The sequence below is a fragment of the Salmonella sp. SAL00672 genome (genome assembly GCF_046552175.1).
GTDB lineage: Bacteria > Pseudomonadota > Gammaproteobacteria > Enterobacterales > Enterobacteriaceae > Salmonella > Salmonella enterica.
In genome coordinates this window covers 1-55,607 of the sequence record NZ_JBGDUQ010000004.1, presented here as the reverse complement: position 1 = coordinate 55,607, position 55,607 = coordinate 1, and the positions used below count along the sequence as shown (strand labels likewise).

Here is a 55,607-nt window from a genome sequence, read left to right as displayed (position 1 = left end):
CTGTCTTTATTTTCACTCCATACATAGGAAACATCACGGCGGATCACGCCGCTCATTTTATTATCGACGTAATATGTTCCGCTGATGGAAACCACCCCAGTGCGTTTTTTCAGCGAATACATAAAGTCCAGCGTCAGGTTAGCCTGAGTATTGTTATAAAACACAATCACAGGCGCCGTACATTTCTCTGGATCCCGGTTCTTTTCCGTATACAAATGAAAAAGATGCCCAAGCCCTACTCCCAGACACAGTAGCGTCAGGCAGGCTAACATCAGTGCCTTTTTACCCATGTGTCACCCCGCGGAAAAAAAGCGTCACGCAGCCTGTATCACCGCGCGTTTTATAAGGTTGCTGACAAATCAATGCTGTAACCGCTGGGGTGCGACCGCTGGAAGGGAAATAGACCCATGGGTATTTCTGACAATCCATACCGGTTTTTAGAATCATTGACTTATAGCTTGCAAAGCGGCTACCGCTTTCGATATCTTCATTCCGCGAGAAAAAATGACAGCCCTGAGTTGTTTCAACCAGCGTGTAGCGATCATAAAAATCCTTATCAGGAACAGTTTGCCAGCTTATAGTGCCAAGCAAAATACCGACAGCAAATGTCCCGGTCATCCAAAGTACAGGTACATAATGTTTAAACCAACGCCCTGACATACGCGGCGGCGTCTCACCCTTTTTTTCTATTGCCTGAGCGAAGTCTTTGCGGATGGTCATGATGCTCACACCAGGCTCAATCTGAAAGCCTCTACGCGGAACCGTGATTATCAGCGTATCTTCATTTTCGCCAACGGTACGTAATCCGCGGCGAATAATGGAGATATTCTGATAAAGCGTATTTGCCGACACCACCATGCCGTCTTCTTCCCACACTTTTTGAAAGAATGTTTGTTGTGAGACGACGGAGGGGGCGTTTTCCAGCAGAAGGCGCAAGCAGCGGCTGGCGGGCGTTGTCAGAATAATGTTGAGATCTGGCCTCGATAATGACGCCAGGCGATTCATTTCTGGATTAAATTCAATATTATCGTTAATTATCCATAACATCGCATTGTTACCATGCCAAAACATAACGTAGTTGGAGAGGGTTAATAGACACCACTGAGTATAGTCTGATGCTGTGGCTGCGCAGCAGGACATGGATTGTCCCTTGCACATACCGATCATATAGAAGAGCGAGAGGCATAAGACATTAACAGGTAAGCGTAGACACCGCTTTTCTCATTATAGCAGACTCAGGGGTGAAAGTACGTTTGGTTTTCTTGTTCGTTAAGTCTCCTGTTTTGTATTGAGGTGAGAATATCACCTTTAATCAAGTGGCCAAATTTACTGTGCCGCTACGCTTTAATATCTCATAGATAAATCATGAGAAAATATATCCTGACAATCTATATCATATGAAGGACAGGGTTTTATTGAACGTGTTCTCTATAATGGCTTGTAATATCCAAAAAAGCGCATTCGTTATGTAGGGATAGTTTCCAATTTATTAAGAGTTACAGTAGCCATACTTAATAAAAGCACGCTTCCCACTTAATATTTAAGCTGTGCTTTATGTTATTTAAATATAAATAAGTTAACTCTTAATTGATATATTTCAAACTTATACTAAATAATTTTAAAACTATCCATCAGAAACAATTTGTAGGGACATAGTTTGTTTTTTCAATCAATAATCCTCTCTGACATGTAAAATAGAAACATTTATTCATAATATGAATATTGTTGTGATAACAGATTCGCGTGAAAGTAAATCGACTGAAGGTGATGCCGATGAATATTCCTTCAGAAAGAACTCAATAAGGTAATCCAGGATCGGCAACGGATTACTGTCATCAGCTTAAAAACGGAAATCGCCCCGGCGATTAATGACTTTAACACTGATAGTGATTATCAGTGAAAGGCAACAACAAGGAATGAATTATGTCTACACCCGCGAATTTTAACGGTCAACGCCCTGCCATTGATGCTAACGACGCAGTAATGCTGCTGATTGACCACCAAAGTGGCCTGTTTCAGACCGTCGGCGACATGCCGATGCCGGAATTACGCGCGCGCGCCGCGGCGCTGGCTAAGATCGCTACCTTATGCAATATGCCGGTCATTACTACCGCATCCGTACCACAGGGACCAAATGGTCCGCTGATTCCGGAAATCCATGCGAATGCGTCCCACGCGCAATATGTCGCGCGTAAAGGGGAAATTAATGCCTGGGATAATGCCGATTTTGTACAAGCGGTAAAAGCGACAGGCCGTAAAACGCTGATCATCGCCGGTACTATTACCAGTGTCTGCATGGCTTTTCCAGCCATCAGCGCCGTCGCGGAAGGGTACAAGGTATTTGCGGTAATTGATGCCTCCGGCACGTACAGTAAAATGGCGCAGGAAATTACGATGGCCCGCGTGGTGCAGGCGGGCGTAGTACCAATGGATACCGCGGCGGTAGCCTCTGAGCTGCAACGTACCTGGAATAGGGAAGATGCCGCAGAATGGGCGGATGTATATACCAAAATATTCCCGGCCTATCAGCTACTGATTGAAAGTTATACCAAAGCGCAGGAAGTAGTAAAAAATAATGAACTGCTGGATTCTCAACGCGCATAAATAACGCCCTGAAGAGACTAAATAGCCCCATTTAATGGGGCTATTTTACTTGCCATTTTGGACCTGGGCAGTGCTCGCCAAAACACGTTAGCGTTTTGAACGCCGCTTGCGGCGGCCCGAAGGGCGAGCGTAGCGAGTCAAACCTCACGTACTACGTGTACGCTCCGGTTTTTGCGCGCTGTCCGTGTCCAAACTGGCTGCGCCAATAACGCCTGGTGGGATAGGCTCTTAATCAAATACGCCATTAATAATCGCCGTGACCACCGCGGTACTGAGCGCGATCAGCACCAGATTATCCCCAACGATTTTCCACTCATAGCCCGGATAATAAGGTAATTGTCCCAGCATAGACGCCGGCACCGTTTTTTTAGCGATTCCCGGCGGTAGCGGTTTTCCTCTCGCCAGATTTTTCGCAATCCCCGGAGGTAAAGACTGATAACCCGTCAGCCCTAAATTCACTGCCAGTTGCCTGGCGACAGCATAGCTAATGTCCGACTCGACGTGATCCGGTTTACCGCCATTTTTACGGTGTTCCGTTTTTTGCCCGGCATTTCCTTTATGTCCGTTACCGTTATTACCCTGATTAGCCGCGTTATTACCATGTCCGCCGCCATTACCATTTCCCGGATTCGCCAGCACAGGCGTAGCGCTCAGGGAAAACGTAATCAACGTCGCCAGGACGGCGGTTAAACCACGACGATTATTCATGATATTGCCCTTCTGATGTGGGATACCATGAAAATAGCGCCCCGCCATAAAAAGAACAACTACATCGATTCTTATTTTAAGCGGGGCTCGCCAACAGCAGCTTATCGTATCCAGATAGTCAGTAAAATCAGGATGATTGCTATCAGGACAACCTGATAAAAAATTTTGTCCAACCCTCTTTTTTGCATGGCGTCACCTCGTTAGAAAACGATTTGCCAGAGGGCTAAACACAACACCAACAGGCTAATCAGTAAAAATATCAGCGCGATGATTTTATCGGGTGAGCGATTCATCTGGGCGATCCTCAAACATCATTAAAACCACTGGCCAAAGCGTTTGATATAAAAGCGTTTCATGCCTTGCGCCACCAGACAGTAGCTCAATAATGTCGCCACCAACCACGGGAAGTAGCTCAGCGGCAGCGGCTCCAGTCCAACCATCGCGCCCAGAGGTGAGAATGGAATATAAATGCCTATCGCCATAATCAAGCCGGTCGTCAATAATACCGGCAACGTCGCCCGACTTTGGATAAACGGTATTTTCTGCGTCCTTAGCATATGCACGACCAGTGTCTGCGAGAGCAGACCCTCAATAAACCAGCCGGACTGAAAGAGCGCCTGCGCCTCTACGTTATTAGCCGCAAAGACGTACCACATCAGCGCAAAGGTTGTGATATCGAAAATAGAAGACGTTGGGCCAATCCATAGCATAAAACGACCAATATTTTTCGCGTCCCATTTCCGCGGCTTACGCAAGAACTCTTTATCCATTTTGTCCCACGGCAACGACAACTGCGAAATATCGTACATCAAATTCTGGATCAACAGATGAATCGCCAGCATCGGCAGAAACGGAATAAACGCGCTGGCTACCAGTACCGAAAAAACATTGCCGAAATTAGAGCTGGCGGTCATATTCAGATATTTAACGATATTGCCAAAGGTTTCCCGCCCTTTGATAACGCCTTCCTCAAGCACCATGAGATCTTTTTCCAGCAGAATAATATCTGATGACTCTTTAGCAATATCGGCGGCGCTATCGACGGAAATTCCCACATCCGCATCACGAAGCGCGGGCGCGTCGTTGATCCCATCTCCAAGAAAACCAACGGTATGACCATTTTTCTGTAGCGCTTGCAAAATACGCGTTTTTTGTAACGGCGTCAGCCGGGCGAATACTGCGCGTTTCTCCACTTCAGACGCCAGTTCGGCATCCGACATCGCCTCAACCTGGGTTCCGGTCAGGATATCGTGCGTATCAATACCCACTTCCAGACAGATACGCGCCGTCACGACCGGATTATCGCCGGTGAGGACTTTGACCGCCACGCCGTTATCCCGCAACGCGGCAATAGCTTTTCCGGCGCTCTCTTTCGGCGGATCGAGAAAAGTGAGCATCCCTTCGATGGTAAGTTCGGTCTCATCCTCCACACTTAATGTCGGATTGTTCCCGGAACCATCCAGCTTACGTGTCGCTATCAGCAATACACGGAATCCCTGAGCATTGTAATCTTCGGTTTTCGCCAGCAGCAGCTCGCGGCGTGTTTCCGTCAGCGCCACCACACGATCGCCTTCGCGAAGATGGGTGGCTACCATCATCATCTCTTCAACGGCGCCTTTACAGATCAGACATCTGTCTCCATGCTGCGCATCCTCCACCAGGACCGATACCCGGCGACGTACAAAGTCGAATGGCAGTTCATCGCGTTTAATGAAGCGCGCTTTTGTCGATGGTGCGATTCGCCCCTCGCCAAAACGCAGTATGGCGCGATCCATCACATTCCGGGCGCCGCTCTGGCTGCTACTATTCAGCCAGGCCAGCATCAATACCCGGCTGCTTTTTACACCGCTCACATCCAGATGATGCTCCAGAAAAATATTGTCCTGGGTTAAGGTGCCGGTTTTATCTGTACACAGCACATCCATCGCGCCGAAGTTTTGAATAGCGTTCAGGCGCTTGACGATCACTTTGCGCCGCGACATCGCAATCGCGCCTTTTGCCAGGTTGGAACTGACAATCATGGGCAACATTTCCGGCGTCAACCCAACCGCAACCGCCAGCGCGAACAGCGAAGCCTCTACCCAGTCTCCCTTACTGAAACCATTGATCAGCAGGACAACCGGCACCATGATCAGCATAAAGCGTATCAACAGCCAGCTCACGCTGTTGACTCCGCGATCGAAAGCCGTCTGGGTACGCGTACCCACAATGGATTTCGCCAGCGAGCCGAACCAGGTACGGCTTCCCGTCGCGACCACGACCGCTTGCGCTCTGCCGCTGGTTACATTGGTTCCCATCAGACAGATATTGCCCAAATCTAACAGGCTCTTATCTTTGTCAGGCAATTGCTCGCTGTCTTTACCTGCCACATCAGCCATAACATCGTATTTTTCTACGGGTAATGATTCACCACTAAGAATTGACTGACTGATAAAGAGATCGCGCGACGCCAGCAGTCGAACGTCGGCGGGCACCAGATCGCCTGCGGCCAGAAAAACCACATCGCCCGGCACCAGTTCTTCAATGGGAATCTCTTCCTGCACCGCGCCTATATTGCCCGGCCCACGACGCAACACCGTGGCGGTGGTGCGAACCATCTTTTTCAGCGCCTGTGCTGCTCTGTTAGTGCGAAACTCCTGCCAGAAACGCAATAACCCGCTCAAACTGACCATCGTCAGAATAATCAGCACGCCAGTGAGATCGGTCTCTTCGCCACGGCGTAACGGGAGCCAGTAATCCGTGATGAAACTAACCCCTGCCAATGCCATCAGAACGTAAATAAACGGGTTATTGAATGCCTGCAGAAGCTGAATCAGCGCCGGAGGAACTTGCTCATGCGCCACTTCATTGCGCCCATACACTTTCAACCGTTCGCTGGCCTCTTCTATCGTGAGGCCCTGACGATGGCTGTTCAGCCGCGCCAGTGTCTCCTCCGGGCTATGAAAAGCTTCCGCTTCGATCGGAAATACTTTTTTATGCTGCTTATCATTTTCTGACGCCGGGCGATTGAGTTTCCGGTTTTCAATGTTCATGTCAGTCATGATGAATCCCCAAAATTAAGGTGTAGTGTTTCCTGCATATCACGCCCGGGGAATAGCAAACTCACGATTTCAAGGTGAATGCCCCGGGAGAATTATCTATGCATAAAAAAGGTTATTGCTTACTCACTATTTTGAGTTGGTTTTATTTTATCGACTCGGGAATATCCATCATTCCCTCCTTATACGTCTGGCGTAATGTTGCAATTGAATAAAAAACTATTATTGACTATCAATGCTCCAGTGAATTGCGGTGATATTATCGTTATCACCTATTCTGGATATAATCAGTTCTCGCGTTTTACGATAATCAGCATGACCCACGAGCTCGGCACGAATTTCTTTATAGCCCTGTTCCTGAGCGGGGACCGAACCTAACCCTTGTAAACAGATCGCGGCCTCTTTTACGATATTCAGTAACCACTGACGAACCTCGCTTTCATCTTCTTTATTACAGGTTACTTTCAGGATATAACGTTTTTCTCCCTCGGCGGATACCGGGAGTTGATTTATACGCTGCGCCGCTTCACGCAGTAAAATATTGGCGCAAAGAATAATGATCGTCGCCGCCAGCGCATTTTTGAACTGCCCTAAGCCGCATAACACGCCGATGCCCGCCGAACACCATAGCGTTGCCGCAGTGTTCAGCCCGCGCACATTCATCCCTTCGCGCATGATGACGCCCGCCCCCAGAAAGCCAATCCCAGAGACAATCTGCGCCGCAATTCGCCCGGGGCTGTCTGGCGATGTCGTCATGGAGCTCAGAATAAAAACGGCGGCGCCTGTCGCCACCAGCGCATTAGTGCGTAATCCCGCCATACGTTGACGCCATTGTCTTTCCGCGCCAATCAGCGCGCCCAACAGCATAGCGGCCAGTAAATTTAAAATATAAGGAAACATTAACATACGTTCCTCCATTTTTTCTGGAAGAATAAGTACGTGCTATATTTAGCACACGACAAATTTCTGCCCTGAGGCAATTAGCGTCGTGTTAACGGCGGAGGAAATAAAGCGTGTTTAAACATGAACATGACGATTACCTCGCGACAATGCGCGTGTTGTAACATTATTGGGATGACAATCGTCACAAGGGGAGATTGCTGCCCACCGGTTCGGCAAGCAGCGCAGGAATAGCGTGCGTTAACTTGCCAGATGATTTACGTAAAAGTGACTGTCCAACATATTACTCCTGCATGAATTTGCGCTTATTATAGTCAGCCAATATGTTCCGTAAAGTGCAAAGGCGGGTTTAGTGACGTTCTGTTTAAGTTTGTTTGATATTTTTTCTTATGACAAAAAAATGACAATATTATGTCGATAACAAGCTCGTCTGAAATCATTAAACAATAAATTCCTGCTTAATACCGGCGATAGCTCTGTTATGATGCCTGCACGTAAAAAAATAAAACAACATGACGAGGAAAAAATGGGTTCCACCAGAAAAGGGATGCTAAACGTCCTGATTGCCGCCGTATTGTGGGGGAGTTCAGGCGTTTGCGCGCAGTACATCATGGAGCAAAGCCGTATGTCGTCACAGTTCCTGACGATGATACGTTTGTTATTCGCCGGGCTGATACTGGTGACCTTCTCCTTTATGCACGGCGATAAGATATTTTCAATTCTTAAAAACCGCAAAGATGCCCTGAGTCTGCTGATTTTCTCCGTGGTGGGCGCGCTCACCGTTCAGCTAACCTTCCTGCTCACGATTGAAAAATCCAATGCCGCCACCGCGACAGTGCTGCAATTTTTATCGCCGACCATTATTGTAGCGTGGTTTGCATTAGCGCGAAGAACACGACCAGGCATTCTGGTCTTAACCGCCATTCTTACATCGCTTATCGGCACCTTTTTACTGGTGACTCACGGCAATCCAACATCGCTGTCGATCTCTTCAGCCGCGCTGTTCTGGGGTATCGCCTCCGCATTTGCCGCCGCCTTTTATACGACCTGGCCTTCCAGGTTAATCGCCCAATACGGCACGCTGCCAGTGGTCGGCTGGAGTATGTCCTTTGGCGGCCTGATTCTGCTGCCCTTCTACGCTAAAGAAGGAACGCACTTTGCGGTGAGCGGCAGCCTGATTCTGGCCTTTTTCTACCTGGTGGTGATCGGTACGTCGCTGACGTTCAGCCTGTATTTGAAAGGCGCGCAACTGATTGGTGGCCCCAAAGCCAGCATTTTAAGCTGCGCGGAACCGTTAAGCAGCGCCCTGCTGTCGCTGCTGCTGTTGGGGATTAGTTTTACCTTGCCGGACTGGCTGGGCACGCTGCTCATTCTCTCGTCAGTGATTCTGATCTCCCTCGATTCCCGTCGACGCGCGCGGGCCGCTTAACGCCGTTGATAATCACGATGACCGGGCGGAAGAGGGAAAAGTTTAATGGCGCTTTGCCTTAATCTCTTCGTCAGAAAGCCCGGTAATCATCAGCACCATCTGCCGATCTATCCCCTGTTCCAGCATCGTATGCGCAATACGCAAGGCTTCCTCCTGCTTACCTTGATGTATACCTTGCTGTATGCCTTGTTGCACGCCTTCACGCTTACCTTTTCTGCGCCCCGATTCACGTATTCTGTCTACGATCGTCATTAATCTCTCCTTGTGTTGGGGAACACGACGCGCCACCTCGCGGATAAACTTGCCAAAACGAGGCGTGCTGCCATGCTGTATTAGCAAATAATTAAACAGAGCTTTTAGCTGACTGTCATTAGCGTTTCCCGTAATCAGAAGTACCGCTAAGCGCTCGACCAATCCCATCAGGTCGCGCTGACGTATATGCTTTTGTACCAGCTCCAGCATCGCAATACGTCGATGCTGCATAATCTCGTTATCCGGCACCACCGTAATGTCTACCAGTGGAAATGCCGTCGCATAAAGCTGACGCGCCAGTGCAGGATCGTCAAACTCATCCAGCCAGCACAGCGAAAAGGGATACGGGCTTTTCGCGCCATGGTAAAACAGCATGGGAATCACCAGCGGTAACGTTTTATGGCCAGCATCCAGATGGCGCTGCATCGCGGCAGTCGCGTAACGCATTAACCGGAACGCCATATGTGCGTCCGGCGTACTCTGATGCTCTATAACGACATAGATATAACCGTCGCCTTCACACGTTTTTAGCGACCAAAGGACGTCGGAATAAAACGCGCGTAAATTTTTCTCGATAAAACTGTCCGGCGCCAGTTTTAACGTCGTCAGATCGCAACGTATTCTTAGCGAATGGGGAAGATGAATATTGAGAAAATCCCGCGCGGTATCCGGATGGCGTAAAAACGTTTTGAATACCGCATCATGAGGCGTGGACGTGGGGCTTTTTTTCATGGCGATCCGTCACCTGAGGAATAAGATGACGCCACTGTACTCGCCAAAAATACAGACAGCATTCAGGAAAATTTAACCCTGCGAGGAGGCTCGAAAGAGAATCACTGACGGCTGCAATACGTACATTTTTTGCCCAGCCTGCTACGCATTATCGCCCGGTAGCGTAACGCTAACCGGGCCTACAAATACACGTCATCTGTAGGCCAGGTAAACGTAGCGCTCTTCGGCGATAAATCTCACACCAGCGCTTTGACTATCTCCATCAACCGAATGACATCTTCGGGGCGCGTATTGCCGGTTTGCGGATCGATAATCGAGCTGTAAACATGCGGCATAACGCGCGGCACGCCTGCTTCCAGGCAGGTTTGCAGGATAATACCGAAATTATCCAGTGAGATACCGCCGGTCGGCTCGATAAGCGTCATGCCGTGGCGGGCAGCGGTTGTCGCCAGCGCATAGAGTTCCGGTAACGACTTTTCGCCGCCCATCGGGAAAAACTTCGCCGCATGTGCGCCCATATCCTGCATCATGCGTACCGCCGCTTCACAGGAAACGCGGGCTGGCGTTCCCTGGCTGCTGCTGACGCCGGTAGAAATCAACACCTCGCCAGGCGTTCCCGTCGGGCTGACCAGGGCGTTAATATGTGTTTGCTCGCCGCCTGTCGCCGCCAGTGCGCCCGCTGCGAAGCCGCTGCCGGTAAAAGTCTGGTTGACGTGGGCCGGGTGAGTATGGGCGGCAATCATCGCCGCTTTGTAGTACTGCGCCGGGTCGCCTGCGCCCAGTCCCACCGAGATAGACGGCACCTCCGCCATCCAGCGTTTCACCTCCGGCACGCCCTCTTCTACCGTAGCGAACTGCGCGGAAAGTACGCCAATGACCGCATGGCCTTCGGCGGCTTCATAGATAGCCTTCGCGTTGGCGATATCCTTTGCCAGCACGTTAATCGCTACCCGCTGACGATAAAAATTAATCTGCTGCATGTTCTGCAATCTCCCTGAGTCGCGCCACAATCAATGCCATTTCCCCTTCGGCTACCGTGCGTGGATCGAGGCTAAAAACCCCCTGATGAAGCTGATATTTGCGGGCGTAAATCGCTATCTCGCCGCCGCGCAACTGCGCTTCGACGTCCTGCGCGTTCAGCCCCAATTCAGATGCGTTCACCCGCACACGAATACGCCAGATTGCACGCCCGGCCTCATCCTGTTCGATATCGGCATAAAGTCCATGGATGGCGGAAATCGCTTCCGCGACCGGCTGTAACTGTGCTGCGGTCACGGTCGTCTGGCCCTGGTGGTAATTCTCCAGCGCATACACCAGCCCAACCATGTTTTCCTTGCCGATTTTCATTGCCCTGGCAATCCCCTGGTGCTGCGCTTTGCAGGCGGCAATCCACGTTTTCTTACCAGTGATAAACCCGGAGGTTGGCGCATTAAAGGCTTTCGCGCCGCTGTAGATAACCATATCCGCGCCGCTCGCCACCCAGCCGCGCAAATCCTCTTCCGCCGCGGCATCGACAATCAACGGCAGGTGGTTGGCCTGCGCCACCTGTACAAAATCGTCAATGCTCAACATGCCTTTCTGTACGCAATGGTGTGATTTCACATACAGTAGCGCGGCGGTCTTTTCGTTAATGGCGCTTTCCAGTTGCCAGCGGGCCGCCAGATTGCTCGACCCCACTTCCACTATGCGCCCGCCCCCCAGGCGAATCGCGCTGGTGACTGGCGCGCCGTAGTCCACATTATGCCCGCGCAGCATCACTACCTCATTGGCCATACCGGTACTGTCCGGCATCAGGGCGACGCGCGCCCGATCGCCGTGGGTGATAGCGGCAGCGATGGCAATGGCGATCCCCGCCGAGGCGCAGGAGGTAACATAACTGTCTTCAGCGCCGGTATAGCGGGAGACCAGTTCGCCGGTTTTGTCCACCAGCCTGTCGATTTCGACAAAGGCCGAGGCCGCCCGCGCCGTTGCCTGCATCACCTCCGGCGCAACGCTGGAGACGCCCAGAATCGTCATTTTGCCGCAGGCGTTAATCACCTGCTTTAGCCCCAGTTGTTGGTAAATATTCTGTGCCATGGCTTACAACACTCCCAGCAGCGAGCAGACCACGCTAAGCGTGACAATCGACAGCAAAATAGTGGTATAACGCGGCCCTTTTTTCACCAGATAGAAATAGATGGCGAACACCGCCGCCAGCGGCAGCAGGCCCGGCGCGATAGAGTCGAGGATCTGCTGGACCACCACTTCCGAACCTTTCAGGGCGCTGATTTTCAACGGTGTGGTAATCTTGACGTAGCTTGCCGACAGCGCGCCCATCATGATAAGTCCCAACACGTTCGCGCCGTAGATCAGTTCTTTAATTCGCCCCCCTTGCAGCAGGCCGATAATCGAATCGCGCCCCAGGGTATAGCCTTTGTGCACCATACCGTAGCTTATCGCCAGCGTAATCGCCGGATAGAGAATCAGAGGGATAATGCCGCCCATCGCGCTGCCATTGGCGGCGAACGGGATAAAAATAGCAATTAACAACGGCATCACCGCCGCCCAAATGATGGAGTCCCCCATCCCGGCCAACGGCCCCATCAAACCGGTTTTAATCCCGGTGATAGAGGCATCGCTAATCGGCTCGCCGCGGGTCTTTTGCTCTTCCATCGCAATGGAGATCCCCTGAATCACCGCGCCAAAGGTCTGCTCCGAGTTGAAGAAGTTCAGATGGCGTTTCAGCGCTTCTACCTGCTCCTCTTTTTGCGGGTAGAGCTTTTTGATGATCGGCGTCATCGAGGCGCAGAAAATCAGGCTTTGCAAACGCTCATATGAGCTGGAAACCTCCGCGCCCAGCCAGTAGATAAACCACGCTTTGGTAATATCCGCTTTGGTCAGCGCGCCGCTTTCCCGCGCGCGCTCAACCAGTTCGTGTTGCATTACATCGCTGCTCATCATGCTGCTCCTTCATTTTTCGCCAGGCCTTTAATCAGGAAGGCCGCACAGGTGCCGAAGATTGCCATCGCCATGATGTCCACCTTGAGGTACAGCACCGCGAAGAACCCGCCGATAAACCACGGCAGCAGGCTCTTTTTGCCGATCACCATAATGGTGATAGCGAAGCCCAGCGCCGGGAGAATCCCGCCCATGATTTCAAAGGAGTGAGTCAGCCAGTGCGGCATCAGCTTGAGGAAGCTTTCCACCACGTCCTGACCAAAATAGTTGGCGGCAAAGACCACCGGGAAGCGCAGCACCAGCCCCAGTAATGCGGGATAAAGGAAAGCGCAGCGCATAATTCCCCCCATATTGGCGGTTTCCGCGTGCTTATCCGCCATATGCACCCAGGCGGCGTTCAGCGTGCGCCTAAGCTGATCGAGAAACACGCCAATCACGCCAAACGGGATTGCCAGTGCGATCGCCAGGTTTGGGTCCATACCGGCCTTCACCGCGATAGGAATGGAGATACAGGCCGCCAGCGCCGGGTCCGACGGCACGTTGCCGCCCGGCGTTGAGGTCACGCCCAAATAAACGAGCTGCATCCCTGCGCCGATGATCATCGCAGTCTGCATATTGCCAAGCAAAAGCCCGACAAATACCGCGATCACCACCGGTTGTAACAGCATCGCGGAGAAGGTGTAGCCGAGGCGTAAACGGGCAAACCAGTAATACAACCCCATCAGGCTTGCAAAGAGTAAGGTATCCATAGTGTTATCCTATACACTTCATCCTTCAGGCTGCCTCTTTGTTGGCTGCCTTCGCTCACCCCAGTCACTTACTTTAGTAAGCTCCAGGGGATTCACTCAGTTGCCGCCTTGATGCATCCAGAATGATTTTGTGTCTATTAAAGGGTTAGAATTTTTTCAGGATATCGTCGAGCGGCTGCGGCTTATCTTCCGGAATGGTCTGGAAAAATACCTGAACGCCACGGTTTTTCAGGTCGTTAAGAATGCCGACGTCTTTTTCATCCAGCGTAATATTCTGAAAAACCGCCTTGCGGTTTGGCCCGCCGCCGAGACCGCCAACCTGAATGCGGGTGACGTCAAAGCCCAGTTGTATGGCGTCCTGCACCGCCGCCAGTGACGGAAAAAGCACCAGCACGTTACCGTCGCCAAGCTGATTTTCTTTCCATGCAGCGGCAAAACTCTGGTTGCCGAAGCAATCCACTTTGATATTTGGCGGCGCCGCCATCAGGTAGATATTTTTCATAAACGGATCGGCGTCCAGTTCATCACTCACAACGGCTATCCGGTTCGCCTGAGATTGTCCGACCCACTTCGTGACAACCTGTCCATGAATGAGACGGCTGTCGATGCGGCATAAAACGATATTGGCCATGATGTTTTCCTTAGAGTGATTGTTGTAGCTGACGTACATGGGCGACCACATCCAGGCAGCTACTGCGCCCGGCCTCAACTAACTCGTCCACGCAGGCGGTTAGCATCCCTTGTTCGCGCCTGTCCAGCGCCTCCAGCAGTAGCGACGCATTCAGTCCGGCAATCACCGCCACCGGATAATCGGCGCTTAGTCGCGCCGCGACGTTGGATGTCGTGCCGCCGACAAAATCCGTCAGGATCAGCGAGCCTTCCGGCAGCGTTTTCACCACGGCCTCGACGCGTTGATAAAACTCGCCCAGCGTATCGACAGGCATTAGCGCGATTTCCGTCACGCCTTTAATTTCGCCCGTGACCATACGCAGGCTGTTGCAAAGCGGTTGTCCCCAGCCGCCATGCGTCAGCAGCAGGATGTGGGGCAACGGTTGTGTGGTAGTCAAAATGGCCTCCTGGCGCAATTACATGAGAACACCGGCATATATTGCCCGGTGGCACTGCGCTTACCGGGCCTACAGGACGCTCCCGGTAGGCCGGATAAGGCGTTTACGCCGCTATCCGGCATAACGCATCATCAGAAGAGCAAAGGTTGTGCCAGAATTTGTGTCACGCAAGGAAGAAGAAAGGTCTGGCGAGGCGCGAAGCCCCGCCAGTAAAAGGATTAGCTATAGAGCAGTTCGTAGATATAAAAATATTCCGCATCCGATAAACGGATGGCGTAGGCGTCTTCGATCGGCAGAAAAGCGGATTTGATGACACTAAACGCGCGCGCGTCCAGATTCGGCTGACTTTCCAGCGCCATCTGTAACGGTTTACGGTTAATCACAATACGCTCTACCATACAGCAGCAGTGGATCAGGAAGCGCAGTGTCACCTGGCGGCTTGGTTTCAGGGAAAGCGAAGACGTCAGATGGTTAAAAACGCCCTCCATCTCTTTCAGAATACGCTGCGGGTTAAGCACGGAAATATGGTTGATGATGCTCTCCATCGTTAGCGCGCTGATAAAGCGCATGGCGCTGCGCTCCATCTCCAGACGGCGTTCAGCGTTGGACAGATCGGGCGTTAACAGGCTCAACACCAGTTCCGGCCCTTGTTCGGAGAAAAGCTCTTCCAGCGAAATAAACGGAATATCCGGCAACCCCGGCTGGAAAGTACCGACAATCCCCGCCAGCCGCTCGCTGGCATTCAATGCCTGCTGAACGCGCTCCAGACTACGTACCTCGTTATAATCAAGGATCACCATCCTGGTGTCCTGCGACATCAGCTCGCCAAAGCTCTCCTCCAGCACCTTTTTGATTTTTTCCGCCGTTCCCATGCCGGTAATACAGGAGATGACCAGCACTTTGCCGCCGTTCTCCTGCTGCGGCGTACAAAGCTGGCAGGGGATATTTTTACTCTGCAGGAGCGCCGTCAACTGTGGTAAGTCGCTGGTTTCATAGCTTAAATCCAGCCCGACTTCCAGTAGACTGGTCAGCGTGATGTTCGGCATGAGCAAAACATCTATCTGGAATAATTTACTGATGGTGCTGCCGAAATGGATCAATGAACCGATGTCCACCAACAGGATAAGCCGCCGATATTGGCGGGTTTGAATCATTTGGGTCAGCGTTTCCAGCGTGTCATGCACCGACTGTTCAAACGGCATGTCGATGGCGCTGAACAACTCGCGCTCCAGCACGCGGTTGACATATTGCGCCTGACTGGTGGCGGTGGTCGCGCCGTGGGCGATCAAAATGACCCCGCAGTCGGGGCTGGCATCGATGCGCTGACGATAATGGCGGCACTCTTTCAGGAACAGGCATAGCCAGACCACTTCCGTCGCCGGACACTGAATATGCAGCAGTTCGTTGATTTTCCGACACAGCAGCGTGGCGTTGTCATATTCGTCTTTGCAGCGATCCAGGATCAAACTGGAAGAGTAAAGCTGCGGGATCAGGCCGCGCTGCACGTAGCCTATCAGCGCCAGGAAGTGTTTACGCAGTGGGTTAACCAGATTTTCCGGCAGCGAAAAACCCAACACCTGCTCTACGCAGCCTATCAGCAGCGTCACGCGCTCTTCAATCTGGTCGCCATAGCGCGGCGGATGCGCCACGCTGTCGCGGCTGTAGAGACCGTATTCAAAAATCGAGCTGAGTTTATTTTTCAGGATCGCCAGCGTCTCCGCCGGGGGGACGTTACTGTTGCGCAAATTAACATACTCGCGCGTCAGGAAGCTGTAAAAGAGGTCGCTCTCTTCAATTTCCGCCCCGGTCGCCAGCGACGTCTTCAATGCGGGCAGCGTGCGCGCGTCTATGTTTAGCCGCGCTTTACCCTCAAACAGAGTATCCACCAATAGACGCTGTTCCGGCGTCGGGTTAATCGACATCTCCGCCAGCCGCTTATCCAGTTGTAGCGTGTCGTTATGCTCGGTCATTCCCGATGCCCACGCCTGAGCGCAGAGAAACTGAATATCGCTTTTTAGCTGGCCGATATTGCCTTCCAGGGGTTTATTCAGCAACCAGAGCAACAACGGTTTATCAATGCTGACCGTGCGTTCTATTTTGCGGCTTTCCCGCTGTAAGAACCCCACGATCAGTTCGATCTGTTCTTCAACGGAGCGCTGGCGAATACCCGGCAAATCAATGCATACCTGAATACGCCGCTGGAAAGTACGTAACAGCGCCGACCCGACCGGTTCGGTAGTGGCGCAAATCAGGCGTACCGAAATTGATCGCGGCTGGCTGCTCACGCCGAGCGGACGGTACTCGCCTTTATCCAGAATAGAGAACAGCTTTTCCTGCCCTTCATAAGACAGACGGTGCACCTCGTCCAGCAGCAGATAACCACCGTCCGCCTGCTCCACGAGGCCTGTTTTATGTTCATTCGCGCCGGTAAACGCCCCCTGCCGATGACCAAACAGATGCGAGGAAAGCAGTTCCGGGTTATGGGCGTATTCCGCGCAGTTAAAGTAGACCAGCGGCGGGATAGCGCCGCTCGCCTGTTCACAGGCGAAACGGTGCATCAGTTCCGCAAAAAAGGTTTTACCGACGCCGGACGGCCCGGTAAGCAGAACGTGTAAACCGTGCGGATAGAGCACCGCCGCACGGCCTTTTTCTACCGCATCGCGCAGGCTGCGATCGTAACCAATCAGGCTGGTAAACGGATCGTCGGGCGCGTAATGCTCTTCATGCGGCAGCACATCCGCCACCGACCGCACTTCGCGTTCAGACTCTTCCAGCTGTCGTCCCAGCAACGTTTCCAGCGCCTGGCGATGCAGAAAATAGACCGGGCGGCCACGGCTTTTGATTGCCAGACCGTCATTCCATAACTGATTGAGATCTTTGCTGACGGAGTTACGCGCCAGCCCAAGATTGAAACCTATCGCCTCCGCCGTAAACGCCGTCTCCTGCGCCAAATCGGCAAGGCATAGCCCGCGCGTCAGCCGTTCCAGCTCTCCCAGTACGATCTCAATACGTCTCATTACACTACCGCTTACGAAATAAAAGAGTAGTCAGAACATACACTATTCTGCCACGCAAGAAAGTGAAGGCGCAGCGAGAAACCGCCTTCCCACTTTTGCCTGACTTCAACGCCAACGGATAGCACGCCCCGATGAGTGAACGTCGCACGGTCTACACTTACTCTTGAAAAAGTGCAAACCGATAAGGATACCGTTTATGAAACGAAAAACGCTTCTGCTTATTGCCGCGCTTGTCGCGCTACCGGGCGTCACGTATGCCGACTCTCCGTTTAGCTCACTCCAGTCGGCGCATGAAAAAAATACGATTTTAAAGGATTTGCGCAAAATGTGTACGCCCAAAGGCGCGCTAACGGATGAAGCCTGGGAGAAAAAAATCATGGCGAGCGAGGGGAACCAGCAGCATATTCGGGAGGCGATGATCGCGATAGAGCGCAACAATCAGCATAACTACTGGCAGGCTCTCGGTAAGGTGGAATGCCCCGAGATGTAGCACACCTTTTTCGTTTTTTGGTCGCGAAAATGCGGACTGTAACCGGTTTCTGTTCACCAGAAGCGCGTATTCTGGAGCGAATTTACGCGATCAAGGAGTACGACAATGCGATACCGTTTTCCCGATAACTTCTGGTGGGGCAGCGCCTGCTCAGCGTTGCAAACCGAAGGGGATAGTCTGAATGGCGGTAAAAGCCAGACCACGTGGGATGTGTGGTTCGAGCGCCAGCCGGGTCGTTTTCATCAGGGCGTCGGTCCAGCGGAAACCTCAACGTTCTATCGCCACTGGAAGCAAGACATCGCGCTACTGAAACAGTTAAAACACAACAGTTTTCGCACCTCGCTAAGCTGGGCGCGGCTCATTCCAGACGGCGTAGGCGAGGTGAATCCACAAGCGGTGAGCTTCTACAATCACGTCATCGACGAGCTACTGGCGCAGGGCATCACGCCGTTTATTACGCTGTTCCATTTTGATATGCCGATGGTCATGCAGGAGAAAGGCGGCTGGGAAAATCGCGACGTCGTAGAGGCGTTTGGTCGGTACGCGCAAACGTGTTTTACCTTGTTTGGCGACCGCGTGAAGCACTGGTTTACCTTTAATGAGCCGATTGTGCCGGTGGAAGGCGGCTATTTGTACGACTTCCACTATCCCAATGTGGTGGATTTTAAACGTGCGGCCACCGTGGCGTACCATACCGTGCTGGCGCACTCGACCGCCGTGCGCGCCTGGCGCGCCGGGCGCTACGACGGTGAAATCGGCGTGGTGCTGAATCTGACGCCGTCCTACCCACGCTCGCAGCATCCCGCCGATGTGCAAGCCGCGCATCATGCGGATCTGTTATTCAACCGCAGTTTTCTTGACCCGGTATTAAAGGGAGAATACCCGGCGGACTTGGTGGCGCTGCTGAAAACCTATGACCAGTTGCCTGCCTGTCAGCCAGGCGACCGTCAGCTTATTGCCGACGGCAAAATCGATTTACTGGGGATTAACTATTATCAGCCGCGCCGCGTGAAATGCCGTGATACGGCGGTGAATCCGCAAGCGCCGTTTATGCCGGAGTGGTTATTTGACTATTACGACATGCCGGGGCGCAAGATGAACCCTTACCGCGGCTGGGAAATTTACGCGCCAGGAATTTACGACATCATCACCAACCTGCGGGATAATTACGGCAATCCGCGCTGTTTTATCTCCGAAAACGGGATGGGCGTTGAGAACGAGCAGCGTTTTGTGCAAGCGGGACAGATTCACGATGATTACCGGATTGACTTTATTTCTGAGCATCTTAAATGGCTGCATAAAGGCATTAGCGAGGGCTGTCACTGTCTTGGCTACCACATGTGGACCTTTATCGATAACTGGTCATGGCTGAACGGCTATAAAAATCGCTATGGTTTTGTACAACTGGATTTAGCCACCCAAACGCGCACGGTGAAAAAAAGCGGAGAATGGTTTGCCGCCACCGCAGAGCATAACGGTTTTGATTAAGCGTTTATTATTGCCGGATAACGACTAACGTCGTATCCGGCCTAAAAATGGTAGCAATATCAACTCATTGGCGTAATACGGACTTTCGCCGCCACGACTAACGCCGTCAACAGCATCAGTCCGCCGGAAAGCGCCAGCGGCGAAAGCAGCCCGAAATTGTCGAGCGCATAACCGCCCACCGCCGCGCCACAGGTATTTGCCAGTTGAATCACCGCGACCTGGATGGAACCGGCTTTTTCCGCCTGATCGGCAAGAGAACGAGTGATCCACGTTGACCATCCCACCGGCACCAGCGCAAACGCCAGTCCCCAGATAATCGCTATTGCCGCCGCCACGGTTTTGTCGCTTCCCCACACAATGAGCGTCAGCGCGCTCAGCGCCAGTAGCAGCGGCGCACCGGCCAGCGCCAGCTTTACCGAACGTTTCAGAACGTAAGATGAGAAAGAAGTGCCAACGAAGCTGGCAATACCAAAACTGAGCAACACCAGCGTCAGACCATCAACGTCAAAGCCCGCCAGATTCATATAGACCGGGCGAATATAGGTAAAGAAAGCGAACTGCCCGGCAAAAGACATAAAGATGGCGATCATCCCGGCCATCACGCCAGGGCGTTGCAACAGGCTAAACATATTCTGTTTCTGGTGAGAAGGTTCGCCCGGCAGCGACGGCAGTGATTTCACCACCCAGATGACGCACAGTACGCCCATCACCGCAGCGGCGTTAAAGACATTACGCCAGCCAATAATACCGCCCAAAAAACTGCCCAGCGGCGCGGCGATCACTAACGCGATGGAAACCGCGCCAAAAATCACCGACAGCGCTTTCGGCACGGTACGCGCGGGAACCAGTCGCATGGTCAGCGACGCCGACATCGCCCAGAATCCGCCCAGCGCCAACCCAAGACAGGCGCGGCCCAGCAACAGCAGCGTAAAGCTGTTGGCAAAGGAGACCATCAGACAAGAAGCCGTCAGCAAAACGGCGAACAGAATAACGATATAACGCCTGTCGGTCGCCTGAATAATCTGGGTAATGAACAGGCTGGAAAACATCGCGACAAACGCCGTAACGGTGACCGACTGACCGGCGATGCCCTCGGAGATCCCCAGATCCTGCGCCATCGGCGTCAACAGACTAACGGGCAAAAACTCAACGGTAATCAGGCAGGCGACACAAAACGCCACGGCAAAAACGGCTGACCAGTTAGGCCTGGCAACCCCATCAGCGCGGAATTTTTCTGCGATATTTTCATTCATTGTGGTTACCTGCGTCGTTTTAGTGCGGAAAATCCACGCAGTGTAACATTACAAAATGTGATCTGATTAACGTTTTAGCAACTGACATTGTTGCGCTGCATTTTGCGAGGCTGGTCGAGAGTTGAGAATTATCTTCTCTCGCTGCGTGTAAAACCAAAAGGTAAGACATAGTGTATCACCTGGTGCTATACTTTAGATTACAGGATGTCAACCTGATGCGAACCTTCAAAACCAGGTGGTTTAACAGAGAAGCGAAGCCCCACACGATAAAAGATGACGAGTTAAGCGAGGCCATCAACGCCGTACTGCAAGGAAAAGCAGATAATCTTGGCGGTGGGGTTTATAAAAAACGTCTCAATCAAAATCGCGATCGCGCAATCGTGTTGGCAAAGGGAGGCGAACATTGGTTTTACACCTTCCTGTATGCCAAACAGGATATGGCCAACATTAGCTATCGCGAACTCGCGGGTTTCCGTGAGTTAGCAAAACACTATGCTTGGCTGACCGAAGATCAGATAACGGCACTCATTAATAACAAAGAACTGGTAGAGGTGCGCCATGTCAGCAAAAACTAAATTCAAAAGCCCTGCCTTTGAAGCGATTCATAGCGCGGCATCTGGATTATTTAGCGTGGATGCCATTCCCCAGGAGACAATGCGCAGTTTTGACACGGCCTGCTTAAGCAGCATCAAAGACCTGCAGCCACTTGAAATAAAAGCGTTACGAGAAGAACTCAACGTTAGCCAGTCGGTTTTCGCTCGGTACCTGAATACCAGCGTATCAACGGTTCAAAAGTGGGAAAGCGGCGCCAAGCGTCCCAGCGGGATGTCACTGAAACTACTTAATGTTGTCCAAAAACACGGGCTAAAGGTGCTGGTATGAGGGTTTTACCGATGGTCTGTTAAGGCTATTCATACGATAATGAGTGCAGGAAGCCTCTACAACTTCCTGCGCCGTTTGACGGGAATTGCACTATACTGACTCACCAAAGCCATCAGCAAATGCAGATTTTAATTCATCCATAAAAGCCAGTTCATCCTGTCCATCACAAATTAAATCAATCATTGTGTTTCCCTTTACGCCAGCCCCCAAAATACTCATCATTCCTTTAATGGGAATTTCTTTGTCATTATTAACTAGCGTTAATGAAGACTGGTATTTTTTGACAATTTTCGCAAGTGTAGCGGCTGGCCGCGCATGAAGCCCCGTACTGTTCATAACGCGTACTGTTTGTCTAATCATATATTTTCCTTAAGAGACTTTGCGGAATGCTGAGTGATTTTTATTCATCATCTTAATTTTAGAATAAACATCATCCTCAACTGCCTGTTTTGCGTTCGCCATGACACGCGCCAGATTAGCCTCGTTGTTATTATTTACCCAAGCCTTACCAACAGTAGTAATAAAGGCTTTGCGCAAATCACTCGCAATATTCACTTTGGCTACTTTGTAATTAACAAAGCTACGAAGAATATCCGCGTCAATACCAGAACCTCCATGAATAACCAAAGGTACCGGACTGACAGACGCGATGCGTTGTAATAGCGGGATATCAATGCGTGGGATATCTTCAAGACCATGTACATTACCAATTGACACTGCCAGCATGTCGCACCCTGTCTCCTCAACAAAGCGCTGAACCTTCTCAGGTTCAGTTTTGCAGTCAGCCTCGCTGACATGATCATCTTCCTTACCCAGAATAGCGCCTAATTCCGCTTCGACGGGAACACCAAATGATTTACAGAAATCGACAGCTTCTCGGGTAAATGCAATATTTTCTTCGAACGGTAGCGCCGCGCCATCAATCATTACTGAGGTAAATCCGGCCCGGACAGCCTGCTTAACATCTTCCAGAGTTTTCCCATGATCCAGATGCAGGCTGACAGGAATATCCATTTTGTCGGCATGTCGCTTAACTATTTCATAAATGTAATCGTAACCTGAAAGCTGTGCATTAGTAGGAGCAATTTGAATAAAATTGGGCAATCCGGAACGTTCTATTGCATTAAGAATGGAAATTGTTGTCTCCAGGTTCGTTGTATTAAATGCCCCCGCAAGGACATGTTTTTCCTGAATACAATTGAGCAGGATCCTACCATTGACTAAAGGCATATTAACTCCAGATATTTATGTGAGCAGTGTAAGTAAATTATCGAACTATTGAGTTATCACAGTTATTCACCAATAAGCGCCCCTTCTTGCCGCAGTTTAAATTGGTAAAATGACAGCCATTGCTGCTGATATATTTTCAACTTTGCAGAACGAACCGCGTCAGGAAAATATCGCTCAGCCACAGGAACAGTCGGGGGGACAACATTCGGGCAGGCTATCAACAATGCTCCAAGGGAGACGGTTTCATCAAAAGCAATGGCCTCAATTGGACACTGGAGGATGTCAGCCTTCAACTGGAGCCAGTATGGGTTTTTCACCGCAGGGCCAATGACTTTTACTGTCCTGCCCGCCGGGATATTAAAGCACCCATGACAGTGTGCAAACTCCATCGCCAGGCCAATAAAGACACTCTCAAGCAGAGACTCCGGAGGAAGTGAATCCGTCAGCCCAAAAAGCAGGCCACGAGTGTGCCGATTTTTATTTGGCGAACCCGAGCCCCGCAAATGAGGAATAAATACCGGCACATGCTCGACAGACCAGGAAGGTTTGAGGTATTGCTCCATGACTTTTTCCAGGCCTGTGCTTATTTCCTTATCAGTTAAACGAAAGGTTTTTTTCACCCATTCAAGCGCATAACCGCCGACAGGCAGAGAAGCGAAAAGCGTGAAAAATTCATCATCGGAGTAACAACCATTTGCCAGCTTATCCCTGCGAGCCTGCACATCAAGCGTTGGCTGTGTATTCAGCAGTAAAATACCCTCTGTCGTGCCGGTAGAATTCAGCACATCGCCCGGTTGCATCTGTAATGCGCGGGCACCGACCATATGATCGTGTCCGGCCAGGGTGACTTTTACCTCATGTGGTAATCCCAACTCCTGCCTGAGTGTTGCCGTCACCCATCCGGCCACTTCACCTGGCTTTATCAACGGAGCCAGTACACCGAACGGTATGCCGAGAATCCCGGCAGCATTACGAGACCAGGTACGGCGAGCAATGTCCAGACACAACGTTCTACTGGCCAGGGATATTTCCGTCTTTTTCGCACCTGTCATTCGCCACAACAACACTTCTGGTGCATGTAACCAGCAGATATCTTTTCTTTCATGCAAGGAGTAGTTATCAAGCAACCATCTCATTTTAAATGCTGAGTAATTACTGTGAGGTGGCAATCCCGTTATAGAATACAGTTCTTCAGCCTCTGCCTTGCTTAATGACGAGAGATAAGATTCACCACGTCGATCATACCAGGCCAGCATCGGGGTAAGAATGACGCCCTCCTTATCCACAAAGACGCCAGACTCACCGAAACTCGCAATACTGATATTTTTTACCGGAAACGGTACTGAAGCCACCAGTTCAGCCATTACCAGTCGCAGTGCCTGCCACAGCGCTTCGATATCGAAATCTACCTCGCCTTTGTCCGACGATATTGTTGGCGTCGGAAACTTGCGGACTTCCAGAACTGACGCGTCATGACAGGAATAACAGCTGACTTTGCAGTTAGTTGTGCCAATGTCAATGACAAGCGCTGCGTGGTAATCAGGCATAGACCGTTCCTTTTGTCAGGCGAAAAACACCATAAATAATCAGCGCAAGCACAGGAATCAGCCCGATAGCAATAATATTTCCGTTGAATATTTCAAGCAGCCAGAAACGGAAGGGGTTACCGCCATCAAGGAAGCTTGATACCTGACCACTTGACCCCTCAGCCATTTTGAAATTGACATCCTTAGCCATACCGGTAATAAATGGCGCAATTTTGGTCGCAATCCACAAGTCGGCGACAATAACAGGAATTGCGGTTATCACAGCCCGGAAAATATTGCCACGACATGCCAGTACAATCATGGAAGCCATGACTGCCAGGTTCGCAAGGTCTCCGAGTGGCAGGACTTTATTGCCAGGAAGAAGGAATGCAATGAAGACAGAGATGGGTGTCAGAATCAGTGCTGTAGATATAATGGCTGGGTTACCTACTGCTACCGCGATATCCAGTCCGATAAAGAGATCATCACGGCCAGGATATTTGGCATTCAAATATTTCTTAATGGCTTCAGACAGAGGTAATAAACCTTCCATCAAAATTCGTACCATACGCGGAAGAATGAACATGACACCGCCAATGCTGATCCCCAGCAACAGGATATGTTTAAAGTCATACCCGGCAATGATGCCCAACAAGCCCCCCAGAATAGTACCCACCATCATAGGCTCGCCGAAGATTCCCATTTTTTTCTGAACGTTTTCCGGATCAATATGAATACGGTTAACGCCAGGGATCTGGTCGATAATTTTGTCGAACAGCAATCCAATTGGAAAGAAGACGACAGATGACAGGGTCGGAAGTGAAATACCTTCCAGACCGAAGTACTTTGCCACTAATGGCGCTGACCAGTCCGCCAGTTTGAGAACCACGATCGCGGCAATAGCGGCTGCGGACAGACCCAAAACAAAACTCCCTGTGCTGTAGTAAACCAGCGTTCCCGCCAGGGCAAAGTGCCAGTAGTTCCACATGTCGACATCAACAGTACGTGTCTTATTCAGGGCCAGCATGGCGACATTAATCAGCATCGTCAGCGGAATGACAAAGGGTGCGATTGGTGAGCCCCAGGTAATTGCGGCCAATGGTGGCCAGCCTAAATCGACAACAGGAAGACTAATACCAGTTCGCTCAACCATTGCCTGTGCAGCCGGGCCTACGTTGCTGGTAAGTATGTCAAAGATGGCATAAATTCCGACAAACCCTATTCCGACAATTAACGATGAGCGAAGTGCTTTAGCGGGTTTTACTTTGAAGAACAATGCCAGGAAAAAAAGGACCAGCGGCAATAAAACCGTTGGGCCAAATCCCAGGACATATTGCACAACGGTATAGAGAGTATGTGCTATATCATTCATATCCGACCTCTTATTCAGATGTGACCAGACCTCGCGTTAGCGCCTGGGTAATTTATCTGTTTTTTATTTATGAAATCAGGCTTGGCCTTTAAGGATTGAAACTATTTTTTCAAGAACTTTATCTTCACCTACTCCGGTAATGATTGGCAGACCACTAACAACCGGAATATCCAGTTCATAAGGAACTTTCGTTGTTGATACAACCAAAGCTGCACCATCGGTATTGTTTGGCAATGAGGCTACATTAGTTTGGGAATAATTAACATCAAGCCCATTGTCTTTACAATATTCCATTACTTTTTCTGCCACAGCCGTGGAAGTAGCAACACCCGTTGCGCAAACAAATAGTATCATTTTACTCATACTTCACCTCTTTCAGATATGCGTGTGTAAATTGACTGATAAATTTCATCATCATTCATGACCAGTAACTGCTGCATAAAATCCTCATCCTGGATCACATCCATAATCCAACCCAGTACGTTGAGCTGCTTATTGCTTTCACCTAAAGCAAGCATAAACACCACCCTGACAGGTACGGGATCTGGTTCCCCGCCCATATCTTCGAAATTGACGGGTTCTGCCAGTATTCCAACGCTAATGGCGTTTTGGCGAACATACCTGTGATCAGTATGTGGAATAGCGACACCTACAGGCTCAACCGGTAGACCCGTTGGAAAATTCTGTTCTCGCGTAATGACGTGATCGGCAAAATCAGATACAACCATACCATCGTTAATTAACGGACTGGCAAGAGCCTTGATTATGTCATTCTGACTCACCTCTTTAGGGAGGTGGCGAACATAATGACGGCGAAAATGAATATCCTGCATAGATTCCTCTTTGCTAGTCAGGCATCCAGGCGCTGTAAAATAGTGCCAAGATAATATTTATTACCTTTTAACCAGACGTTACCAAAATCAATGGCCAATCCTCTAGAGAAAAATACCAACTGTTCCAAATGCAAAACAGGTGCGTCTTCACCAATATCAAGATAATGGCCTCGCTCATTACCAATTAATTTAGCTGCGTAACGGCTTTCAGAAAAACTTATTTTCTTATCAGATAATCTTTCTATTGCTGAAAATAAATTCTCCCTGGTAAAATCTACATCAATAATACCGGGGCAGAGATCAATGTTGATACGATTTTCAATCAACATGACTTTTTCATCGCCAATACAACGAAGGCGTTTAAGAAATAAAACATCTTGTCCCGGTTTGATACTCAGTTTCTCTGCTACAAAGCGGTTAGCGGGCTCCAGTCGGGAGGTTATAACACTGGTTGTGAAGTTTATCTTCTGGCTGGCTAAGGCTTCAGCAAAGGAGAGCAAACCTTCACCCAGTGGGTAAGCAACATTTTCCTTCTTTACGAAAGTTCCTTTACCCTGCACTTGCACAAGAACACCTTCCCGGACAAGTTGGTCAACCGCTTTTTTAACGGTACCGCGACTCACCTCCAGCATATCCATGATTTGAAACTCTGAAGGTATCCGGTCATCCTCAACCAATTCTCCGCTATAAATACTTTCCCTTATCCACTCCACAACCTGTTGATACAGTGGGATGTGTGAACTTTTACTCAATGTTTTCATGGTGCGCGCCTAAACATTTAGAGTTGTCTATAGACAATCATGTACAACTTCGAGTTTATGATAAGAAATTTTGAGACAGGAGGTATGGCAAGGAGTCACAGTTTTAGTGTTCAAAACAAGATCACATTTCCGTGATATATGTCACGGAAATGATGAGCTGTAAGTCTCTGATGTTTTGGCGTCGTTAGCGGTTATTCGGTGCGTTACTTCTGTGGTTCACCCTTAGCAAATACGATGGCGGCTACGCTTTATTTGGCTAACGATGAATCGCGTCTCCAGGCCGTTAATCGTGGCTCGCCGCCCTTGCCAGCCTCATTCATCTCGTCTTTTGTTAACGAGATAGTGAAGAGTATCAATGCAGCCAGTGGACACCCTCTTCCGGCTGAAAAAAGGCGTTATAGCGCAGTTGAAACGCGTTGATCTCCTGCATATCGGGTTCCATTTCGCGCAAAAAGCCCAGCGCCAGCCGTACCTGTGTGTCGGTGATCGGCGCGGCTAAACGCGCTTTTTGCAGCAAGAGATGCCACCGCTGCAAATTCTGATCGCCGCCATTGACAATCACCATTTGCCAGATAAGTAACACCTGAGCGGCATTTTGCAAATGCGACTCATCAGGGCGATGCAGATACTGTAAAAATTCACCGCCCGCCGTTTTACCCATCTGATCAATCATCGATTCTATCGGCACTACATCAATATTCAGACGTTCGCTCAGGCGGCGAATCGCCCGGCGGGTATCCGATGTCAGTACCCGAAACCCCACAATAAACACCACCACAAACGTGGCCAGAATCAACCAAATCATGCGCACATCCGTCACCAAACAGGATGCCCATCATAACGGTAAATTTATAACTGTCGACGTTCTGGCCTGTCAGGATGTGATTTATTAACGCCTGTCTTCATTTACGCCAGACGCCGGATGTCCTGTCTGACGAACGCAAGGCATAAAAAAGCCCGGCGTTAAGCCGGGCAAAACGTTACCAAATGCACACATTTAAGCGATATTAACTTGCTGAATTTTTTTCTCACGGCGGATTTTGCGCTCTTCCATCACGGCGACCATCGCCATCAGGCAGATACAGCCGATCGCGGCGGCGTCCAGCGCGGCGAAGGTGCCCGCCCAGCCGGTCAGACCAAAAACGGGGGTGCCGTCGGCAATCATGCCCAGACCCAGCTTGGCAAAGCTATCGCCGATAAGATAAGCGAAGGTTCCTTTGATACCGTCCGCAGCGCCGATGGCTTTTTTCGGTACGAAACCGACTGCCGCCACGCCAATTAATAGCTGCGGCCCAAACACCAGGAAACCGAGCGCGAACAGCGAGGCCAGATAGACATACTGGTTGCTGGCGTGCTGGTAGACGCCGAGGGTGGCGATGATTAACGCCAGCGCCACACAGGCTACCAGCGCACGACGACCGTTCGCCAGGTCAGAGAGCCAGCCCCACAGCAACGTGCCGACCAGCGCGCCCACTTCAAACAAGGTAAAGCCCTGAATCGCCACCTCTTTAGAAAGTTTCAGCTCCTGGAAGGCGTAGACGGTTGACCACTGGTCGATACCAATACGTACCACATACAGGAAGATATTGGAGAAGCACAGCAGCCAGATCACTTTGTTTTTCAACACATATTCAACAAAGATCTGCCACTTGGTCATTTCGTTTTCTTCAGTCTCTTTGTCCTCTTCGCTGATCTCTTCGCCGAACAGTTCTTCAGCTTTGCCCAGACCGTAAGATTCCGGGGAGTCGCTGCCAAAACGCAGACCGATAAAGCCAACAATCAGCGCGATAATCGACGGGAAGATAAACATGCCGATGACGTGACCGTCGAACAGGTAGTTGGCGCCGAACAGCGCCACGCCTGCCGCGCCCGCGCCGCCGAGGTTGTGGGAGATATTCCAGAAGCCGAGAAAGGTGCCGCGTTTACGACGCGGAGTCCATTTGGTGATGGTCGAGTAGCTGCACGATCCGCCGGTACTCTGGAAGAAACCGCTCAGGGCATAGAAAGCGATCATCAGAAACAGACTGGTTGACCCCGCGCCCATGCTGGCGCTGAAGCCGAGCATACAGATAGCGGAGAGGATCAACATAAACGGTAGAAACTGCTTGGTATTTTTACCGTCAGCATAGTAGGAAACCAGCGTTTTCCCCACGCCGTAGGTAATCGAAAAGCCCAGGCCAATCATCCCCAGCTCGGTCATGCTCAACCCGTAGGTAGAGATCATGTCGTTCTGCGCGATGTTAAAGTTTTTGCGGATCAGGTACATGGTCAGGTAGCCGATAAAAACCACCAGATAGGACTGCATGAACGGCTTGAACCACATTTTACGCCGCACATCAAGCGGCAGATCCAGGGTCGGCTTGCGCACCTGGTTTAAGAAGGCCAGCATGGATTACTCCTGAGCTAATTTTTATACCTGCGAATGGCAGGCATTGTAAAAATCCACAGGAAAAGTGGCCTGCGACAGCGTCCAGGCAAAACCGGGAAAATTTCTTAGTTTTGCCCCATTCAGCGCAAAAAGGTGAGGTGCATCACGCTTCGCTGGTCTCGCGTGGGGCCTGAGCGTTCAGAAATGGCAGCAGCAATAGCGCGGAGATCCCCGCCGCGATGGCGATGACCGCAAAAAAACCGGTCCAGTGCCAGATCTCCAGCACTTTCGCTAACGGCCAGCCGGAAAGCGACGCGCCGAGATAGGCGAACAGGCCGACAAAGCCGGTGGCCGCGCCCGCCGCCTCTTTATGCGAGCACTCCGCCGCCGCCATGCCAATGAGCATCTGCGGGCCGAAGACAAAGAAACCGGTGGTGAAGAAACAGGCCGCCTGCATCACGTAGCTGGCGAACGGCATCAGCCACAGCGAACCCACAGAGAGCAGAATCCCGGCGGCGAAGATTAAATTCATCGGTCCGCGGTTACCGTTGAAGAGTTTGTCCGAGCCCCAGCCCGCCACCAGCGCGCCGATAAATCCCCCCAGCTCAAACATCGATACTGCCGTATTGGCCGTGACCAAATCCACGCCCAGCGTCTCGGACATATACAGGTTGCCCCAGTCGTTGATCGCCGCGCGCACCACGTACACTAAGACATAACACAGCGAAAGCAGCCAGATATAGGGATTCAACAGCACATATTTAGCGAGGATTTCTTTGCGGCTTAGCCCCGCGCCCTCTTGCTGTTGGGCAACCTCCAGCGCATCGTGCCGCCAGTCGCCTACCGGCGGTAAACCAATCGCCTGCGGACGGTCGCGCAGCCGCCAGCAGAGGACCATGCCCACCCCGATGGCAAGCAATCCGGCCACCATCATCCCGACGCGCCAGCCATAATGCAGGGCGACAGCGGCCATAACGAGAGGGATCAGCGCCCCGCCGACATTGTGCGCGGTGTTCCATAACGCCCACCAGCCGCCGCGCTCGGTACGCGAGTACCAGGCGGTCAGCAAACGGGCGCAAACCGGCGATCCAAACCCCTGGAAAAAGGCGTTCAATGCCCATAGCAGCGCAAAGGCCCACAGCGAGGTCGAGAAGCCGAACAGAATATTCACTACGCCGGTCGCAATCAGCCCGATGCCCATAAAATAGCGAGCGTTAGAGCGATCGCTAACGATGCCGGAGACAAATTTCGACACCCCGTAGGTGATGTAAAACAGCGTCGCCAGCAGGCCGATATCGCTGCGACTCAGTATGCCGCTGGCAAGGATTTCCGGCGCGGCGGCGTTAAAGCTTTTACGGGTGAAATAGAACAGCGCGTAACCCAACCAAATGGTGATCAGGATATGCCGCCGCCAGTAGCGATAGCGGGCGTCAACCTCGTGCTTATCGGTGATAAGCGGCGCGTTGGCCGGGGCTTTTAAAAACGAAAGCATTATCCTTCCTTAAACGTAACGCTGGGGCAACGAGACGCTCACCCGCGTACCGTGGGTACAAGAGATGGTTAGCGTCCCGCCGAGCGCCGACACGCGTTCGCGCATTCCGGTCAGGCCGAAGCCCTGCTGGTGAGAGCCCGGCGGCAGGCCGCTGCCGTCATCCTCAATCACCAGCATCAGCCGCTCATCCTGCTGCCAGCCCTGGAGCGTCACCGCGCTGGCATTGGCATGTTTTACGATGTTATTCAGCCCTTCCTGACAGACGCGAAACAGCGTCACGCGCTGACTTTCACTCAGCGCCGTTTCGTCAATTCGCCAGTCGAGGTGACTGACAATACCGCGGCTTTCCAGCTCCATTTCGCGCAGCAGCGAACGGATGGCCTGCGCCAGCGTTAAGTCGTCTAGCTGGCGCGGGCGCAAGCGCCCCAGCAGGCGACGCACGGCGTCATACACGCCCAGCGAAAGCTGCTCGATAAGTTGCCCGCTCTGCTTCACGCCGCCGTTATCCGCCGCCAGTCGTTGCACAATGCCCGCCTGGGTTCGAATCGCGGTGATGGTCTGTCCGATGTCATCGTGCAGCTCACGCGCAACATCGCGCCGTACGCTCTCTTCGGTCTCCAGAAGACGCTCCGCCAGCCGATGGTTGCGCGCCAGCTCCTTTTGCAACGACTGGTTCAGCTCGCGCAGACGCTGAATGCCAGCGCCAAGCAGTAGCCCGGTCAGGCTTTGCGCCAATAGCGAAAGCAATAAATCGACGGGATGATCGTGCCAGGTCTGGCTGGCGATCAGCGCGATAGCATTCATCAGTGTGGCAATGAGCGCGCCCTGCCAGCCATAATGCCAGGCGAGCGCGATAATCGGCAACGCCAGGCAGAACGGCGTGAAGCGCGAAAGTTCAGCAGGTAAACCCAGTTGCAGCCACAGACTGACGATAAACAGCAGCAGATACCAGATCAGATGCCGCCCGCGCCAGTTTACCGGCTGCGATACCAGCGATGGTCCCAGCGGCAGCCAGGTAGTGCTGGTGAGATAGTGCCAGAAAACCAGGCAGATGGGGGCCAGCGTCAGACCACCCGTGAGGGTCAGCAGTAGCGCGTTCCATGCCGCTTCCCCCTGCCCCAGCCAGGGCAGGGATTGCAGTAGCGCCGCGGCGGTGAGGGCCGCGCCCTGAAGCAATAACGTGCGCCAGTCGCGCTGATGGCGGTAACGCGAAGTCAGCGCCACGGGCAGTAGCGTCAACACACCACCGATCATCAAAAGCGGCAGATGGGCCAGCGCAACTTCCTGCGCCAACCAGTACACCAGCAGCCACTCCGCGCCCAGCAATACTGGCCAGTATCCGCGCGGGCATTGCAGCATAAGTCCCAGGCGCAGGCCGAAGGGAAAGAGTAGCGCCGCCAGCTCCGGGCGCTCTACCAGATGCAGGCTGATGCTCCACAGGCAGAACCACGCGGCGGAGAAAATAAAAAAGCAGGCAACAACGGTGATTAAACGGGAAAAAAAGGTGTTCATTACCAACCGTCAAACATGCGATGCGCCAGTTCAACGTCATTGCTGACGCCTAATTTTTCCAGCAGATTCGCGCGATGGACATGCACCGTTTTTGGCGACAGCCCCAGCTCGGCGGCAATCTCTTTTACCGCCATACCCTGGGCGAGTTTTTCCGCCACCTGACGCTCGCGTTTGGTCAGCGGATCTTGCCGACCCGCCGCCAGTTTCACGGCAATATCGGGGGTCAAATAGCAGCCGCCCGTCGCCACCGTATGCACCGCGGCGATCAGCTCATCCGGACTACAGCGTTTAGAGAGAAAACCGCGCGCGCCGGCGTTCAACGCCTGTTCCACCAGCGCCGGGCTATCGTGAACCGAGAGCATGATCGTCGCCATCCCTTTTGGCAGTTGGCTTAGCAGCTCCAGCCCAGAAATATCCGGCATCGAGATATCGCAGATACACACCTGTACGCCGCGCCCCGGTAAGCCTGCCAACGCTTCGCGCCCGGAACCAAACTCAGCGACCACCTGCAAATCGGGTTCCAGCCCCAGTAGCTGTGCAAAGCCGGAGCGGACGATAAGGTGGTCGTCGATAAGGGCAACGGTAATCATGGGTTCATCCTGGCGCTAAGACATGCCTGATGGCGCTGCGCTTATCAGGCCTACGGGCAGGTGCCGTTGTAGGCCGGATAAGGCATTAATGCCGCCATCCGGCAAAAGCACTTACCTTAACGATAAGTGCCTGGGTGTTCAAGCCTTGAGCGGTCAGACAATGCCTGTCGTGACGGTGAACGTCCGGGTTTGCTGCGGTTCCAGTTGAAGCAAGGTTCCATTTCGCTGCGCCGCGAGAAAACCTTCAGGCCGACAGGTCGCGGGCAGGGCAAAGGCGGCTACCTGCTGATCGCCGTTATAAAGAATCCAGCGGGTCACGTAATTCAGCTCCACGCTGGCGAAACGTGTCACGAACGTAGTGCCATCCGGGGCGATCATACTGAATTCCGGGGTATCCGTGTACCTGTCCAGTTCATCGGCGAAGAACACGATTTCCGGGTCGTAAAAGCCAGGCTCGTTGAGCGTTGCCAGCGAGGCTTCACCCTGCAAAAGTCGTTGATTAAACGCCAGCCACTGCGCCGTGGGTTTGACATGCGCCGGCACCGACTCGCGTAGCTTCAGCGCGGTATCCGGGATATTCTGACGGAACGTGGCGTTCGGCACATAGGCATAGTTCATGTGGCACATGTACTGTAGCGGCATGGCGACTGAAGCCAGGTTAGTCACTGTCATCTGAATATCAAACAGCGCGCTTGATTTACGCATTACCACCGCAGGTTGCGCCTGATAATGATGACCGAACCCCATCACATACTCGTAGCGCCCGGTCACGCGCAGACTGTCGCCCTCTAACTCCAGCCAGGCGTCGTCCATGGCAGCGCAGGGCATCTCGCCGTGCAGCGGATGTGTATCTTCCGGCGACGGGCAGCCATTCGCCAATAGTCCGGAATGGAAAGCAAAGCAACCATACGTTGCCACCACTTCCGCAGCCGGCTTCGGCTGGCGGAACATGTTGCGCATAGTCAGGTCATGACCGTCAAACTGCGCGTCCCAAATCATCTGCCCCATCCAGGGCAGAATCACCAGATGACCGCGGCTGTTTTGTATTTTCAGTCCTTCCACGCCGCTGGCGTAACGAAACGCCGTAACCGTAAAATCATCATTTTCCAGCAAGATACGCGGCTGCTCGCTAAAAAGCTCCCGCCATAATGTAATACGTGTTGTCATGGTTGATCTCCTCAGGACGCGGCGACTTCAGCCAGGTTGCCGCGCACTTTGCTTTCGCGCCAGAAGTAAACGCCAACGTAAACAAAGCACAGCATGGAAACCAGGAATGAGAGCTGTAGCGAGTGGAACATGTCCGCCACGTAGCCCTGAATCGCGGGAACCACCGCCGCGCCGACAATCGCCATCACGATGACCGCCCCCGCCATTTCGGTATGCTCGTTATCGACGGTATCGAGCGTTCCGGCATAAATGGTCGCCCAGCAGGGGCCAAACAGAACACTGACCAGCACCGCCACGTATACCGCGCTAAAGCTGGGCGCCAGCGCCACGTAGGCCAGGAACAGCGCGCCGATCACAGAGTAAAGGATCAGGACTTTTTCCGGGTTAAAGCGTGTCATCAGAATGTTGGCGATAAACTTGCCGATAAAAAAGCAGGCGAAGCTGTAGACCATAAAGGTTGAGGCATCGCGCTCATTGATATCGCCTAACTCCAGCGCCAGACGGATAGTGAACGACCAGACCGCCACCTGCATTCCCACATACAGGAACTGCGCCACAATACCGCGACGGAAACGGGCGTTGCTGGCGAGATAGCGTAGCGTATCCAGCGCCGAGGGGCGTTTATGACTCGCGGTTTGCGCGACTTTACAGGTCGGGAAACGCGTCAGCAGGAACAGTACCATCACCACTACCAGGACCATAATCATGTACTTATAGGGTTCCAGAGTGTTTTCCAGCATCAGCACCTTGAAGTTGTGGACTTGCTCGGCATTCATGCCCGCCATCTGTTTTTCCAGGCTTTCCCCTTCGGAAAAGACCAGATATTTACCCAATAAAATGCCTGCCGCCGCGCCGATCGGATAAAAGGTCTGGCTGATATTCAGCCGCAGCGTGGCGTAGGCTTTCGGCCCGATCATCGAACTGTAGGTATTCGCCGCCGTTTCCAGGAAACTCAGGCCAATCGCAATGGCGAAAATCGCCGCGAGGAACATGGTGTAGGTCGCCATGTGCGACGCCGGGAAAAAGAGCGTACAGCCGACAATGTATAGCGTCAGGCCGATAAGTATCGCCACTTTATAACTGGTTTTTTTAATGACCAGCGAGGCCGGAATAGCAATTAAAAAATAACCGCCATAAAAGGCGCTTTGTACTAATGCCGAAGCAAAGTTGCTCAGCGAAAATACACTTTTAAATTGCGTAATCAGAATATCATTTAACGCGGCTGCGCATCCCCATAATGGGAATAAACAGGATAACAAAATAAACTGGAACAGAGGTGTCTTATTCAGATACCCGTCGGGCATCTGAACGATGTTTTTATCGTTCATAGTGCTACCTTTAACAGTGCAGGGTGATTGTTATTCGTTCAACGAAAGATACTCATTAAATTGCTCAATGCTTGGATAAGAGGATTGGGTGCCTTTCCCGGTGACGCTGAAAGCGGCAAAGAGGACGGCTTTTTTCATGGCGGCTTCCACATCCCCGCTCTGGACGTAGTAATGCGCGAAACAGCCGATAAAGGCATCGCCCGCGCCGCTGGTATCAACAGCGTTCACTCGAAACGCCGGAACATGGACTTCCTGGTCACGCGTCATCCACAGCGCGCCTTTCTCGCCCATGGTGACAATAATATTGTTCAGCCCTTTATCTACCAGCGAACGTGCCGCTGCGCGAATATGGTCATAGGTATCCACTGGCATACCGGTTAATATTTCCAGCTCGGTTTCATTGGGTACAAAGAAATCGCATTTACAGGCATAAGACATATCTAATTCCCGTAATGCTGGCGCAGGGTTTAATAACACTTCAATCCCGTGTTTCTTGCCAAATTCTATTGCGTGATAAACCGTTTCAAGCTGAACTTCCAGTTGCAGAACAATAAGCTGGCATTTTTTTAAATCTTCCGCCGCGCGATCGATATCTTCCGGCGAGAGAAACTTGTTAGCGCCTTTGATGATCAGAATGCTGTTGCTGGAGTTGGCGTTGACGAAAATCGGCGCTACGCCACTGCTGGTACACGGTACTTTTTCTACATACGTCGTATTGATCCCCCAGGATTCGAGATTACGAATGGTGTTGTCGGCAAAAATATCGTCGCCCACTTTGGTCAACATCAATACTTTTGAATTGAGCTTAGCGGCCGCCACGGCCTGGTTCGCCCCTTTTCCGCCGCAGCCGATTTTAAACGCCGGCGCTTCCAGCGTTTCCCCTTCTTTGGGCATCTGGTTGGTGTAGGTGATAAGGTCCACCATGTTAGAGCCAATAACCGCGATATCCATTTTACTCCCTCTCAGAAATCGTCACACGACAATGATATTAAAATAACATTATCATGTTACTTCCGTATCATTTGTGATTATGATCGCGATTAGAGGATCATTTTGCCATTTACTTCGTGAACAATCCCTGGCGGAACATACGCGCATTAAATCATTTTTAGGGTTACAATTTACTGAAAATTAACTATTTATTGTTATAAAACGCGAATAAACCCACTTTTATTTCCTGACGGCCGGACGTATAGTAGTGCCACACTGTAATGTTCTCAGAAACACATAAATGTTACTGATGGAACATAACAACATGATTTGCGGAGAGGGTGAATGGAGACCAAGCAAAAAGAACGTATCCGACGCTTGATGGAGTTACTGAAAAAGACCGATCGAATCCATCTGAAAGACGCCGCGCGGATGCTGGAAGTTTCGGTGATGACCATTCGCCGCGATCTCAGCCAGGATGATGACCCTTTACCGCTGACGCTGCTCGGCGGCTATATCGTCATGGTAAATAAGCCTACGTCTTCAACCAATATGCCGCTGCCGGCGAAAAAGACGCATCATCGGGACGACCTTCCCGTTGCGATCCTGGCCGCTGGCCTGGTGCGTGAAAACGATCTGGTTTTTTTTGATAACGGTCCGGAAATGCCATTAGTTATCAGCATGATACCGGATGATATTACCTTTACCGGGATTTGCTACTCGCATCGGGTATTTATCGCGCTGAATGAAAAGCCTAATGCCACGGCGATTTTGTGCGGCGGCACCTATCGGGCCAAGAGCGATGCCTTTTATGATGCCAATAATCCTTCGGCGCTGGATTCGCTCAATCCGCGCAAAGTGTTTATTTCCGCCAGCGGCGTACATGAACATTTTGGCGTGAGCTGGTTTAACCCGGATGATCTTGCCGCCAAACGTAAAGCGATGGAGCGCGGTCTGCGCAAAATTTTGCTGGCGCGTCACGCCCTGTTTGATGAGGTCGCGCCTGCCAGCATTGGTCCGCTTTCTGCCTTTGATGTCCTGATTAGCGATCGCCCATTACCGACAGATTATGCCGCTCACTGTCGGAATGGTTCCGTCAAAGTCATCACGCCTGATTCGGAAAGTGAATAACTTACTCAAAAAAGACGGCAATTTTATTGAACATGGTGGGATCGGACTGGTTTCGTACCACCTTCGCCACGTCTTCCAGTTTATCGATCTGACTGATCATCTGTTCAAGCCGCTGATCGTCATTGACCAGAAGCCAGATGCGGCTCTGATCGCTGCCCTGAATCGGTAAACAGAGAATACCCTCAACGTTGAAAGCGCGTCGGGCGAACAGCCCGCAGACGTGGGTCATCACGCCAGGATGGTTGCGAACGGTCAGCTCCAGAATAACGTTATCATGTGATTGTTTCTGCATGGCTTATTCCCCCACCATCTCTGTATTTGCCGCGCCCGGCGGCACCATCGGATACACTTTTTCTTCTGCATCAATGCGCACATGGATCAACGCCGGTCCAGGACGACGAATGATAGCCTGCAACGCCGCCTGCGGATCGGCTTCGTTATTCAAATCACAGGTATCCAGACCAAACCCGGCGGCAATCTGCATAAAGTTGATGCTCCCCGGATAGGTTGCCGCAAAAACGCCCTGTTTATAGAACAGACTCTGTTGCTGATGTACCAGTCCCAGCGCGTCGTTATTCATCAGGATAATTTTCACATCCAACTGGTTTTCACTGGCGGTAGCCATCTCCTGAATATTCATCATCAAACTACCGTCGCCGGAAAAACACAGCACCTTGTTGCCCGGATTCGCCAGCGCCGCGCCAATCGCCGCGGGCAGACCAAACCCCATGGTGCCCAGCCCGCCGGAAGTCAGCCACTGACGCGGACGGTTGAGCGGATAAGCCTGCGCGGTCCACATCTGATGCTGACCTACGTCAGTGGTAATAATCGCGTTGTCGTCCACACAGGCGGCGACCGCATTAATCAGCCCATAGTGACTAAGCGGGTTATTTTCCTGGGGAATACTGCAAGGGAATTCTTGCTGCAAGTCCGCCACCAACTGATGCCATGCTTCCCGCGGCTGTGCCTCGATATGGGGAATTAACTGTGCCAGTACATCATCGACATCCGCCTGAATAGCCACATGCGGCTGCTTAATTTTGCCTAACTCGGCGCGATCGATATCCACATGGATGATTTTGGCGTTCGGACAAAACTGCTCCGTTTTGCCAATCGCCCGGTCATCAAAACGCGCGCCCAGAACAATCAGTAAATCGGCCTCTTGCAGAATAAAATTGGTACTGCGCGCGCCGTGCATCCCCAGCATTCCTAACGACAGCGGATGCGCCTTAGGCAGCATTCCCAGCGCCATTAAGGTCATTGTCGTCGGCAGTTGCGCTTTTTCCGCCAGTTCGCGCACGCGTGTCGGCGCATTGATCACGCCGCCGCCCAGATACAGCACCGGACGCTTCGCCGCGTTAATCATTGCGGCGGCCTCGCGGATACTCTCCGCGCTAAACTCCGGCGGGGGTGATTTTTCCGCCGGCGACGGCAACGCATCCAGCTCAATTGTCGCCGTCTGCACATCTTTAGGAACGTCTATCCACACCGGGCCGGGACGCCCCGACTGCGCCAGACGAAAAGCATCGCTCATCACCTGAGGCAGCTCGTTGATATTTCTGACAAGATAGTTGTGCTTGGTGATGGGGATAGAGATACCGTAGGTATCCACTTCCTGAAACGCGTCAGTACCGATCATGGACGCCGGAACTTGCCCGGTAATGCAGATTAACGGAATGGAATCCAGGCGCGCATCGGCAATGGCCGTGACCAGATTGGTCGCGCCCGGCCCGCTACAGGCCATACAAACAGCAGGTTTACCCTCCGTTCGCGCCATCCCCTGCGCAATAAACCCCGCGCCTTGTTCATGGCGCGCCAGAATATGACGGATTTGCGTGCTTTGGCTTAACGCGTCGTAAACGGGGAGGATCGAACCACCGGGAATGCCGGTGACGATACGAATCCCCTGGCGCTCCAGAAAATGAACTATAAATTCCGCGCCCGTAAAGCGCTGAGGTGTAGATGTTGTGCCCGAACTTGCCATGCTCCATTCCTTTTATTCTGAGCCGACGTTCCGGGAAGGTGTCTTAAACAAAAAACCCCGCCCGGTTTGCGCCGGCGGGGTTTTGGAATCGTGTGTGTTCCGGACCCTACGGCGCATTGCCGACGACCACCACCACACGCACGACGACCACTGCGCGAGATGGCGCAGTTGTTAGTAGGGTCGCGTTCAGCATGGAAGGGTTCATTAGGGGCCTTGTCTGTTTGTTATTAACACGTTTTATACAAGCACAGCGCTTTCAGCATGACAACGGAAAAATTTTCATCTGCACAAAAATGCGTCAGCGATCACATTTTTCTACGAATTTACACGTTTTGAGTATAGGCGTAATAAGCGTAGCGCCCTCCGGTAATCGCCGGGATTGATGATTACGCGTTTCACAATGCCGGAAAACAAAAAACCTCGCCGAAGCGAGGTTCTTACAGCGTAATGCGGGTGGTAGCCGCGAAGCACACTGTGTTATGTCAACAGCAGAAGTATACGCGTTCTGTGCAGAACGCGCAATTTCGGCGCGAATTTTGATGAATTTGAGTATGGATCAGAAGCTTCGTTCTGTCTATAAATTACTGTTAATTTATACAGTACTTAACTATAATGTCTTTGACACAATGTGTTATGCGGGGGCCGCATCGTAAACCGGCGCAACGAAGTCCTGGCTGAAACGGGTGGTGCCGTCAGCGCCTTAACCCCCTCGTGAGCACACTGTGTTATGTCAACACGCACACTATTCCTCGCAAAAGGGATCGCGTGCGCAACAGCTGACAACAGGCAGCGGAAAGGTACGTCGGCTGGCAGTGCTCCTTAACCACAGGAGACGCGTATGAGCGTAGTGGATATCACCATTCTTATCCTGAAACTCATTGTTGCAGCACTGCAACTGCTTGATGCTGTTCTGAAATACCTTAAGTAATTCAGATTCAAGCCGCACCGAAGGGGAGCGGGCAACCGCTCCCCTTTCACCTTATCCGCTGGTCTTTCGCTTCCCGGGTATGTTACGTTTTTATGACACCCTCAACGACGCCTGACGCTATGACCCTTTCCGTTTTCTGCATTTTGCTGTTCGCCGCGCTGCTACATGCCAGCTGGAACGCCATTGTCAAAGCGGGAAACGATAAGCTCTACGCCGCGATCGGCGTCAGCGGTTCCGCGGCGGTCATGGCATTGATCCTTTTGCCCTTCTCGCCGCAGCCAGCTCACGCCAGTATCCCTTTTTTAGCGGCCTCTACCGCACTCCAGGTGGTGTATACCGTCCTGGTGGCGAAAACCTATCAGGTCTCGGACATGAGCCAGACCTATCCTCTTATGCGCGGCACCGCGCCGCTGCTGGTGGCGCTCATTAGCGTTCTGTTTCTTGGCGACAGCCTGTCGTCGATGGCCTGGGTCGGCATCGCAGTGATCTGCATGGCGATACTTGGGATGGCCTGTAATGGCCGCGCCAGCTCTCAACGTGGTGTCGTGCTGGCATTAACTAACGCCTGTTTTATTGCCGGATATACGCTGGTGGACGGGGCCGGCGTAAGGCTCTCCGAAACGGCGCTGGGCTATACGCTATGGTCATTTTTTCTCAACGGCGCCTGCCTGTTAACCTGGGCGATGATTGCGCGGCGGCGGGAAGCGTCGCGTTATCTGGCGCAACAGTGGAAAAAAGGCATTTTTGGCGGGATTGGCACTATGGGATCTTATGGGCTGGCGCTATGGGCCATGACCCAGGCGCCGCTGGCGGTGGTCGCCGCGCTGCGTGAGACGTCGATTTTATTCGGCGCGCTGATAGCCTGGCTGTTGCTTAAAGAGAAAGTGGCCGGGCTACGTCTGGTGGCGGCAGGCGGGATTGCCCTCGGGGCGATTTTACTCCGTCTGTCATGATTGCCCAATAACAGCCACAGACGTAACACATTCTCGGCAACATTTGTTGCCGCTTTTGTTTACATATCCTGCCGTTCCTTCGTCTGCCATTGCTGGTTGCTGTCTGGCCTTCTTTTTCTGGTGTGATAGATTCCTCTCGCATTTATGGGAATGCGCAGCAAGTTATTCTTATTTTTTCTTTTTTTGAAAAGTAATCAGCGAAATGAAAAGGCAGAGAAACGTCAATTTGTTGTTGATGTTGGTGTTACTGGTGGCCGTAGGGCAGATGGCGCAAACCATTTATATTCCCGCCATCGCCGATATGGCACAAGCGCTAAACGTCCGGGAAGGCGCCGTCCAGAGCGTAATGGCTGCTTACCTCCTGACCTACGGCGTCTCGCAACTGTTTTACGGCCCGCTTTCCGACCGGGTTGGGCGCCGCCCCGTAATCCTCGTCGGCATGTCTATTTTTATGGTAGCGACCCTGTTCGCCATGACCACGCATAGTTTGACGGTGTTGATTGCCGCCAGCGCCATGCAAGGGATGGGAACCGGCGTTGGCGGAGTAATGGCGAGAACGCTCCCGCGCGATCTGTATGAAGGAACGCAACTTCGTCACGCCAATAGCCTGTTAAATATGGGGATTCTGGTCAGCCCGCTGTTAGCGCCGCTGATTGGCGGTCTGCTGGACACCCTGTGGAACTGGCGCGCGTGTTACGCTTTCCTGCTGGTGCTTTGCGCTGGCGTCACCTTCAGCATGGCGCGCTGGATGCCGGAAACCCGCCCCGCCGCCGCGCCGCGTACGCGGCTGATCGCCAGCTATAAAACGCTGTTTGGTAACGGCGCATTTAACTGTTACCTGCTGATGCTAATCGGCGGGCTGGCTGGCATTGCGGTCTTTGAAGCCTGTTCCGGCGTGCTGATGGGGGCAGTATTAGGTCTCAGCAGTATGGTGGTAAGCATTCTGTTTATTCTGCCGATTCCGGCGGCGTTCTTCGGCGCCTGGTTTGCCGGACGCCCGAATAAACGCTTCTCAGCCCTGATGTGGCAGTCAGTTATTTGCTGTCTGCTGGCAGGCCTTATGATGTGGATTCCCGGCTGGTTTGGCGTGATGAACGTCTGGACGCTACTCATCCCCGCTGCGCTGTTTTTCTTCGGCGCCGGGATGTTATTTCCACTGGCCACCAGCGGCGCGATGGAGCCGTTTCCGTTCCTCGCAGGCACCGCTGGCGCGCTGGTCGGCGGGCTGCAAAATATTGGTTCCGGCGTACTGGCGTGGCTTTCGGCAATGCTGCCGCAAACCGGTCAGGGCAGTCTGGGATTGCTGATGACCCTTATGGGATTGCTGATCCTGGCGTGCTGGCTGCCGCTGGCGTCACGGATATCGCATCAGGGGCAGACGGTTTAACGTTCCCCTCGCCCGGCTTTTTGCCGGGCGTTTCACATTCCGGCGCGATCATCGCATTGAGCAGGGGCTCCTGCACCGGACGCCACGCTCCTTCTTCGCCGTCATAAAACTGAGTGTCCGCGTTTATCGCATACGGGATATGCGCTTTTTTCAGCTCGCAGGCCATAAAACGGGCAAACGCGAACTGTGAAGCGACCGGCGTCATTTTTATCGACTCTCCCGGCGCCCATCCGCCCACCCAGCTTGCATGGCCGGTCTTATGCTGCCAGCGAACCGCGGCATTAATCCGTGCCCGAATCGCCGCTTTTTCCGCCGCCGTGCCTGACGTCCACGGATATTTACCGCCGCTTTTCAGGGGTCCCCACGGGAAGATGTGCCACTCCGCCAGTACATAGTTCTGGCTTTGCGCCGGCAGTTTAAGCGCCGACAAATCCTCTGGCGCGGCGCGCATGCGGGGGGCAACGAAAATCATCCGCTGTGGGTCAATGGCGTGAATCAGGCGGATGGTTTTGTCATATACGCGATTCAGCGACGCCATATTATGATTAAGTTTGTCGGCAGGCTCATAAATGAGATCGAACCCCAGAAGCGGGGATGTCTGACCAAAATAGCGCGCGACCACACTCCACCAGTTGATCAGCTCCTTTTCATGGCTGGCGCTGGGATCGGTTTTATACGCATCCGCCTGATAGGCAATAATGGGTATGACGCCATAGTATTCGCAGGCCTCTACCAGCTTACGCAAATGGATGAGGCGCGCTTCCGTCGGCGCGCCTGCCACACGAATACGGACATGCGTTAACCCTTTTGCCTTAAAATCCCGCACGACCAGCGGATCAAACTCGCGGATACCCCGTTCCGTTCGCGCCCAGTCAACATCCATCCCAACGCCAAGCTGCTGCGCATAGCGCGCCGCCGTCAAAGGCATCGGTTTCGCATAGACGACCGCGCTGGTCAGCATGAGAGAGGCAATAAGCGGTTTAAACACGACGCCCCCTAAAATTTTTACCACGGTGATAGCACGTATTTAGCATATTCACTCCCGGCAGGTGTAGCGACAAAGCGTAATAAATCTTCACACCTGTTCCTGCAACCAGCGAATAAATGCCTCGATTTTCGGCCACTGCCTGCCAGGCAGAGTGGTGACATAATAATGCTGATGACATTTCAGCCTCATGTCACCAAAAGGCGCAATCAGTTCGCCGCTGTCGAGACGCTTTTGCACCAGCCGTTTACGCCCCATCGCCACGCCAATGTGGTTCATCGCGGCAATCACCGCTAAATCAGAACGATCGAAGCCAATGCCGGATGAATCCGGCAAATTTACTGCAAAATGCTGCGCCCAACTGTGCCACTCATCGGTGCCCGAATCGTTACTCCACGCCTGTCTGTCGTGTAAGAGCGTACAGTGCCGCAGGTTATTCAGGTTGTCCTGCAAGGCGAAACGATGGGCGTAATCCGGGCTGCAAACGGGCAAAATTGCCTCATCCATTAAAAAATGGTGCGTGAGCTGCGCCGACGGCGCATCGTCAAAATAGATAGCCAGGTCAATGCCGGCACGCTGTAGGTTAACGTTATCGTTGCCGGTCAGCATAGTGAGAGAAATTGACGGATAGCGACGGGTAAAGTCCCCCAGCGCGGGCACCAGCCAGCACTGGGCGATAGAGGGACGTGAATACACGGTCAGCGTGCCGGACAGTTCCTGATTTTTGATATCGAGGATTTCCTGATTCAACGTATCCAGCGACGATTTCAGCGCCCAGAATACCCGTTTGCCTTCATGGGTAAGCTCCACCTTACGGTGAGAGCGGACAAATAGCTGGATTCCCAACTCGGCTTCCAGTTGATTGATACGATGGCTTACCGCACTGGGGCTTAACGACAGCTCATCTGCCGCCAGAGCAAAGGACTGGTGTCTGGCCGCGACTTCAAAAGTATAGAGTTTGGATAACTGCCAGCCGTTGAGTAAGCGGTTTCGGGTATCGCGAAGGGGTTCCATGGCAACCTCAGTCATCTTTTAATTTCCCGAAGTGTAAAAAAACACGCTGAAAAAATCCGCACATAGATGAAGCAAAATGAACCATATCGCAAAATAAAGGCAATATTAGATGGAAATCACATAGTTGATTCAATTTACATCATGTGAATGGCAAATTATATCGTTTGTCAGGAGGTGCTGTTTTTCTGTCCAATAAGAACAGATTAATCACAGGGTAGGTGAGATATGCACGCTCAAATCTGGGTAGTGAGCACGCTGCTGATCAGCATCGTGTTAATCGTATTGACCATCGTGAAGTTTAAATTCCACCCCTTCCTGGCGTTACTGCTCGCCAGTTTCTTTGTCGGCGCGATGATGGGCATGGGGCCGCTGGAGATGGTCACGGCGATAGAAAACGGAATAGGCGGTACGCTCGGTTTTCTGGCCGCCGTTATCGGTCTTGGCACCATCCTCGGCAAAATGATGGAGGTTTCCGGCGCGGCGGAACGCATCGGGCTTACGCTCCAGCGCTGCCGCTGGCTCTCTGCTGACGTGATCATGGTACTGGTGGGGCTGATTTGCGGTATCACGTTGTTCGTGGAAGTGGGCGTCGTGTTGCTCATCCCACTGGCGTTTTCTATCGCTAAAAAGACCCATACCTCGCTGCTGAAGCTGGCCATTCCGCTGTGTACCGCGCTGATGGCCGTCCATTGCGTGGTACCGCCGCATCCGGCTGCGCTGTTTGTCGCAAATAAACTGGGGGCGGATATCGGCTCGGTGATTGTCTACGGTCTGCTGGTCGGACTGATGGCATCATTGGTCGGCGGTCCGCTGTTCTTAAAGTTTCTGGGTAATCGTCTGCCGTTCAAGCCCGTACCGACAGAGTTTGCGGATCTTGAAGTGCGCGCCGAAAACACCCTGCCGTCGCTGGGCGCAACGCTGTTTACCGTTCTGCTGCCGATTGGCCTGATGCTGGTGAAAACCGTCGCTGAACTGAATATGGCGAAAGACGGCACGTTGTATACGCTGCTGGAGTTTATCGGTAATCCGATCACCGCAATGTTTATCGCTGTCTTTGTGGCGTATTACATACTCGGTCTGCGCCAGCATATGGGTATGAGCGCGCTACTTACCCACACCGAAAACGGCTTTGGCGCCATTGCGAACATCCTGCTGATTATCGGCGCGGGCGGCGCGTTCAACGCCATTCTCAAAAGTAGCGGGCTGGCGGACACGCTGGCGGTGATCCTCTCAAATATGCATATGCACCCGATTCTGCTGGCGTGGCTGGTAGCGCTGATTCTGCACGCGGCGGTCGGCTCTGCGACGGTGGCGATGATGGGCGCCACCGCGATTGTTGCGCCAATGCTGCCGCTCTATCCTGACGTCAGCCCGGAGATCATTGCGATTGCCATTGGTTCCGGCGCCATTGGCTGCACGATCGTGACCGATTCCCTGTTCTGGCTGGTCAAGCAGTATTGCGGCGCTACGCTGAATGAAACGTTTAAATACTATACGACGGCCACGTTTATCGCATCTGTCGTTGCACTGGCTGGCACATTCCTGCTTTCCTTTATCATCTGATCGTAAAGAGACGTACTATGGAAAACATACAAAAGCTCATCGCCCGGTATCCTTTGGTCGAGGATCTGGTCGCCCTCAAAGAAACCACCTGGTTTAACCCGGGCGCCACCTCTCTTGCACAAGGTCTACCGTATGTCGGCCTGACGGAGCAGGACGTAAACGCCGCCCATGACCGTCTGGCGCGCTTTGCGCCGTATCTGGCGAAAGCGTTTCCGCAAACCGCTGCCGCTGGCGGCATAATCGAATCTGACGTGGTCGCTATTCCGGCCATGCAAAAACGGCTGGAAAAAGAGTATGGGCAAACGATCGACGGTGAAATGCTGTTAAAAAAAGACAGTCACCTGGCAATATCTGGTTCCATTAAAGCGCGCGGCGGCATCTATGAGGTGCTAACGCACGCGGAAAAACTGGCGCTGGAGGCGGGTCTGTTAACCACCGACGATGACTATAGCGTGCTGCTTTCGCCGGAATTTAAACAATTCTTCAGCCAGTACAGTATCGCCGTCGGTTCAACCGGCAATCTGGGGCTATCGATCGGTATCATGAGCGCCTGCATCGGTTTTAAAGTGACGGTACATATGTCTGCCGACGCCCGCGCCTGGAAAAAAGCGAAGCTGCGTAGCCACGGCGTGACGGTCGTGGAATACGAAGATGATTACGGCGTGGCGGTTGAGCAGGGCCGAAAAGCAGCGCAATCCGATCCAAACTGTTTCTTTATCGACGATGAAAACTCTCGCACGCTATTTCTGGGCTATGCGGTAGCGGGTCAGCGTCTGAAAGCGCAATTCGCGCAACAGGGACGCGTCGTTGACGCCAGTCACCCACTGTTTGTTTATCTGCCGTGCGGCGTTGGCGGCGGCCCTGGCGGCGTCGCCTTTGGCCTGAAACTGGCGTTTGGCGACAACGTCCACTGTTTCTTTGCCGAACCGACCCATTCACCCTGCATGTTACTCGGCGTTTATACCGGTCTGCACGATGCCATCTCAGTACAAGATATCGGTATTGATAACCTGACGGCGGCTGACGGCCTGGCGGTAGGTCGTGCTTCGGGCTTTGTTGGTCGGGCAATGGAGCGTCTGCTTGACGGCCTCTATACCTTAGACGATCAAACAATGTATGACATGCTGGGCTGGCTGGCGCAGGAGGAAGGAATTCGACTGGAGCCATCAGCTCTGGCGGGGATGGCCGGACCACAGCGCATTTGCGCCGCCGTCGCGTATCAGCAAAGGCATGGATTCAGTCAGACGCAGCTCGGCAACGCGACGCATCTGGTATGGGCAACCGGGGGCGGCATGGTGCCGGAGGATGAAATGGAACAATACCTGGCGAAAGGACGCTAATACTCGCTCAGTGCCGGAAAGACGGCAGCGCCATCCGGCACGCCATCGCCTGATGGCGCTACGCTTATCAGGCCTGTGACGTTAACGCAGCATCGCCATCAACTCCTCCGGCGAGCGATGCTGCTTCAGTAAATCCCGCATCACCCGCATATGCGGCGAGGAGTAGTTAAAAAAGGTCTGGTAGCCCTCGCAAAGCTGATTTTTCCCCTGGCTATCCCGATGCTCAGGGCATCCGCCGCCGCAAAATCGTAATAAAGAACACTTCTGACATTCAGCGCTTAGCGGCGCCTTGTCCGGCGCTTCAGCGCCATTCCTGCCGCCGCACCACTGCTGTAGCGTCTCATCAAAAAGGCGAACCGAGATACGCTGAATATCTTCACGTACCCAAATATCAAATACGCTATTTAAAAACCGCCCCCAGTCTGCTGAACACAATGACTCCTCGGTCAACATTCCGTTCCGGTCATGTTCCAACAATGGGATAAAATGGACATTGCGAATGCCGAGCCGTTGTAAGTTACGGTACAGTTGCTGAGGGCGCTGGCTATTCTGGCGATTTACGACGACCTGAATCTGGTCATCACTCACGACAATGTCCTGACGTCCTGTCATATAAAATTCCCGATAAATGCAATAAGTTGGCGAATATGGGTAACAGCAAACAGGATTGCGAGCGACAACACCGCGAGGGAGATCAAAAATTTGTCACGCACGACATGAGTTTCGGAAAAATCGCTATGCGCGACATCCATCAAATTACGACTCAGGGTATAACGCCAAAGAATCACCGCCACTATCGCCAGAACGCTGATTGACACCCAGAACAAGAACCCCGCCTGATGCCAGTGGTGCCTGACGGCTAACGCCATTAACGCCCCGTATCCCAGCAGCGTGCGAAACCAGGCCAGCGACGTACGCTCCGGTTGCAGTCCCGGATCGTTCTGCCGACGGGCTTTACGACTATCCGGCATACAGTACCAGCCCCATCACTATCACCGCGACAATCATCAAAATAACGCTGATGATCAACAGGCTATGGGTATAGGGCAAATCCTCTTTCAGGCGCATCGCTTTTTCATTACGTAACCAGCGTAGATAGCCATAAATCGCCAGGCCGCCCGCAAACAGACACAACAATAGCGCCAGCAGTTCACGGATCACCGGCGTGGCAAAATCCGGGGCGAGCTGATCAAGACCGACGCCTGCCGCCAGAAATCCCAGCGAGGTGCGAATCCACGCCAGAAAGGTGCGCTCATTTGCCAGTGAGAAGCGATAATCCGGCGCTTCTCCGAGGCGGGAAATCTTCATGACGACTCCTTTTACGTTCTTATGTATTCCCGTTCGTTTTCAGAATACCACTCACGTTGTTGCTGATATGCTTCACATTATCCCGCAGCAAGGGAATCTTATTGCAAAATAACTGTAGTTCACTGGTGACGTGTTTCGGCGCAACCGCGCTCATTCCCGCTATTTTTCATTTCAGTTGCGACCTTTTTCAACGCCACCGCCAGGAAAGGCATTATTGCCGAATTAAAAGCTGAAAAACCACCCGTCGCGACGAAAAAAAAGGCGATGAAGATTGATAACTAACTGAAAAAAATTGGAATTATGCTCGTTGCCATTACGCTGATTAGCGCGTTCATTGAGGAAGAAGATAAGAAGAAGAGCAGAAGTGTGGCCGGTGCGGCGCGCGTTATCCAGCCTGGATTTAACACAGTGCATAGGCCGGATAAGCAACGCGCCATCAGGCGCTAACCCATTCCCCAAAAAATCACCGCCAGCAGTTGTGGCGTGATAATACGCAGGAACATCACTAACGGATAGACGGTCGCGTAAGAGAGCGCCGCCGCGCCGCTGGTGGCATGAAGATTGTTGGCAAATGCCAGCGCTGGCGGATCGGTCATCGAACCGGCCAGCATCCCGCATAGCGTCAGATAGTTCATTTTGGCAAAAATCCGCGCCAGCAAACCGACGGTAATCAACGGAATTGCGGTGATGAAAATACCGTAGCCAATCCAGCTTAATCCTTCGCCCTGTGTCAGCGTATCGACAAAATCGCCGCCGGATTTCAGCCCAACGACCGCCAGAAACAAAACGATGCCTAATTCACGCAGCGCGAGGTTGGCGCTCGGCGGCATAAACCAGTACAGCTTACCGATGCTGCCGATACGCCCCAAAATTAGCGCCATGATCAGCGGCCCGCCAGCCAGCCCCAGTTTTAACGCGACCGGGAATCCCGGCACAAACAACGGGATTGACCCAAGCAGAACCCCTAATCCGATGCCGATAAACACCGGCAGCATCTGCACCTGCTGGAGTTTTTGCTGCGCGTTGCCGACCACATTGGCTACCGCATCAATCGAGGCAGGACGCCCCACCAGATTGAGAATGTCGCCAAACTGCAGGCTGGCGTCGCTGCTGGCGACCAGCTCAACGCCCGCGCGGTTAAGACGGGAGATAACCACGTCATAACGCTCTTTAAAGTGCAAATCGCGGATACGTTTGCCGAGCACTTTTTCGTTGGTGACGACCACACGCTCGACACGTAAATCCGTGCCGCGCGTCGACAACGAGGTGTCCACTTCCTTACCGATCACCAGTTGCGCGTTATGCAGGTCGGTAGATTGGCCGACGAGGTGCAGCAGGTCGCCTGCCTGGATAATCGTCCCCGGCGACGGCACCATCAGCGTGTCGTCGCGTTTCAGGCGTGAGCAAATGATTTTATCGCTGTTCAGGATCGGCACATCCTGGATAGCCATATTATTGAGGTTCGGATTCTCGACACGGATATTCATTGTCTGAATTAATGAATGACCGTTAGCGAGAGAGGATTCGTGCTTCTGCGCCTCCGCCTCGACGTTAACGCGAAAAATCAGCCGCATCAGCCACATGGTGAGCAAAATACCGCAGATGCCAAACGGATACGCCATCGCATAGCTCATCCCCATCTGATCCACCAGATCCACTGGCGTTCCCAGATCGCGCAGGATTTGCTGACCCGCCCCTAACGCAGGCGTATTGGTGACTGCGCCGGAGAAAATCCCCAGCACCACCGGCAGCGGAATAGCGAAAATTTTATGCAGAATCGCGGTGACCAACCCGCCCATAATCACAATCAGAACAGCAAACAGATTGAGACGCAGCCCGGAAACGCGCAGCGAGGCGAAAAACCCCGGCCCCACCTGTATGCCGATGGTATAAACAAAAAGGATCAGGCCGAATTCCTGGATAAAGTGCAGCATATCGCCGCTCAGCGTCACCCCAGCCTGATCGACGAAGTGGCCGACGATAATACCGCCGAACAGAACGCCGCCAATACCAAAGCCGACACCGCGCACTTTAATGTTGCCGATCCATAAACCGACAACCGCCACCAACGCCAGGACGCTGACCGTCAATGCGATATCACTCATCTTTTCTTCCCTGTGAGTAACATTTCAATTTATAGGGATTATGACTGAACCGTTAAGGCATATATACAGCATGGCGCACATTCTCATGTTACAAAACCGCCCAGACGTCCTGACTTCGGCAGCGTCTTACCCTTTTTCGTGGCACAAAAAAGCCCCGCCATCTCTGGCGGGGCAAGGCAAGGAGCTTATTAGCTATTTAATGCGGAGCGTTCGTTAATGGCGATACGCTGCGGCGCAATGGTTTCCGGCTCGTTGCGGGTTAAATCAATATGCAGCAGGCCGTTGGTAAACGTCGCGCCGGAAACTTCCATATTTTCAGCCAGCGTAAAGCTCAGGCTAAAAGGCTGCATGACCAGGCCCTGATGTAACCATTTGGGCTCGTTTTCCGGCTGTTCCGGCGTGCCTTTCACCGTCAGGCGCGTGCCTTCCAGTTGAATATCCAGATCTTCCTGACGGAAACCGGCTAACGCTAAGGTAATGCGATAATGGTTATCGTCGCTTTTTTCGATGTTATAGGGCGGGAAGCTCTGGCTTTCGCCGCTGTTTTGCAGCGCATTGGCCAGCTTGTCAAAACCGATCCATTGACGCAGCAGTGGGGATAAATCGTAGTTACGCATAATCATTTCTCCTTCTAAGAAGCGAGTTTTACCTTCACACTTTACGTGCGAATATGCTCCCTGACGGCGAGCATGGGATGACAGGCCGCGCAACGCGACCCGACGGAATCAGTTAATTTCGATACGGCGCGGTTTGTTCGCTTCCGGAATCACGCGCTCCAGTTCGATATACAGCAGCCCGTTGACCAGGTTTGCGCCGCGAACGTGAATGTTCTCCGCTAACTGGAACTTACGTTCAAAGTTACGCTCGGCAATGCCCTGATACAGGTAAGTACGTTCTTTCTGCTCGTCCGCATGAGCGCCTTTTACCACCAGTAAATTATCCTGGGCAGTAATCTCCAGTTCGCTTTCCGCGAAACCGGCAACGGCAATGGCGATGCGGTAGTGGTTTTCGTCTACCAGCTCAACGTTGTACGGAGGGTAGCCGCCATTACTTTGGCTTTGGTTATTTTCAAGCAGGTTAAACAGACGATCAAAACCAATGGCAGAACGGTACAGCGGGGATAAATCAAAGTTACGCATAATCATAAACTCCTGAAATCAGCGAGAATGTCAGACCTTCCATCATGGACAGGCCAGGATTGCCAGAACACCCATCAGGCGTGCCCTTCTATTCACTACGTCTTATAAATGGGTCTGAATACGTACTTTTCAAGTATTTTAATCCGACTTTTTTTTGCAGTTTATTGGCTATTGCATAGACTGGTTGGGACAGCACTGATTGTTAAAGTGCGATTACCGCCACAGTGCCACGTACTGGTGATGTTATTTTTAGCAACGGATCGCTATAACTCATCATGCAAATAACGACAACCAACAGATGAATGAGTGATGATAAAAAACGTGTGGTTAACGCTGATAATATGGAATGGGATGCTTTTATTAAGCGGTTGTTCAAGCGTCATGTCGCACACCGGCGGTAAAGAGGGTACTTATCCTGGCACGCGCGCCAGCGCTACGATGATCGGTAACGATGAGACAAACTGGGGCACCAAATCGTTGGCTATCCTGGATATGCCGTTTACCGCCGTGATGGATACGATCCTTCTGCCGTGGGACATCTTCCGCAAAGACAGTTCGGTAAGATCGCGCGTCGAGAAAAGCGAGGAGGAGACGAAAATGACCAATGCCGTCATCCCCCCGGCGAAGATGCCTCCTCCCTGATTTATCGCCCGGTTTCCGTCACCCATAGCTGACGGAACCCTTTCACCTCTTCCATCCATGCGACGTGTCGCCCATCCGGTGAAAAAACGACGGCGTCCGCAGACGGCGGGTTGTCGTGCCTGGCGGTTAAGAAGTCGATCCTCCCACTTTGTGCGTCGCAGCAGGCAATCCGATTTTCCAGCACCAGTCCCAGCCATTTACCCGACGGATGCCAGTTAAACGCTGACTGTACGCCGGTCGCATGATGCGTTAACTGCCGGGGCTCGCCTCCCTGCGGCGATATCAGCCACAGTTGCGCTACGCCGTTATCGTCCCGCATCAAAAAGGCGATCGCCGTAGCCTGCGGATTACTGCGGACCCAGTGGCGTGGTTCGTTAGTGAGTCCAGGATAAACACGCTGGTGAGTAAAGGTAAGACGCCGCTGAACTACGCCCAACGGCGGCGATGGCATCGTTGATTCGGTTCCCGTCAGCGGCGTGTCGCCTGCCTGTTTCCAGCCGTTTTCATGACACGGTAAATCGACAATAAACAGCTCCGGGACTTTTTTGCCCGTCAGCGACAGCGTATCGCCAATAAAGGCGATCTGGCGGTTGCCCACCCAGCCCTCTTCATAGGCGCGGTTAATGTCATCGCTGCCAGGTCTCGGCGCAGGCGTCGTGCGGCTAACCAGTACGCACCAGTGGCTACCGCTGTATTCGCGCGGATGCTGAACCGGCACCGTAACCGGCCCATACGGCGCGGCCACGCCGACATTGCGCAGATCCAGCGCCGGATCTCGCTCATGCAGAACGTGGTCATTATAGGTAAAACTCACCAGCTCGCCGTTCGGGCTAAACACATGGACGTGGCTGCCGCCGCGCAGCGCGCCGGGAGTATACGGCGCAGTAATATCCATCGCATCGAGATTAGTCACGCCTCCCGGCGTTGCAATAACGCCCCGACGGTGGTGGAAATCGTAATGCCACGTCTCATCAGGGTTTTCAGGGCCATGAATAAACACATAGTGATTGTCGGCAGGATGCACCGTCACCACACCGACATGCGCGCCCTGCACAGCGCGATAAATCACCTCCACGTCGCCGGTATGCACATTGACACGCTCAATAGTCTTGCCCGTAAATGACGCGCCTGAAGGCCGCACATCAAAGACCAGCCACTGGCTGTCAGGTGTCCAGGTATTGGTGTTGGTAAGCTGGTGATGGCGCGGCGTAAAGGTGATTTGTTTCATGGGATGTCCTGATAAGAGACGATGCTCGCCATCATACTTCACACGGGCTTCACTTTCAGGCTTTAGCGTATCGCCATTTCAATAACGGCGGACAGAACGATGGAACACTTTGACATAGCGATTATCGGCTTAGGTCCGGCAGGTTCCGCGCTGGCGCGCCAGTTAAGCGGAAAGATGCGCATACTGGCGCTGGATAAAAAACGCCAGTCGGGCACCGGGGGCTTCACAAAGCCCTGCGGCGGTTTGCTGGCGCCGGATGCTCAGCGTTCCTTTATTCGTAACGGGCTCACGCTGCCGGTAGACGTTATCGCTAATCCCCAAATCTTTAGCGTTAAAACGGTGGATGTAGAAGCGGCGCTGACGCGTCACTACCAACGCAGCTATATCAACATTAACCGCCACGCCTTCGATTTATGGATGAAGTCGCTTATCCCTGATGCTGTGCAGGTCTACCACGACAGCCTGTGTCAAAAAATCTGGCGCGAGGATGATAAATGGCACGTTATTTTTCGTGCCGACGGCGGGGAACAGCAGATTACCGCCCGTTATCTGGTCGGTGCCGATGGCGCAAATTCACTGGTGCGCCGTCACCTGTATCCGAAGCATCAAATTCGTAAATATGTCGCTATTCAGCAATGGTTTACGGAGCGACATCCGGTCCCGTTTTATTCCTGTATTTTTGATAACGATGCTACCGACTGTTACTCCTGGAGTATCAGTAAAGACGGCTATTTTATCTTCGGCGGGGCCTACCCGATGAAAGACGGACAACAGCGTTTTGACGCTCTGAAACAAAAAATGGCGGACTTTCATTTTTGCTTCGGCGCACCGGTAAAAAGTGAAAAATGTACAGTCCTGTTTCCGTCACGTTGGGCGGATTTTGTCTGCGGTAAAGAAAACGCATTTTTGATCGGCGAAGCGGCAGGGTTCATCAGCGCCAGCTCGCTGGAAGGTATTAGCTATGCGCTGGATAGCGCGGAAATACTAAATCACGTACTGAAACAGAATGCAGCCGACCTCAACGCCGCCTGGTGGCGCGCCACCCGAAAACTGCGCCTCAAGCTGTATAGCAAAATCATCAAAAGCCGCTGTTTAACCGCACCGGGGGTACGAAAGCTGATTATGCACAGCAATATCGCGCATATTCCGTTAAATAATTCGTTGGGATAGCCAGGCCCGATGGCGCCACGCCACCGGGCCGTCAGGGTCTTATTTCTCCTGCGCCAGCCGGATACTGCGCTCTAT

General features: G+C 52.5%; 57 protein-coding genes, 1 pseudogene and 1 other annotated feature (1 of these 59 running past the window's edge). Of the genes and pseudogenes, 15 read left to right on the top strand and 43 right to left on the bottom strand.

Annotated features, from left to right (window positions below):
• Positions 1-272, bottom strand: partial view of a membrane protein gene (locus ACLJTG_RS12865; RefSeq protein ID WP_001653911.1) — the 5' portion only. Its footprint begins 193 nt before the window's first position; 272 of the gene's 465 nt are visible here — the first part of the coding sequence; it begins with the start codon at positions 270-272; its stop codon lies beyond the left edge, outside the window.
• 10 nt (positions 273-282) lie between these two features.
• Positions 283-1,140: a transcriptional regulator gene (locus tag ACLJTG_RS12860; RefSeq protein WP_077911899.1), complete on the bottom strand. Its 858-nt coding sequence runs from the start codon at positions 1,138-1,140 to the stop codon at positions 283-285.
• 783 nt (positions 1,141-1,923) lie between these two features.
• On the opposite strand from ACLJTG_RS12860, the gene ACLJTG_RS12855 reads away from it, so the two are divergent.
• A complete protein-coding gene (locus ACLJTG_RS12855; RefSeq protein ID WP_079951212.1) occupies positions 1,924-2,604 on the top strand; it encodes an isochorismatase family protein in 681 nt (226 codons plus the stop codon).
• A 228-nt stretch (positions 2,605-2,832) separates the two neighbouring features.
• Here the strand turns inward: ACLJTG_RS12855 and cigR are convergent, their stop codons facing one another.
• The 5 genes from cigR to ACLJTG_RS12830 form a co-directional block, all read right to left on the bottom strand.
• On the bottom strand, positions 2,833-3,312 hold the full coding sequence (gene cigR / locus ACLJTG_RS12850; protein WP_001065324.1) for an anti-virulence regulatory inner membrane protein CigR: 480 nt from the start codon (positions 3,310-3,312) through the stop codon (positions 2,833-2,835).
• Positions 3,313-3,413: 101 nt separating this feature from the next.
• Positions 3,414-3,500 (bottom strand): magnesium transporter protection protein MgtU, encoded by an 87-nt coding sequence (mgtU, locus tag ACLJTG_RS12845; RefSeq protein ID WP_252515021.1) that lies wholly within the window; start codon positions 3,498-3,500, stop codon positions 3,414-3,416.
• 12 nt (positions 3,501-3,512) lie between these two features.
• The gene (gene mgtR, locus ACLJTG_RS12840; RefSeq protein ID WP_001082117.1) at positions 3,513-3,605 is read right to left on the bottom strand and encodes a protein MgtR; all 93 of its coding nucleotides are present in this window, start codon (positions 3,603-3,605) and stop codon (positions 3,513-3,515) included.
• 21 nt (positions 3,606-3,626) lie between these two features.
• The gene (mgtA, locus tag ACLJTG_RS12835; protein ID WP_410958997.1) at positions 3,627-6,353 is read right to left on the bottom strand and encodes a magnesium-translocating P-type ATPase; all 2,727 of its coding nucleotides are present in this window, start codon (positions 6,351-6,353) and stop codon (positions 3,627-3,629) included.
• Between the two features lie 219 nt (positions 6,354-6,572).
• Positions 6,573-7,268: an MgtC family protein gene (locus ACLJTG_RS12830; RefSeq protein ID WP_000392700.1), complete on the bottom strand. Its 696-nt coding sequence runs from the start codon at positions 7,266-7,268 to the stop codon at positions 6,573-6,575.
• A 508-nt stretch (positions 7,269-7,776) separates the two neighbouring features.
• Between ACLJTG_RS12830 and ACLJTG_RS12825 the strand changes: the two genes are divergently transcribed.
• Positions 7,777-8,679 carry an EamA family transporter gene (locus ACLJTG_RS12825; RefSeq protein WP_001682335.1) on the top strand — a complete coding sequence of 301 codons (903 nt, stop codon included), beginning with the start codon at positions 7,777-7,779 and terminating at the stop codon, positions 8,677-8,679.
• A 42-nt stretch (positions 8,680-8,721) separates the two neighbouring features.
• On the opposite strand, the gene ACLJTG_RS12820 is transcribed toward ACLJTG_RS12825, so the two are convergent.
• The 8 genes from ACLJTG_RS12820 to dagR all read right to left on the bottom strand — a co-directional run bounded on the left by ACLJTG_RS12820 (position 8,722) and on the right by dagR (position 17,433).
• On the bottom strand, positions 8,722-9,663 hold the full coding sequence (locus ACLJTG_RS12820; protein WP_000749539.1) for an Rpn family recombination-promoting nuclease/putative transposase: 942 nt from the start codon (positions 9,661-9,663) through the stop codon (positions 8,722-8,724).
• A 236-nt stretch (positions 9,664-9,899) separates the two neighbouring features.
• On the bottom strand, positions 9,900-10,643 hold the full coding sequence (dagF, locus tag ACLJTG_RS12815) for a 2-dehydro-3-deoxy-phosphogluconate aldolase (protein WP_001186140.1): 744 nt from the start codon (positions 10,641-10,643) through the stop codon (positions 9,900-9,902).
• Entirely contained in the window at positions 10,630-11,739 is a 1,110-nt protein-coding gene (gene dgaE, locus ACLJTG_RS12810; RefSeq protein ID WP_079951211.1) for a D-glucosaminate-6-phosphate ammonia lyase, read from the bottom strand. Before dgaE ends, dagF begins: the two co-directional genes overlap by 14 nt.
• A gap of 3 nt (positions 11,740-11,742) precedes the next feature.
• Positions 11,743-12,603: a PTS system mannose/fructose/sorbose family transporter subunit IID gene (locus tag ACLJTG_RS12805; protein WP_170914557.1), complete on the bottom strand. Its 861-nt coding sequence runs from the start codon at positions 12,601-12,603 to the stop codon at positions 11,743-11,745.
• The gene (locus ACLJTG_RS12800) at positions 12,600-13,349 is read right to left on the bottom strand and encodes a PTS mannose/fructose/sorbose/N-acetylgalactosamine transporter subunit IIC (RefSeq protein WP_079951209.1); all 750 of its coding nucleotides are present in this window, start codon (positions 13,347-13,349) and stop codon (positions 12,600-12,602) included. The genes ACLJTG_RS12805 and ACLJTG_RS12800 overlap by 4 nt, the downstream gene beginning before the upstream one ends.
• A 145-nt stretch (positions 13,350-13,494) precedes the next feature.
• The gene (locus ACLJTG_RS12795; protein WP_001284295.1) at positions 13,495-13,980 is read right to left on the bottom strand and encodes a PTS system mannose/fructose/N-acetylgalactosamine-transporter subunit IIB; all 486 of its coding nucleotides are present in this window, start codon (positions 13,978-13,980) and stop codon (positions 13,495-13,497) included.
• A gap of 10 nt (positions 13,981-13,990) precedes the next feature.
• A complete protein-coding gene (locus ACLJTG_RS12790; RefSeq protein WP_000214106.1) occupies positions 13,991-14,416 on the bottom strand; it encodes a PTS sugar transporter subunit IIA in 426 nt (141 codons plus the stop codon).
• Positions 14,417-14,634: 218 nt separating this feature from the next.
• Entirely contained in the window at positions 14,635-17,433 is a 2,799-nt protein-coding gene (dagR, locus tag ACLJTG_RS12785) for a transcriptional regulator DagR (protein ID WP_001252665.1), read from the bottom strand.
• Between the two features lie 196 nt (positions 17,434-17,629).
• Between dagR and ACLJTG_RS12780 the strand changes: the two genes are divergently transcribed.
• The gene (locus ACLJTG_RS12780; RefSeq protein ID WP_000824212.1) at positions 17,630-17,923 is read left to right on the top strand and encodes a YicS family protein; all 294 of its coding nucleotides are present in this window, start codon (positions 17,630-17,632) and stop codon (positions 17,921-17,923) included.
• Between the two features lie 105 nt (positions 17,924-18,028).
• Entirely contained in the window at positions 18,029-19,411 is a 1,383-nt protein-coding gene (locus tag ACLJTG_RS12775) for a glycoside hydrolase family 1 protein (RefSeq protein WP_020838462.1), read from the top strand.
• 59 nt (positions 19,412-19,470) lie between these two features.
• Here the strand turns inward: ACLJTG_RS12775 and nepI are convergent, their stop codons facing one another.
• Positions 19,471-20,664: a purine ribonucleoside efflux pump NepI gene (gene nepI, locus ACLJTG_RS12770; protein WP_001004789.1), complete on the bottom strand. Its 1,194-nt coding sequence runs from the start codon at positions 20,662-20,664 to the stop codon at positions 19,471-19,473.
• A gap of 215 nt (positions 20,665-20,879) precedes the next feature.
• Here nepI and ACLJTG_RS12765 point away from each other — a divergent pair, with 215 nt between their 5' ends.
• Together ACLJTG_RS12765 and ACLJTG_RS12760 are read left to right on the top strand one after the other, a co-directional pair.
• The gene (locus ACLJTG_RS12765; protein ID WP_023227862.1) at positions 20,880-21,239 is read left to right on the top strand and encodes a type II toxin-antitoxin system RelE/ParE family toxin; all 360 of its coding nucleotides are present in this window, start codon (positions 20,880-20,882) and stop codon (positions 21,237-21,239) included.
• A complete protein-coding gene (locus ACLJTG_RS12760; protein ID WP_001274842.1) occupies positions 21,223-21,546 on the top strand; it encodes a helix-turn-helix domain-containing protein in 324 nt (107 codons plus the stop codon). Before ACLJTG_RS12765 ends, ACLJTG_RS12760 begins: the two co-directional genes overlap by 17 nt.
• Positions 21,547-21,636: 90 nt before the next feature.
• Here ACLJTG_RS12760 and ACLJTG_RS12755 read toward each other — a convergent pair whose 3' ends face one another.
• The 15 genes from ACLJTG_RS12755 to rbsK form a co-directional block, all read right to left on the bottom strand.
• Positions 21,637-21,906 (bottom strand): HPr family phosphocarrier protein, encoded by a 270-nt coding sequence (locus ACLJTG_RS12755; protein ID WP_000621109.1) that lies wholly within the window; start codon positions 21,904-21,906, stop codon positions 21,637-21,639.
• Positions 21,907-21,915: 9 nt separating this feature from the next.
• Positions 21,916-22,776, bottom strand: coding sequence for a class II aldolase (locus tag ACLJTG_RS12750; RefSeq protein ID WP_001131798.1), 861 nt, complete (start codon positions 22,774-22,776; stop codon positions 21,916-21,918).
• Positions 22,777-22,838: 62 nt separating this feature from the next.
• Entirely contained in the window at positions 22,839-24,323 is a 1,485-nt protein-coding gene (locus tag ACLJTG_RS12745; protein ID WP_079951207.1) for an FGGY-family carbohydrate kinase, read from the bottom strand.
• The gene (locus ACLJTG_RS12740) at positions 24,316-25,674 is read right to left on the bottom strand and encodes a PTS galactitol transporter subunit IIC (RefSeq protein ID WP_410958996.1); all 1,359 of its coding nucleotides are present in this window, start codon (positions 25,672-25,674) and stop codon (positions 24,316-24,318) included. The genes ACLJTG_RS12745 and ACLJTG_RS12740 overlap by 8 nt, the downstream gene beginning before the upstream one ends.
• A 75-nt stretch (positions 25,675-25,749) precedes the next feature.
• Positions 25,750-26,037 carry a PTS sugar transporter subunit IIB gene (locus tag ACLJTG_RS12735; RefSeq protein WP_000041396.1) on the bottom strand — a complete coding sequence of 96 codons (288 nt, stop codon included), beginning with the start codon at positions 26,035-26,037 and terminating at the stop codon, positions 25,750-25,752.
• On the bottom strand, positions 26,034-26,507 hold the full coding sequence (locus ACLJTG_RS12730; protein WP_001152237.1) for a PTS sugar transporter subunit IIA: 474 nt from the start codon (positions 26,505-26,507) through the stop codon (positions 26,034-26,036). Before ACLJTG_RS12730 ends, ACLJTG_RS12735 begins: the two co-directional genes overlap by 4 nt.
• Before the next feature lie 17 nt (positions 26,508-26,524).
• A complete protein-coding gene (locus tag ACLJTG_RS12725; RefSeq protein ID WP_000854956.1) occupies positions 26,525-27,268 on the bottom strand; it encodes a GntR family transcriptional regulator in 744 nt (247 codons plus the stop codon).
• A gap of 352 nt (positions 27,269-27,620) precedes the next feature.
• Positions 27,621-28,073 (bottom strand): DUF1198 family protein, encoded by a 453-nt coding sequence (locus ACLJTG_RS12720; protein WP_198898248.1) that lies wholly within the window; start codon positions 28,071-28,073, stop codon positions 27,621-27,623.
• A 192-nt stretch (positions 28,074-28,265) separates the two neighbouring features.
• Positions 28,266-29,657 carry a hexose-6-phosphate:phosphate antiporter gene (gene uhpT, locus ACLJTG_RS12715; RefSeq protein ID WP_000879181.1) on the bottom strand — a complete coding sequence of 464 codons (1,392 nt, stop codon included), beginning with the start codon at positions 29,655-29,657 and terminating at the stop codon, positions 28,266-28,268.
• A gap of 142 nt (positions 29,658-29,799) precedes the next feature.
• Positions 29,800-31,128 (bottom strand): MFS transporter, encoded by a 1,329-nt coding sequence (locus tag ACLJTG_RS12710; RefSeq protein WP_000948164.1) that lies wholly within the window; start codon positions 31,126-31,128, stop codon positions 29,800-29,802.
• Positions 31,129-31,137: 9 nt separating this feature from the next.
• Positions 31,138-32,640: a signal transduction histidine-protein kinase/phosphatase UhpB gene (gene uhpB, locus ACLJTG_RS12705; protein WP_001091257.1), complete on the bottom strand. Its 1,503-nt coding sequence runs from the start codon at positions 32,638-32,640 to the stop codon at positions 31,138-31,140.
• Entirely contained in the window at positions 32,640-33,230 is a 591-nt protein-coding gene (gene uhpA, locus ACLJTG_RS12700) for a transcriptional regulator UhpA (RefSeq protein ID WP_000633672.1), read from the bottom strand. The genes uhpB and uhpA overlap by 1 nt, the downstream gene beginning before the upstream one ends.
• A gap of 153 nt (positions 33,231-33,383) precedes the next feature.
• Complete coding sequence (locus tag ACLJTG_RS12695) at positions 33,384-34,397, bottom strand: aldose 1-epimerase family protein (protein WP_079951205.1); 1,014 nt, start codon at positions 34,395-34,397, stop codon at positions 33,384-33,386.
• Positions 34,398-34,408: 11 nt separating this feature from the next.
• Entirely contained in the window at positions 34,409-35,725 is a 1,317-nt protein-coding gene (fucP, locus tag ACLJTG_RS12690) for an L-fucose:H+ symporter permease (protein ID WP_000998359.1), read from the bottom strand.
• Between the two features lie 30 nt (positions 35,726-35,755).
• Positions 35,756-36,676 carry a ribokinase gene (gene rbsK / locus ACLJTG_RS12685; protein ID WP_000350272.1) on the bottom strand — a complete coding sequence of 307 codons (921 nt, stop codon included), beginning with the start codon at positions 36,674-36,676 and terminating at the stop codon, positions 35,756-35,758.
• Between the two features lie 324 nt (positions 36,677-37,000).
• Between rbsK and ACLJTG_RS12680 the strand changes: the two genes are divergently transcribed.
• Complete coding sequence (locus ACLJTG_RS12680) at positions 37,001-37,786, top strand: DeoR family transcriptional regulator (RefSeq protein WP_000448641.1); 786 nt, start codon at positions 37,001-37,003, stop codon at positions 37,784-37,786.
• 1 nt (position 37,787) lies between these two features.
• On the opposite strand, the gene ilvN is transcribed toward ACLJTG_RS12680, so the two are convergent.
• From ilvN to ivbL, 3 genes are all read right to left on the bottom strand, one after another.
• Complete coding sequence (gene ilvN, locus ACLJTG_RS12675; protein ID WP_001171826.1) at positions 37,788-38,078, bottom strand: acetolactate synthase small subunit; 291 nt, start codon at positions 38,076-38,078, stop codon at positions 37,788-37,790.
• Positions 38,079-38,081: 3 nt separating this feature from the next.
• Positions 38,082-39,770 (bottom strand): acetolactate synthase large subunit, encoded by a 1,689-nt coding sequence (gene ilvB, locus ACLJTG_RS12670; protein ID WP_000168439.1) that lies wholly within the window; start codon positions 39,768-39,770, stop codon positions 38,082-38,084.
• A 106-nt stretch (positions 39,771-39,876) separates the two neighbouring features.
• Positions 39,877-39,975: an ilvB operon leader peptide IvbL gene (gene ivbL / locus ACLJTG_RS12665; protein WP_001541152.1), complete on the bottom strand. Its 99-nt coding sequence runs from the start codon at positions 39,973-39,975 to the stop codon at positions 39,877-39,879.
• Positions 39,976-40,497: 522 nt separating this feature from the next.
• Here ivbL and ACLJTG_RS12660 point away from each other — a divergent pair.
• The 4 genes and pseudogenes from ACLJTG_RS12660 (at position 40,498) to emrD (ending at position 43,038) form a co-directional block, all read left to right on the top strand.
• Positions 40,498-40,612: pseudogene (locus ACLJTG_RS12660) on the top strand (hypothetical protein).
• The gene (tisB, locus tag ACLJTG_RS12655) at positions 40,609-40,698 is read left to right on the top strand and encodes a type I toxin-antitoxin system toxin TisB (protein WP_000117642.1); all 90 of its coding nucleotides are present in this window, start codon (positions 40,609-40,611) and stop codon (positions 40,696-40,698) included. The pseudogene ACLJTG_RS12660 and the gene tisB overlap by 4 nt, the downstream one beginning before the upstream one ends.
• Before the next feature lie 92 nt (positions 40,699-40,790).
• On the top strand, positions 40,791-41,651 hold the full coding sequence (locus ACLJTG_RS12650; RefSeq protein ID WP_072102951.1) for a DMT family transporter: 861 nt from the start codon (positions 40,791-40,793) through the stop codon (positions 41,649-41,651).
• A gap of 202 nt (positions 41,652-41,853) precedes the next feature.
• Positions 41,854-43,038, top strand: coding sequence for a multidrug efflux MFS transporter EmrD (gene emrD, locus ACLJTG_RS12645; RefSeq protein ID WP_023260126.1), 1,185 nt, complete (start codon positions 41,854-41,856; stop codon positions 43,036-43,038).
• On the opposite strand, the gene ACLJTG_RS12640 is transcribed toward emrD, so the two are convergent.
• Both ACLJTG_RS12640 and dsdC read right to left on the bottom strand, forming a co-directional pair.
• Entirely contained in the window at positions 42,965-44,050 is a 1,086-nt protein-coding gene (locus tag ACLJTG_RS12640; RefSeq protein WP_198898249.1) for a cellulase family glycosylhydrolase, read from the bottom strand. The genes emrD and ACLJTG_RS12640 overlap by 74 nt on opposite strands.
• Positions 44,051-44,113: 63 nt before the next feature.
• Positions 44,114-45,037: a DNA-binding transcriptional regulator DsdC gene (gene dsdC, locus ACLJTG_RS12635; protein WP_001522218.1), complete on the bottom strand. Its 924-nt coding sequence runs from the start codon at positions 45,035-45,037 to the stop codon at positions 44,114-44,116.
• A gap of 225 nt (positions 45,038-45,262) precedes the next feature.
• On the opposite strand from dsdC, the gene dsdX reads away from it, so the two are divergent.
• The gene (dsdX, locus tag ACLJTG_RS12630; protein WP_000543317.1) at positions 45,263-46,600 is read left to right on the top strand and encodes a D-serine transporter DsdX; all 1,338 of its coding nucleotides are present in this window, start codon (positions 45,263-45,265) and stop codon (positions 46,598-46,600) included.
• 17 nt (positions 46,601-46,617) lie between these two features.
• Entirely contained in the window at positions 46,618-47,940 is a 1,323-nt protein-coding gene (gene dsdA / locus ACLJTG_RS12625; RefSeq protein WP_061375725.1) for a D-serine ammonia-lyase, read from the top strand.
• A gap of 81 nt (positions 47,941-48,021) precedes the next feature.
• On the opposite strand, the gene ACLJTG_RS12620 is transcribed toward dsdA, so the two are convergent.
• The 6 genes from ACLJTG_RS12620 to ibpA form a co-directional block, all read right to left on the bottom strand.
• Positions 48,022-48,552: a radical SAM protein gene (locus ACLJTG_RS12620; RefSeq protein ID WP_000147838.1), complete on the bottom strand. Its 531-nt coding sequence runs from the start codon at positions 48,550-48,552 to the stop codon at positions 48,022-48,024.
• Positions 48,549-48,911, bottom strand: coding sequence for a DUF202 domain-containing protein (locus ACLJTG_RS12615; protein ID WP_001113454.1), 363 nt, complete (start codon positions 48,909-48,911; stop codon positions 48,549-48,551). Before ACLJTG_RS12615 ends, ACLJTG_RS12620 begins: the two co-directional genes overlap by 4 nt.
• On the bottom strand, positions 48,901-49,248 hold the full coding sequence (locus tag ACLJTG_RS12610; protein WP_000703964.1) for a YidH family protein: 348 nt from the start codon (positions 49,246-49,248) through the stop codon (positions 48,901-48,903). The genes ACLJTG_RS12615 and ACLJTG_RS12610 overlap by 11 nt, the downstream gene beginning before the upstream one ends.
• Before the next feature lie 443 nt (positions 49,249-49,691).
• Positions 49,692-51,353: a putative transporter gene (locus ACLJTG_RS12605; protein ID WP_001279793.1), complete on the bottom strand. Its 1,662-nt coding sequence runs from the start codon at positions 51,351-51,353 to the stop codon at positions 49,692-49,694.
• A 188-nt stretch (positions 51,354-51,541) separates the two neighbouring features.
• Positions 51,542-51,970, bottom strand: a complete 429-nt coding sequence (ibpB, locus tag ACLJTG_RS12600; protein WP_001246919.1) for a small heat shock chaperone IbpB — start codon at positions 51,968-51,970, stop codon at positions 51,542-51,544.
• Between the two features lie 108 nt (positions 51,971-52,078).
• Positions 52,079-52,492, bottom strand: a complete 414-nt coding sequence (gene ibpA, locus ACLJTG_RS12595) for a small heat shock chaperone IbpA (protein WP_001532742.1) — start codon at positions 52,490-52,492, stop codon at positions 52,079-52,081.
• Positions 52,486-52,559: a sequence feature (ROSE (Repression Of Heat Shock gene Expression) occurs in the 5'-region of heat shock genes and acts as an RNA thermometer to modulate expression.), on the bottom strand. Its footprint overlaps the gene before it by 7 nt.
• A gap of 242 nt (positions 52,560-52,801) precedes the next feature.
• On the opposite strand from ibpA, the gene ACLJTG_RS12590 reads away from it, so the two are divergent.
• On the top strand, positions 52,802-53,134 hold the full coding sequence (locus ACLJTG_RS12590; protein WP_001581211.1) for a YceK/YidQ family lipoprotein: 333 nt from the start codon (positions 52,802-52,804) through the stop codon (positions 53,132-53,134).
• A gap of 1 nt (position 53,135) precedes the next feature.
• Here ACLJTG_RS12590 and ACLJTG_RS12585 read toward each other — a convergent pair whose 3' ends face one another.
• Positions 53,136-54,362 carry a DUF3748 domain-containing protein gene (locus ACLJTG_RS12585; protein WP_001749295.1) on the bottom strand — a complete coding sequence of 409 codons (1,227 nt, stop codon included), beginning with the start codon at positions 54,360-54,362 and terminating at the stop codon, positions 53,136-53,138.
• Positions 54,363-54,461: 99 nt separating this feature from the next.
• Here ACLJTG_RS12585 and cbrA point away from each other — a divergent pair, with 99 nt between their 5' ends.
• The gene (gene cbrA / locus ACLJTG_RS12580) at positions 54,462-55,532 is read left to right on the top strand and encodes a colicin M resistance lipid reductase CbrA (RefSeq protein ID WP_410958995.1); all 1,071 of its coding nucleotides are present in this window, start codon (positions 54,462-54,464) and stop codon (positions 55,530-55,532) included.
• Positions 55,533-55,607: the final 75 nt, after the last annotated feature.

What these genes read in the sequence shown, in the direction of transcription:
- dagF (WP_001186140.1), bottom strand. Translation starts at nt 10,643, where the DNA reads ATGCAGCAGATTAATTTTTATCGTCAGCGGGTAGCGATTAACGTGCTG.
- dgaE (WP_079951211.1), bottom strand. Translation starts at nt 11,739, where the DNA reads ATGGCACAGAATATTTACCAACAACTGGGGCTAAAGCAGGTGATTAAC.
- ilvN (WP_001171826.1), bottom strand. Translation starts at nt 38,078, where the DNA reads ATGCAGAAACAATCACATGATAACGTTATTCTGGAGCTGACCGTTCGC.
- ACLJTG_RS12745 (WP_079951207.1), bottom strand. Translation starts at nt 24,323, where the DNA reads ATGCCTGATTACCACGCAGCGCTTGTCATTGACATTGGCACAACTAAC.
- dagR (WP_001252665.1), bottom strand. Translation starts at nt 17,433, where the DNA reads ATGAGACGTATTGAGATCGTACTGGGAGAGCTGGAACGGCTGACGCGC.
- uhpA (WP_000633672.1), bottom strand. Translation starts at nt 33,230, where the DNA reads ATGATTACCGTTGCCCTTATCGACGACCACCTTATCGTCCGCTCCGGC.
- fucP (WP_000998359.1), bottom strand. Translation starts at nt 35,725, where the DNA reads ATGAACGATAAAAACATCGTTCAGATGCCCGACGGGTATCTGAATAAG.
- ACLJTG_RS12585 (WP_001749295.1), bottom strand. Translation starts at nt 54,362, where the DNA reads ATGAAACAAATCACCTTTACGCCGCGCCATCACCAGCTTACCAACACC.
- rbsK (WP_000350272.1), bottom strand. Translation starts at nt 36,676, where the DNA reads ATGGATATCGCGGTTATTGGCTCTAACATGGTGGACCTTATCACCTAC.
- ACLJTG_RS12795 (WP_001284295.1), bottom strand. Translation starts at nt 13,980, where the DNA reads ATGGCCAATATCGTTTTATGCCGCATCGACAGCCGTCTCATTCATGGA.
- uhpB (WP_001091257.1), bottom strand. Translation starts at nt 32,640, where the DNA reads ATGAACACCTTTTTTTCCCGTTTAATCACCGTTGTTGCCTGCTTTTTT.
- ACLJTG_RS12760 (WP_001274842.1), top strand. Translation starts at nt 21,223, where the DNA reads ATGTCAGCAAAAACTAAATTCAAAAGCCCTGCCTTTGAAGCGATTCAT.
- ACLJTG_RS12755 (WP_000621109.1), bottom strand. Translation starts at nt 21,906, where the DNA reads ATGATTAGACAAACAGTACGCGTTATGAACAGTACGGGGCTTCATGCG.
- ACLJTG_RS12735 (WP_000041396.1), bottom strand. Translation starts at nt 26,037, where the DNA reads ATGAGTAAAATGATACTATTTGTTTGCGCAACGGGTGTTGCTACTTCC.
- ACLJTG_RS12590 (WP_001581211.1), top strand. Translation starts at nt 52,802, where the DNA reads ATGATAAAAAACGTGTGGTTAACGCTGATAATATGGAATGGGATGCTT.
- dsdX (WP_000543317.1), top strand. Translation starts at nt 45,263, where the DNA reads ATGCACGCTCAAATCTGGGTAGTGAGCACGCTGCTGATCAGCATCGTG.
- ACLJTG_RS12730 (WP_001152237.1), bottom strand. Translation starts at nt 26,507, where the DNA reads ATGCAGGATATTCATTTTCGCCGTCATTATGTTCGCCACCTCCCTAAA.
- cbrA (WP_410958995.1), top strand. Translation starts at nt 54,462, where the DNA reads ATGGAACACTTTGACATAGCGATTATCGGCTTAGGTCCGGCAGGTTCC.
- ivbL (WP_001541152.1), bottom strand. Translation starts at nt 39,975, where the DNA reads ATGAACCCTTCCATGCTGAACGCGACCCTACTAACAACTGCGCCATCT.
- ACLJTG_RS12620 (WP_000147838.1), bottom strand. Translation starts at nt 48,552, where the DNA reads ATGACAGGACGTCAGGACATTGTCGTGAGTGATGACCAGATTCAGGTC.
- mgtR (WP_001082117.1), bottom strand. Translation starts at nt 3,605, where the DNA reads ATGAATCGCTCACCCGATAAAATCATCGCGCTGATATTTTTACTGATT.
- ACLJTG_RS12720 (WP_198898248.1), bottom strand. Translation starts at nt 28,073, where the DNA reads ATGATTTGGTTGATTCTGGCCACGTTTGTGGTGGTGTTTATTGTGGGG.
- ACLJTG_RS12750 (WP_001131798.1), bottom strand. Translation starts at nt 22,776, where the DNA reads ATGCCTTTAGTCAATGGTAGGATCCTGCTCAATTGTATTCAGGAAAAA.
- ibpA (WP_001532742.1), bottom strand. Translation starts at nt 52,492, where the DNA reads ATGCGTAACTTTGATTTATCCCCGCTGTACCGTTCTGCCATTGGTTTT.
- ACLJTG_RS12650 (WP_072102951.1), top strand. Translation starts at nt 40,791, where the DNA reads ATGACACCCTCAACGACGCCTGACGCTATGACCCTTTCCGTTTTCTGC.
- ACLJTG_RS12615 (WP_001113454.1), bottom strand. Translation starts at nt 48,911, where the DNA reads ATGCCGGATAGTCGTAAAGCCCGTCGGCAGAACGATCCGGGACTGCAA.
- ACLJTG_RS12740 (WP_410958996.1), bottom strand. Translation starts at nt 25,674, where the DNA reads ATGAATGATATAGCACATACTCTCTATACCGTTGTGCAATATGTCCTG.
- ibpB (WP_001246919.1), bottom strand. Translation starts at nt 51,970, where the DNA reads ATGCGTAACTACGATTTATCCCCACTGCTGCGTCAATGGATCGGTTTT.
- cigR (WP_001065324.1), bottom strand. Translation starts at nt 3,312, where the DNA reads ATGAATAATCGTCGTGGTTTAACCGCCGTCCTGGCGACGTTGATTACG.
- ACLJTG_RS12780 (WP_000824212.1), top strand. Translation starts at nt 17,630, where the DNA reads ATGAAACGAAAAACGCTTCTGCTTATTGCCGCGCTTGTCGCGCTACCG.
- dsdA (WP_061375725.1), top strand. Translation starts at nt 46,618, where the DNA reads ATGGAAAACATACAAAAGCTCATCGCCCGGTATCCTTTGGTCGAGGAT.
- ACLJTG_RS12800 (WP_079951209.1), bottom strand. Translation starts at nt 13,349, where the DNA reads ATGGATACCTTACTCTTTGCAAGCCTGATGGGGTTGTATTACTGGTTT.
- ACLJTG_RS12765 (WP_023227862.1), top strand. Translation starts at nt 20,880, where the DNA reads ATGCGAACCTTCAAAACCAGGTGGTTTAACAGAGAAGCGAAGCCCCAC.
- ACLJTG_RS12680 (WP_000448641.1), top strand. Translation starts at nt 37,001, where the DNA reads ATGGAGACCAAGCAAAAAGAACGTATCCGACGCTTGATGGAGTTACTG.
- uhpT (WP_000879181.1), bottom strand. Translation starts at nt 29,657, where the DNA reads ATGCTGGCCTTCTTAAACCAGGTGCGCAAGCCGACCCTGGATCTGCCG.
- tisB (WP_000117642.1), top strand. Translation starts at nt 40,609, where the DNA reads ATGAGCGTAGTGGATATCACCATTCTTATCCTGAAACTCATTGTTGCA.
- emrD (WP_023260126.1), top strand. Translation starts at nt 41,854, where the DNA reads ATGAAAAGGCAGAGAAACGTCAATTTGTTGTTGATGTTGGTGTTACTG.
- ACLJTG_RS12605 (WP_001279793.1), bottom strand. Translation starts at nt 51,353, where the DNA reads ATGAGTGATATCGCATTGACGGTCAGCGTCCTGGCGTTGGTGGCGGTT.
- mgtA (WP_410958997.1), bottom strand. Translation starts at nt 6,353, where the DNA reads ATGACTGACATGAACATTGAAAACCGGAAACTCAATCGCCCGGCGTCA.
- ACLJTG_RS12710 (WP_000948164.1), bottom strand. Translation starts at nt 31,128, where the DNA reads ATGCTTTCGTTTTTAAAAGCCCCGGCCAACGCGCCGCTTATCACCGAT.
- ACLJTG_RS12825 (WP_001682335.1), top strand. Translation starts at nt 7,777, where the DNA reads ATGGGTTCCACCAGAAAAGGGATGCTAAACGTCCTGATTGCCGCCGTA.
- ACLJTG_RS12855 (WP_079951212.1), top strand. Translation starts at nt 1,924, where the DNA reads ATGTCTACACCCGCGAATTTTAACGGTCAACGCCCTGCCATTGATGCT.
- ACLJTG_RS12820 (WP_000749539.1), bottom strand. Translation starts at nt 9,663, where the DNA reads ATGAAAAAAAGCCCCACGTCCACGCCTCATGATGCGGTATTCAAAACG.
- ACLJTG_RS12610 (WP_000703964.1), bottom strand. Translation starts at nt 49,248, where the DNA reads ATGAAGATTTCCCGCCTCGGAGAAGCGCCGGATTATCGCTTCTCACTG.
- mgtU (WP_252515021.1), bottom strand. Translation starts at nt 3,500, where the DNA reads ATGCAAAAAAGAGGGTTGGACAAAATTTTTTATCAGGTTGTCCTGATA.
- ACLJTG_RS12775 (WP_020838462.1), top strand. Translation starts at nt 18,029, where the DNA reads ATGCGATACCGTTTTCCCGATAACTTCTGGTGGGGCAGCGCCTGCTCA.
- ACLJTG_RS12805 (WP_170914557.1), bottom strand. Translation starts at nt 12,603, where the DNA reads ATGATGAGCAGCGATGTAATGCAACACGAACTGGTTGAGCGCGCGCGG.
- ACLJTG_RS12830 (WP_000392700.1), bottom strand. Translation starts at nt 7,268, where the DNA reads ATGGAGGAACGTATGTTAATGTTTCCTTATATTTTAAATTTACTGGCC.
- ACLJTG_RS12860 (WP_077911899.1), bottom strand. Translation starts at nt 1,140, where the DNA reads ATGTCCTGCTGCGCAGCCACAGCATCAGACTATACTCAGTGGTGTCTA.
- ACLJTG_RS12695 (WP_079951205.1), bottom strand. Translation starts at nt 34,397, where the DNA reads ATGACAACACGTATTACATTATGGCGGGAGCTTTTTAGCGAGCAGCCG.
- ilvB (WP_000168439.1), bottom strand. Translation starts at nt 39,770, where the DNA reads ATGGCAAGTTCGGGCACAACATCTACACCTCAGCGCTTTACGGGCGCG.
- ACLJTG_RS12725 (WP_000854956.1), bottom strand. Translation starts at nt 27,268, where the DNA reads ATGAAAACATTGAGTAAAAGTTCACACATCCCACTGTATCAACAGGTT.
- nepI (WP_001004789.1), bottom strand. Translation starts at nt 20,664, where the DNA reads ATGAATGAAAATATCGCAGAAAAATTCCGCGCTGATGGGGTTGCCAGG.
- dsdC (WP_001522218.1), bottom strand. Translation starts at nt 45,037, where the DNA reads ATGGAACCCCTTCGCGATACCCGAAACCGCTTACTCAACGGCTGGCAG.